60 protein-coding genes, 1 tRNA gene and 1 pseudogene (1 of these 62 running past the window's edge) are annotated in these 57671 nt (G+C 54.7%); 23 read left to right on the forward strand and 39 right to left on the reverse strand.

The window, feature by feature from the left end:
• The 3 genes and pseudogenes from A4E19_17190 to A4E19_17200 form a co-directional block, all read right to left on the reverse strand.
• Positions 1-496: pseudogene (locus A4E19_17190) on the reverse strand (cytochrome-c3 hydrogenase).
• A 42-nt stretch (positions 497-538) separates the two neighbouring features.
• Positions 539-1501, reverse strand: coding sequence for a hydrogenase (locus A4E19_17195; protein ID OQW34660.1), 963 nt, complete (start codon positions 1499-1501; stop codon positions 539-541).
• A 506-nt stretch (positions 1502-2007) separates the two neighbouring features.
• Positions 2008-3489: a hypothetical protein gene (locus A4E19_17200; protein ID OQW34661.1), complete on the reverse strand. Its 1482-nt coding sequence runs from the start codon at positions 3487-3489 to the stop codon at positions 2008-2010.
• A gap of 191 nt (positions 3490-3680) precedes the next feature.
• On the opposite strand from A4E19_17200, the gene A4E19_17205 reads away from it, so the two are divergent.
• The 5 genes from A4E19_17205 to A4E19_17225 all read left to right on the forward strand — a co-directional run bounded on the left by A4E19_17205 (position 3681) and on the right by A4E19_17225 (position 6676).
• Positions 3681-4313, forward strand: a complete 633-nt coding sequence (locus A4E19_17205) for a hypothetical protein (GenBank protein OQW34662.1) — start codon at positions 3681-3683, stop codon at positions 4311-4313.
• A 13-nt stretch (positions 4314-4326) separates the two neighbouring features.
• Positions 4327-4402: transfer RNA gene (locus A4E19_17210), tRNA-Met, on the forward strand.
• 577 nt (positions 4403-4979) lie between these two features.
• Positions 4980-5465: a hypothetical protein gene (locus A4E19_17215; protein ID OQW34663.1), complete on the forward strand. Its 486-nt coding sequence runs from the start codon at positions 4980-4982 to the stop codon at positions 5463-5465.
• Positions 5462-6076, forward strand: coding sequence for a hypothetical protein (locus tag A4E19_17220; GenBank protein OQW34664.1), 615 nt, complete (start codon positions 5462-5464; stop codon positions 6074-6076). Before A4E19_17215 ends, A4E19_17220 begins: the two co-directional genes overlap by 4 nt.
• A gap of 24 nt (positions 6077-6100) precedes the next feature.
• Positions 6101-6676, forward strand: coding sequence for a hypothetical protein (locus A4E19_17225; protein ID OQW34665.1), 576 nt, complete (start codon positions 6101-6103; stop codon positions 6674-6676).
• A 15-nt stretch (positions 6677-6691) separates the two neighbouring features.
• Here A4E19_17225 and A4E19_17230 read toward each other — a convergent pair whose 3' ends face one another.
• Positions 6692-6988, reverse strand: a complete 297-nt coding sequence (locus tag A4E19_17230) for a transposase (GenBank protein ID OQW34820.1) — start codon at positions 6986-6988, stop codon at positions 6692-6694.
• Positions 6989-7271: 283 nt separating this feature from the next.
• Between A4E19_17230 and A4E19_17235 the strand changes: the two genes are divergently transcribed.
• The 3 genes from A4E19_17235 (at position 7272) to A4E19_17245 (ending at position 9814) form a co-directional block, all read left to right on the forward strand.
• Entirely contained in the window at positions 7272-7454 is a 183-nt protein-coding gene (locus A4E19_17235; protein ID OQW34666.1) for a hypothetical protein, read from the forward strand.
• A 325-nt stretch (positions 7455-7779) separates the two neighbouring features.
• The gene (locus A4E19_17240; protein OQW34667.1) at positions 7780-8490 is read left to right on the forward strand and encodes a hypothetical protein; all 711 of its coding nucleotides are present in this window, start codon (positions 7780-7782) and stop codon (positions 8488-8490) included.
• Between the two features lie 961 nt (positions 8491-9451).
• Positions 9452-9814 (forward strand): hypothetical protein, encoded by a 363-nt coding sequence (locus A4E19_17245; GenBank protein ID OQW34668.1) that lies wholly within the window; start codon positions 9452-9454, stop codon positions 9812-9814.
• Positions 9815-9838: 24 nt separating this feature from the next.
• Here A4E19_17245 and A4E19_17250 read toward each other — a convergent pair whose 3' ends face one another.
• Positions 9839-12457: a hypothetical protein gene (locus A4E19_17250; protein OQW34669.1), complete on the reverse strand. Its 2619-nt coding sequence runs from the start codon at positions 12455-12457 to the stop codon at positions 9839-9841.
• 142 nt (positions 12458-12599) lie between these two features.
• On the opposite strand from A4E19_17250, the gene A4E19_17255 reads away from it, so the two are divergent.
• On the forward strand, positions 12600-12878 hold the full coding sequence (locus A4E19_17255) for a hypothetical protein (GenBank protein ID OQW34670.1): 279 nt from the start codon (positions 12600-12602) through the stop codon (positions 12876-12878).
• Positions 12879-12880: 2 nt separating this feature from the next.
• On the opposite strand, the gene A4E19_17260 is transcribed toward A4E19_17255, so the two are convergent.
• Together A4E19_17260 and A4E19_17265 are read right to left on the reverse strand one after the other, a co-directional pair.
• Positions 12881-13810: a dihydroorotate oxidase gene (locus tag A4E19_17260; protein ID OQW34671.1), complete on the reverse strand. Its 930-nt coding sequence runs from the start codon at positions 13808-13810 to the stop codon at positions 12881-12883.
• Positions 13807-14505, reverse strand: coding sequence for a hypothetical protein (locus A4E19_17265; GenBank protein OQW34821.1), 699 nt, complete (start codon positions 14503-14505; stop codon positions 13807-13809). Before A4E19_17265 ends, A4E19_17260 begins: the two co-directional genes overlap by 4 nt.
• Before the next feature lie 420 nt (positions 14506-14925).
• Between A4E19_17265 and A4E19_17270 the strand changes: the two genes are divergently transcribed.
• The 6 genes from A4E19_17270 (at position 14926) to A4E19_17295 (ending at position 18507) form a co-directional block, all read left to right on the forward strand.
• Entirely contained in the window at positions 14926-15450 is a 525-nt protein-coding gene (locus A4E19_17270; protein ID OQW34672.1) for a hypothetical protein, read from the forward strand.
• A 20-nt stretch (positions 15451-15470) separates the two neighbouring features.
• Positions 15471-15812, forward strand: a complete 342-nt coding sequence (locus A4E19_17275) for an FmdB family transcriptional regulator (GenBank protein ID OQW34673.1) — start codon at positions 15471-15473, stop codon at positions 15810-15812.
• 106 nt (positions 15813-15918) lie between these two features.
• Positions 15919-16116: a hypothetical protein gene (locus A4E19_17280; protein ID OQW34674.1), complete on the forward strand. Its 198-nt coding sequence runs from the start codon at positions 15919-15921 to the stop codon at positions 16114-16116.
• A gap of 15 nt (positions 16117-16131) precedes the next feature.
• Entirely contained in the window at positions 16132-16572 is a 441-nt protein-coding gene (locus tag A4E19_17285) for a hypothetical protein (protein ID OQW34675.1), read from the forward strand.
• Positions 16573-16710: 138 nt separating this feature from the next.
• Positions 16711-17172 carry a hypothetical protein gene (locus tag A4E19_17290; GenBank protein ID OQW34676.1) on the forward strand — a complete coding sequence of 154 codons (462 nt, stop codon included), beginning with the start codon at positions 16711-16713 and terminating at the stop codon, positions 17170-17172.
• Between the two features lie 99 nt (positions 17173-17271).
• Positions 17272-18507 carry a hypothetical protein gene (locus tag A4E19_17295; protein ID OQW34677.1) on the forward strand — a complete coding sequence of 412 codons (1236 nt, stop codon included), beginning with the start codon at positions 17272-17274 and terminating at the stop codon, positions 18505-18507.
• Here the strand turns inward: A4E19_17295 and A4E19_17300 are convergent.
• The 16 genes from A4E19_17300 to A4E19_17375 form a co-directional block, all read right to left on the reverse strand.
• Entirely contained in the window at positions 18498-19733 is a 1236-nt protein-coding gene (locus tag A4E19_17300; protein ID OQW34678.1) for a multidrug ABC transporter substrate-binding protein, read from the reverse strand. The two genes, A4E19_17295 and A4E19_17300, sit on opposite strands and share 10 nt — an antisense overlap.
• The gene (locus A4E19_17305) at positions 19734-20444 is read right to left on the reverse strand and encodes a macrolide ABC transporter ATP-binding protein (GenBank protein ID OQW34679.1); all 711 of its coding nucleotides are present in this window, start codon (positions 20442-20444) and stop codon (positions 19734-19736) included.
• 128 nt (positions 20445-20572) lie between these two features.
• Positions 20573-21826 carry a hypothetical protein gene (locus A4E19_17310; protein ID OQW34680.1) on the reverse strand — a complete coding sequence of 418 codons (1254 nt, stop codon included), beginning with the start codon at positions 21824-21826 and terminating at the stop codon, positions 20573-20575.
• Between the two features lie 203 nt (positions 21827-22029).
• A complete protein-coding gene (locus A4E19_17315) occupies positions 22030-23370 on the reverse strand; it encodes an acetyl-CoA carboxylase biotin carboxylase subunit (GenBank protein ID OQW34681.1) in 1341 nt (446 codons plus the stop codon).
• Between the two features lie 44 nt (positions 23371-23414).
• A complete protein-coding gene (locus A4E19_17320) occupies positions 23415-23978 on the reverse strand; it encodes a hypothetical protein (GenBank protein OQW34682.1) in 564 nt (187 codons plus the stop codon).
• The gene (locus A4E19_17325; GenBank protein ID OQW34683.1) at positions 23975-24535 is read right to left on the reverse strand and encodes an elongation factor P; all 561 of its coding nucleotides are present in this window, start codon (positions 24533-24535) and stop codon (positions 23975-23977) included. Before A4E19_17325 ends, A4E19_17320 begins: the two co-directional genes overlap by 4 nt.
• A 97-nt stretch (positions 24536-24632) precedes the next feature.
• On the reverse strand, positions 24633-25091 hold the full coding sequence (locus tag A4E19_17330) for a 3-dehydroquinate dehydratase (GenBank protein ID OQW34684.1): 459 nt from the start codon (positions 25089-25091) through the stop codon (positions 24633-24635).
• Between the two features lie 118 nt (positions 25092-25209).
• A complete protein-coding gene (locus A4E19_17335; GenBank protein ID OQW34685.1) occupies positions 25210-25935 on the reverse strand; it encodes a hypothetical protein in 726 nt (241 codons plus the stop codon).
• Between the two features lie 3 nt (positions 25936-25938).
• Positions 25939-27189, reverse strand: coding sequence for a phosphopantothenoylcysteine decarboxylase (locus A4E19_17340; GenBank protein ID OQW34686.1), 1251 nt, complete (start codon positions 27187-27189; stop codon positions 25939-25941).
• 3 nt (positions 27190-27192) lie between these two features.
• Positions 27193-27552, reverse strand: a complete 360-nt coding sequence (locus A4E19_17345; GenBank protein OQW34687.1) for a hypothetical protein — start codon at positions 27550-27552, stop codon at positions 27193-27195.
• 19 nt (positions 27553-27571) lie between these two features.
• On the reverse strand, positions 27572-28249 hold the full coding sequence (locus A4E19_17350; protein OQW34688.1) for a guanylate kinase: 678 nt from the start codon (positions 28247-28249) through the stop codon (positions 27572-27574).
• Between the two features lie 35 nt (positions 28250-28284).
• Positions 28285-29163: a hypothetical protein gene (locus tag A4E19_17355; GenBank protein OQW34689.1), complete on the reverse strand. Its 879-nt coding sequence runs from the start codon at positions 29161-29163 to the stop codon at positions 28285-28287.
• A complete protein-coding gene (locus A4E19_17360) occupies positions 29160-29825 on the reverse strand; it encodes an endonuclease III (GenBank protein OQW34690.1) in 666 nt (221 codons plus the stop codon). Before A4E19_17360 ends, A4E19_17355 begins: the two co-directional genes overlap by 4 nt.
• A gap of 21 nt (positions 29826-29846) precedes the next feature.
• On the reverse strand, positions 29847-31529 hold the full coding sequence (locus A4E19_17365) for a GTPase HflX (protein ID OQW34691.1): 1683 nt from the start codon (positions 31527-31529) through the stop codon (positions 29847-29849).
• 1 nt (position 31530) lies between these two features.
• Entirely contained in the window at positions 31531-32652 is a 1122-nt protein-coding gene (locus tag A4E19_17370) for a tRNA N6-adenosine(37)-threonylcarbamoyltransferase complex transferase subunit TsaD (GenBank protein OQW34692.1), read from the reverse strand.
• Between the two features lie 108 nt (positions 32653-32760).
• Positions 32761-35187 carry an ATP-dependent Clp protease ATP-binding subunit ClpC gene (locus A4E19_17375; GenBank protein ID OQW34693.1) on the reverse strand — a complete coding sequence of 809 codons (2427 nt, stop codon included), beginning with the start codon at positions 35185-35187 and terminating at the stop codon, positions 32761-32763.
• 262 nt (positions 35188-35449) lie between these two features.
• Between A4E19_17375 and A4E19_17380 the strand changes: the two genes are divergently transcribed.
• Positions 35450-36310 (forward strand): NAD(+) kinase, encoded by an 861-nt coding sequence (locus tag A4E19_17380; protein OQW34694.1) that lies wholly within the window; start codon positions 35450-35452, stop codon positions 36308-36310.
• Between the two features lie 20 nt (positions 36311-36330).
• Here A4E19_17380 and A4E19_17385 read toward each other — a convergent pair whose 3' ends face one another.
• The 10 genes from A4E19_17385 to A4E19_17430 form a co-directional block, all read right to left on the reverse strand.
• Positions 36331-37683, reverse strand: coding sequence for a hypothetical protein (locus tag A4E19_17385; GenBank protein OQW34695.1), 1353 nt, complete (start codon positions 37681-37683; stop codon positions 36331-36333).
• A 976-nt stretch (positions 37684-38659) separates the two neighbouring features.
• Positions 38660-39733 carry a hypothetical protein gene (locus tag A4E19_17390; protein ID OQW34696.1) on the reverse strand — a complete coding sequence of 358 codons (1074 nt, stop codon included), beginning with the start codon at positions 39731-39733 and terminating at the stop codon, positions 38660-38662.
• Between the two features lie 33 nt (positions 39734-39766).
• Positions 39767-40210, reverse strand: coding sequence for a peptidylprolyl isomerase (locus A4E19_17395; GenBank protein ID OQW34822.1), 444 nt, complete (start codon positions 40208-40210; stop codon positions 39767-39769).
• 96 nt (positions 40211-40306) lie between these two features.
• Positions 40307-41404 carry a hypothetical protein gene (locus A4E19_17400; protein OQW34697.1) on the reverse strand — a complete coding sequence of 366 codons (1098 nt, stop codon included), beginning with the start codon at positions 41402-41404 and terminating at the stop codon, positions 40307-40309.
• The gene (locus A4E19_17405) at positions 41401-42177 is read right to left on the reverse strand and encodes a hypothetical protein (GenBank protein ID OQW34698.1); all 777 of its coding nucleotides are present in this window, start codon (positions 42175-42177) and stop codon (positions 41401-41403) included. The genes A4E19_17400 and A4E19_17405 overlap by 4 nt, the downstream gene beginning before the upstream one ends.
• A 48-nt stretch (positions 42178-42225) precedes the next feature.
• A complete protein-coding gene (locus A4E19_17410) occupies positions 42226-42465 on the reverse strand; it encodes a hypothetical protein (GenBank protein ID OQW34699.1) in 240 nt (79 codons plus the stop codon).
• A 15-nt stretch (positions 42466-42480) separates the two neighbouring features.
• Positions 42481-43032: a hypothetical protein gene (locus A4E19_17415; GenBank protein OQW34700.1), complete on the reverse strand. Its 552-nt coding sequence runs from the start codon at positions 43030-43032 to the stop codon at positions 42481-42483.
• A gap of 8 nt (positions 43033-43040) precedes the next feature.
• Positions 43041-43832 (reverse strand): hypothetical protein, encoded by a 792-nt coding sequence (locus A4E19_17420; protein ID OQW34701.1) that lies wholly within the window; start codon positions 43830-43832, stop codon positions 43041-43043.
• A 7-nt stretch (positions 43833-43839) separates the two neighbouring features.
• Complete coding sequence (locus A4E19_17425) at positions 43840-44700, reverse strand: hypothetical protein (protein ID OQW34702.1); 861 nt, start codon at positions 44698-44700, stop codon at positions 43840-43842.
• Positions 44684-46045, reverse strand: a complete 1362-nt coding sequence (locus A4E19_17430; GenBank protein ID OQW34703.1) for a DNA repair protein RadA — start codon at positions 46043-46045, stop codon at positions 44684-44686. Before A4E19_17430 ends, A4E19_17425 begins: the two co-directional genes overlap by 17 nt.
• Before the next feature lie 271 nt (positions 46046-46316).
• On the opposite strand from A4E19_17430, the gene A4E19_17435 reads away from it, so the two are divergent.
• The 5 genes from A4E19_17435 to A4E19_17455 all read left to right on the forward strand — a co-directional run bounded on the left by A4E19_17435 (position 46317) and on the right by A4E19_17455 (position 51265).
• A complete protein-coding gene (locus tag A4E19_17435) occupies positions 46317-46751 on the forward strand; it encodes a hypothetical protein (GenBank protein OQW34704.1) in 435 nt (144 codons plus the stop codon).
• A 6-nt stretch (positions 46752-46757) separates the two neighbouring features.
• Positions 46758-47591 (forward strand): hypothetical protein, encoded by an 834-nt coding sequence (locus A4E19_17440; protein ID OQW34705.1) that lies wholly within the window; start codon positions 46758-46760, stop codon positions 47589-47591.
• A 303-nt stretch (positions 47592-47894) separates the two neighbouring features.
• Positions 47895-48500 (forward strand): hypothetical protein, encoded by a 606-nt coding sequence (locus A4E19_17445; protein OQW34706.1) that lies wholly within the window; start codon positions 47895-47897, stop codon positions 48498-48500.
• A 171-nt stretch (positions 48501-48671) separates the two neighbouring features.
• A complete protein-coding gene (locus A4E19_17450) occupies positions 48672-50537 on the forward strand; it encodes a transketolase (protein OQW34707.1) in 1866 nt (621 codons plus the stop codon).
• Between the two features lie 266 nt (positions 50538-50803).
• Positions 50804-51265, forward strand: coding sequence for a hypothetical protein (locus A4E19_17455; protein ID OQW34708.1), 462 nt, complete (start codon positions 50804-50806; stop codon positions 51263-51265).
• 118 nt (positions 51266-51383) lie between these two features.
• Here the strand turns inward: A4E19_17455 and A4E19_17460 are convergent, their stop codons facing one another.
• Both A4E19_17460 and A4E19_17465 read right to left on the reverse strand, forming a co-directional pair.
• The gene (locus tag A4E19_17460; GenBank protein OQW34823.1) at positions 51384-51704 is read right to left on the reverse strand and encodes a cupin; all 321 of its coding nucleotides are present in this window, start codon (positions 51702-51704) and stop codon (positions 51384-51386) included.
• A 39-nt stretch (positions 51705-51743) separates the two neighbouring features.
• Positions 51744-52181: a hypothetical protein gene (locus tag A4E19_17465; protein ID OQW34709.1), complete on the reverse strand. Its 438-nt coding sequence runs from the start codon at positions 52179-52181 to the stop codon at positions 51744-51746.
• 131 nt (positions 52182-52312) lie between these two features.
• On the opposite strand from A4E19_17465, the gene A4E19_17470 reads away from it, so the two are divergent.
• Complete coding sequence (locus A4E19_17470; GenBank protein OQW34710.1) at positions 52313-53176, forward strand: hypothetical protein; 864 nt, start codon at positions 52313-52315, stop codon at positions 53174-53176.
• The gene (locus tag A4E19_17475) at positions 53173-54588 is read left to right on the forward strand and encodes an NAD(P)(+) transhydrogenase (protein OQW34711.1); all 1416 of its coding nucleotides are present in this window, start codon (positions 53173-53175) and stop codon (positions 54586-54588) included. Before A4E19_17470 ends, A4E19_17475 begins: the two co-directional genes overlap by 4 nt.
• Before the next feature lie 343 nt (positions 54589-54931).
• Here the strand turns inward: A4E19_17475 and A4E19_17480 are convergent, their stop codons facing one another.
• The 4 genes from A4E19_17480 to A4E19_17495 all read right to left on the reverse strand — a co-directional run.
• On the reverse strand, positions 54932-55282 hold the full coding sequence (locus tag A4E19_17480) for a hypothetical protein (protein ID OQW34712.1): 351 nt from the start codon (positions 55280-55282) through the stop codon (positions 54932-54934).
• Between the two features lie 27 nt (positions 55283-55309).
• Positions 55310-56743 carry an RNA-splicing ligase RtcB gene (locus A4E19_17485; GenBank protein OQW34824.1) on the reverse strand — a complete coding sequence of 478 codons (1434 nt, stop codon included), beginning with the start codon at positions 56741-56743 and terminating at the stop codon, positions 55310-55312.
• A 14-nt stretch (positions 56744-56757) separates the two neighbouring features.
• Entirely contained in the window at positions 56758-57195 is a 438-nt protein-coding gene (locus A4E19_17490) for a hypothetical protein (protein ID OQW34713.1), read from the reverse strand.
• 72 nt (positions 57196-57267) lie between these two features.
• Positions 57268-57671 carry the final stretch of a Xaa-Pro aminopeptidase gene (locus tag A4E19_17495; GenBank protein ID OQW34714.1) on the reverse strand. 745 nt of this gene lie beyond the right edge of the window, so the window shows 404 of its 1149 coding nt (coding positions 746-1149); the start codon falls outside the window, past its right edge; the stop codon is at positions 57268-57270.

Consider the following 57671-nt stretch of genomic DNA (forward strand, 5'->3'; position numbering starts at 1 on the left):
GCGGCCACTGGCCGCCCATCAGCGCATAGATCTCAACGGGCTTTCCAGAAATCGTTACACCGAGTTCATATGATTTCCCGGTGAACGGCGCAAAGCGTTTGCACGCTTCCTCGTAGAAGCGGCTGTTCCGATACTTCTTGTTCGTCAGGTCGATGGCGTAGAGGCCATAGAAATATCGCGGCTGACTCTGGAGACTCTCGACAATCTGGCCGAGATTGCGGGCGAGAATGGCGTTCCGCGGCACGGTGGTCTGCCAGGCCGTATCGAGTGCCCAGGCGGCGCAGGTCAGATGAGAAGCGCCGCAAATGCCGCAGGCGCGCGGAGTCACGACCAGACCCGCCTGCGGATCCTTGTCGCGCAGGATGATCTCAAACCCGCGAAACAGTTCCGCTTGCGTCCAGGCATTCGTTACGACGCCATTGTCCACTTCCACCCGAACATCCAGGTCTCCCTCCACGCGGCCAACGGGAGAAATGTCTAATGTTTGTACCGCCATGGTTGATCTCCTTTGTCGTTTACGAGATCCTGTAGAAAACGCTCACACCACGAAAATGTCTTGTTCGGCCCACGCCGGTGCCGCCGCCTTCGCCGCACTGGTTAGCGCGATGTAGCCCTTCTTATCGACCCCCTGAGGCAAGTCCTTAGGAACTCCCATCACCGTCTGTGTCTTGAAGACAGTCCCCGGCGCAAGATCAAAGAATGGGAACTCGGGCTCAGTGCACCCGAGGCAGGGCATGCCCGCGCGGGTCTTGGAGGATTGCCGATTCCAGAGGATACGATTGCAGGGAGAGTGGGTCATGGGACCCCGACAGCCAAGATCATAATAGAGGCAACCCTTCCGCTGGCCGAACTCGGTCGCTGAGACCTTGTACGCGAAATGCATGTTGCGCGTGCAGCCGGTCTGGGTGAAACTCTGGAAGAAGGTCTTCGGTCGCTGGAACTCATCGAGCCCGATGTCCTTCCCGCGTCCGGTCGCCACCGCCACGACGATCTGTGTGATCCAGTCCGGATGTGCCGGGCACCCCGGGATATTGACGACCGGCAGTCCGGCCTTCGAGCGGAATTCCTTTCCCAAAAACCCTCCATGATTGCGTTTGAGAAACTGGAGCCCTTGCGATTCACTCGGATTGGGCGCAGTGGCAGGAATGCCGCCCCAGGTCGCGCAATCCCCGACCGCCACAACATAGTTCGCGACATTACAGAGATCACGGACCCACTGTTTCATCGGCCGTCCGGCAAATCGATTCCATTCGCCGGTGCCGTTCGGGGCGTTGACCACTGTCCCTTCAAACACAAAGATGTCCAATGGAATCTTTCCCGCCACGCAATCCTTGAGGATCTTCTGGAGGTTATCTCCCAGCTCTACGCCGAGGGAGGGATGCCAGAGGACGTTGATCCCAAAGTCCGTCACGAGGTCACAGGCGCTCGGTTCTTCCGCGTTGAGAAAGGACATCGTGTTGCCGGAACAAGCACCGCCTTGGAGCCAGAGTAGATTCGCCATGGTTCGGTCCTCCGCTGGATAGATCGAGTGGGAATTCGAGATGCACGCGCTTCGGCATAAGCGCAACAATTGGACCAGCGCGAACAGAGTTGACCTCGCCGCGTACGAAGGGTGTGCTTCCAATCGAAAAGACAATGACTTACGCGGAAGGCGGGAAGGCCGGACGGCGCGCCCGCGAACAGAAGCAGTCGTGCTAACTATCTTTGCAAATGGCGGGGGATTGCAAAAGAACTATGCAGTTCCAGGTCAGACATCATCATCCCTGCCGATTCCCACACACGGGACACTCGACTTCCAAGGTGTAGCCGTACCAAATCCCCTGACAACGACTACACCAATGCCCATTGGTCTGTGTCTCGGCGAGACCCAGTTGACGTGCAAGAGCGGTTACACCGAGTTCATTGAGTTGAGCGGCAGATGTAGGCGCTTCGGAGGGTTCAGCCGGGTGGTTCCAGAGCGAAGCCCAGAATTTGCCAAACTCCTCGTCCCCCTTTCTTCGCTCAGGGTCATCGTGACTGGACATGGGTGATTCCTCCGGATGGTGCTGCCGCCAGCTTGTACCGGCGTATCTTATTGGCTAAGCCGACGCGCGAGAGTCCTAGTTCCTTCGCAACCTTGCTTTGGTTCCAGCGGTGGCGCAGCAGCGCCTGAGTCACCACCTGGGCCTCCAGCCGCTCCACCTTCTGTTTCAAAGTCCCGGCACCGTTGATCAGGTTCATCTCTTTCACCCGTGCGTCAGGAGGAACCACCTTGGCCAGGTCTTCGGACAAATGTTCTGTCGACAAGAATTCTCCATTCCCAGCGAGTGAGACCATTCGATGAATTTCGGTTTCCAACTCGCGCACATTGCCGGGAAAGGGATAGGCCTGCAGATGGCGCATGACCTGCACCGTAATCCCGGCAACCCGGCGGTTCATGAGCTCGGAAAATTTTCTCGAAAAGTATTCGGCCAGCACTGGAATATCTTCGACGCGCTCGCGCAACGGCGGAATGATTAACTCGAACCCGCGCAGACGATAGTACAAATCCTTCCTAAAGGTTCCGGCCTCGACCAGTTCTTTAATCGGCCGGTTTGAAGCAGCCAGGATTCTGACGTTTGCCTTGCGTGTTTTTTCAGATCCCAGGGGTTTCACCTCGCCCTCCTGCAAGAACCGTAGCAGGCTGACCTGAAAAGATGGGGAGACTTCAGAAATCTCATCGAGGAACACTGTTCCGGCATCTGCAGCCACGAACAGCCCAAGCCGGTCGCTGATGGCTCCGGTAAATGCCCCTCGTTTGTGGCCAAACAGCTCAGACTGAAGCAGTTCGTCGGGGAGCGCCCCGCAATTCTGGGCTAGGAACGGGAATTTCTTCCTGTCGCTGAATCCGTGGATCGCCCGCGCCATCAGCTCCTTTCCGGTTCCGGTTTCTCCTTGAATCAACACGGGCAGATCGGTCGCCGCGGCTTTCCGCGCGAGGTTACAGACCTCCAACATACTGTCGCTGGCGAATACCAGCTTGTCGAATTCATAACTGTCCCTGATGAGCTTGGTGAGGTGTTCCTTATGGCTTCGGAATGCTCCATCAGAAAACTTCAGCTCGCGGCTCATCAGCCGATGACGCCGCGCCAGTTCCCTACTTTCGAGTGCTCGATCGATCAGTAATCGGAGATGCCAGGGCGGACAGGGCTTCGGAATGACCTGATAGACCGCCGCTTCCTTGATGATCTTCTCGATATCCGGGAGGTCGCACGAATCCGTGACCAGGATACGGATCACATCAGGGTAGCGCACGCGCGCGTCATGGAAAAATTCCGCCCCCCTGATGTCCGGGACCCCGTCATCAAACAAGACGAGATCGATCTTTTCCTTAGCCAGGATCGTCCAGGCCTCCTTGCCGGATTGGACACCGCGCACCTTGTAATCAGCTTTCAGGAAATTGACGAGGGCGCGGCGACTACCGGGATCCGATTCCACGATCAGGAGGGTTTCCTCGTCTCGAGTAGACATGCAACTGTCCTTACACTCTGATAAGCACGTTTACAATCTACCAGCTTCGATTCGACCAGATCAAGACCATTTTCTCTGAACTTGACGGTCAGAGATTGTGTCTAGAGCGACAACCCGAACCGGGCGTATTCCATCCTGGCCCATGGCACTCCGGCTACCGCTCGTGGGAGGAATTTGTAAAGGTCAGAGCCTTGTTGCCGCCGCACGCTCGCATCCCGGTCACGATTGAGTATTGGCTTGGGACCCGCCAGGCCGAGACCATGAGCCTCGAGTGGCCTCACGTGTACTTCAATCATCAGAGCCGCACTGTTGAGATCCGGCTCGCGTCCGAGTCTACGAAGACGGACGAGGAACGCGTGGCCGTGATGGGCGGGGACCTTTACGAGGTCCTCGCTGCATGGTATAAGCAGACCCTGCAGTTCCATCCGGATTGCCGGTGGGTCTGTCACCTCGACGGGAGAAAGCTGGCTTCGATCAAGACTTCCTGGCGAACCGCCTGCGTCGCAGCGGGACTCGGGCGATTTGACAATCCCAAAGGGCGTTTTGTAGGGAATCGGCGCTATCGTGGGGCGTTAATCCACGACTTCCGTCGAATTGCGGTCAGTAACATGGAAGATGCCGGCGTGCCAAGAAAGGTTGCGATGGCGATCAGTGGCCACAAGACCGATTCTGTTTACCGTCGCTACCACATTGTGAAGAGATCAGACCTCGTTGAAGCAGGCCGGAGGCTCCTGGATCACCACGAGCGCGAGCATGGTCGCGGTGAACAGTTGGTGAACAGTGCGGGGTCGGACCGCTCGGCGGGCAAGACTAAAGTCCTTTAGAAATCAATGACGTGGCGGTGTAGCTCAGTTGGTAGAGCAGCGGACTCATAAGCCGCGGGTCGGCCGTTCGATCCGGCCCACCGCCACCAAACCAAGCTCGCTCGACCCGGAGCCCTTCCTGTGGTTCTTAGCGACGGGATAGAACCATTCGACTTTCTTCTATTCTAATACCAATCTTTGGTTGACCCGCTGGCTAATTTTCGTTTTTTCGTGATTGATGCCAGCGGATAAGCCCCTTAGACTTTCTTATACTCCAAACCGCACTTCGTGTGACCCTCTCGCTTTTCATTTCTTAATAGCGCCTGGATAAACACCGTCTGAGTTTGGTCGGTCTGATCTTCCAACTTGCCCGTCTGACTTTAGTAAGAACCTCCTTGCGAATCTGGGTGGAGCATGATTTTTTGATGCACAGAGCAAGACCAAACCCCGAGTTATGGATCTTCATGCAAGCTGGGGCAGTATGACCCAGTGAGCTCAGCGCCTGGTGGAGCAATCTACCTCTCTGTCAGAGCCTTTCGATTGACTACGCACAGAAAGAGTAGCACTTATGAAGAAAGCCCAGCATCTAGGCGCCTACCGATTGTGAGTATGCCAATTGCTTCTTTTTGTACGAGACTCTCCTGGTCGGAAGGATCAGAGAGATCGACACCTGTCCGGACATTCTCGATGAGGCTGGTGAAAGGCGATCAAATACAAGCCGTCGTGCTGGCCCTGTTCCTTGGTGTGGCCTCGTTGGTCAGTTCCGGCTGCGGAGTGCACATGGCCTTCACGCACCCCACTTTTGTCGACACTGCGGCATTGGAGGCAGGAGTCGGGTGGTCACGGGAGGCGGTCATAGAAAAGCTGGGGGCTCCGCGGTCCAGTGTACGAAATGCCGACGGCACCCGGGTGGAACTGTATGAGTTCTATGAAGAATTCGAGACTGGATCGAACGTCGGTCGCGGCCTTGGTCACCTGGCCATGGACATCTTTACGTTTGGGGTGTGGGAAATTCGTGCCACGCGGACGGAGTACGCGATTAGAGGAGACAAACTGACAGGACAGGCGACCTTCGACAAGGACGACCGACTCACGTTGTTCCGAGTCCTGGGGGTAGAGTTCACTGAGCCCGAACCAATCTACACGTGGCAACCAACGTATGAGGGATATTGATCCTCAATGGCAACGGAGGTCTCTACGCAGCCCAAATGAAAACCATCATCGTGGTGTTGGGACTCTCCCTAGCAAGTTCTGCTTGTTCTAGCGGCACCTTTAGTGGCGCCTCTATGGTCCAAAGCAATTTTGTGGACAAGCCGGAATCTCCCACCGCCCTAGACGAGAGCCACGTGGTGGTGTGGGGCAACCATGCGGAGGCCGAGCTGATTCTCCTCCAGTGGCTGAGGGAATCACAACGATTCCTCGCTCCCGATCCTCGCATGCAAATGGCCTTCACCGATTTGCGCGGTGAGCTGAAAGCTGTTCCTGACGATGCCGACATCATTGAGCTGGCTCGTCGCGTTGGCGCAGACCATGTACTCATTGCCGAGGTGGCGATTAAGCCCGCCGGGAATACATCTGGCTCATTCACATACCTTGCGGTTCGACGCTTTGCCATACCATCACGAGCCTTCGTGTGGAGCAGCGTAGTACATTGCTCCCGCCCTGTCACAAATCCGCAGCCCGTGCTGCGCCAATTAGTACCGGTCGCCCTTGCCCTCGGGGCGCGCGACGGGGACAAGGGGAAGCTCATTGCGAGGGGCACTCGGATTTGCCGCGAAGAGTGATTCGGCTTGGCTGGAGAGTTCTCCATGATGACGCGGTCCTGTCGCATCCGAAGAGGTGTCACTGGTCGCGCTCACACAACCTGGTGGAGCTGGCGGTTTCTGGGGGCATGGACCGCCTGCTGCACCATTTTTGCCCTTGAGGGGTGCGAGTTGGCCGTAGGGATAGGTATGATTGGTGCCGCTGTTCAAGAGCACAAAGATTACGGGCGGAACGAGTTGCTCATAGAGGATGAAATCACCAAAGCACTTATGGACTACAAATCTAACGCTCCAAAGATCCGGATTGGGGATTCGCAAGACGCCGTCTTGCTTCTGCTCCCAAGGCAGCGGAAATACGGCGAGCGACCTTCGACCTTTAATTCCTCGATGTCGGACTTTTGGGCGTGGCAGGTGCGTAGGATCTTAGCCAAGCCGCCGAGATTTTACTTCGACAACGGCAGTCTTATTCAGATTTACTATTTCCGTAGCAGTCGGATACGGGATGACAGAGTGACCGATGATGAATTTACACCATACATATTTCGAGATGGTGTCTTAACATCAATTGGATGGCGAGTATTAGGCGGCCCAAACAGTTTTAGCAGCGCTCCCCATCCCTGAAGACTAGAACCTATCTCAAAATTGCTTCAGGAGCATGGTGATGCAGGCGAGTTGCACAAACCCGAGGAAGTTAGTGGCGTAGTACTCCCAACGAATGAGGAGGCGCCGTTTCCATTGCAGCCCGGCAAAGAACCGTTCGACGAGCCAACGGCGTTCGTAACGACGTAAGTGACGCCCATCTTGGGTCTTGAGTTTGCGCGTGGAGCGATGGGGCGCAATCAGGTTCACGCCGTCCTGCTGGAGGTCGCCATCGAGCCCATCGCTGTCATAGGCCCGATCGCCAATCAGATGCTCGGGTTTGGCCTCCAGCATGTAGAAGTCGAAACTGAGTTGGACCAAGGTGACTTCATGATGGTTCGCGGCATGCGTACTGACCGAGAGCGGCAGCCCGTGGCGATCCACAATCGCGAGAATCTTCACCGCCCTTCCCGCGTTTCGTGAGCCCAATGGCCTCGCCACCGCCCGTGGCTGCCGCAAATGTCGCGTCGATGAAGCTCTCCCGTTCATCAAGAGCGCCTTCGTCGCGCAGCGTATTGGCCAACTGGGTCAGTACCGCGCGCAGGACCTCCTGCTGACACCACTGGTGGAATCGGCGATGCACCGTCTTGTAGTTATGATAGCACTGCGGCAAGAACTGCCATTGCGCCCCGGTGTTCAGGATCCAGAGGACGGCTTCTCAGACGGCGCGGGTGGGGATCGGTTTGCGGCCAGGGCAATTATCCGGAAGGTGCTCTTCGGGAAAATGGCCTCGGATCCGCTCCCACTGATCATCGCGTAACCGCAGCATGATGGGACTTATAGAGAGGCAGTTCGTGGCGTCAACTATTTTGAGATAGGTTCTAGCCTCTCTTCATAGTCGCCGCCCAAGGGACGACACATTGGCCTCCTGTATTGTTTTTTCTTGATCGAATCCATTCTGATTCACACCTGACTCCACTCCACACGCACGCCGGTCCTAACCGCTCAATTTTCTACCACTGAGAGAAGTATTTATTCGGCATGAGGATTGCTGTGACAGTCGGTCCGTAGCTACGTACACTTACTAGGTCGTCTCTGATGATATAGACGTTCTTACCCGACACGGAGGGACAACGGAGGAAGCCATGAGAACCGCTATCGCAGACAGAGTCTCGCTGAGTGGGTTAATTGAGGGGTTCTCGCATTACGCAAAAACTGTGCGGGAGATTCTACAACATCCCTTTAAGTTTCCGGAGTCTCTGGACATGGACAGAGATGATACCTATCAGAATGCTCTCAGTTTTATTGTGTATTCGACGGCACTGGTGTTTTTTCTGCTCATCCCGATTTTCTCTAAATATGAGATGGAGGTATCGAAGATCACCTTCCTGATGCGATACTTATGTCTGTTCGCGATGTATGCTACTCTCTCGCATGTGGGGCTTCGATTCATTGCCAGATCTAAGAGTAGCATTCGAAGCACCGCGGTTGTCTATGCCTATCTCTTTGGAATCACCCTTCCGCTAAATACACTTCTTTTGTACCCGGTGTACTTCAGTTTCGGTCCAGCTGCACTGTTTGGGCTCCCGGAAGATTATGTTCGCTTGGCCTCCTTCTATGAGGAGCATGTATACCTTAATCTCTACGTAAACGTCGTCTGCAACTTGCTATTCGGTATATTCATGACTTTGGTTACGCTCTCGTGGTTTTCGAAAACTCACCACGTAGGAAAAGCCCGGGTCTTTTTATCCCTATTTCTGACGGGTAGTATCGGTGGCGTCATCCAAATCTTGGTGCTCCACGAGGTGTTTGGTGTAACGTTTGAGTTAGTCGAGCAATGGCTGAAATACGCGTAGCGCGAACGTGTAGCGTTTCTGCCTTGTGGGCACTGGGTTAATGAAGCTTACGCTACATCCTCGCCATACTAGTCCTTTGTACTCTCACCTCCAGAGGGAAGCGATCGCCGGTAAACCTGTGACCTCCATCAGGATAGTAGCTGGCGAACAGAAACTAGGAAGGCAATGTACATTGCCGAAGTTTCTGCCCGTCGTCTTGGGATTATGCATACTGGTCAACTATGGTGAAGCTTCCGGCTTTACCGGTGATGTCGTCGGAGTCCTCGACGGGGACACGATCGAGGTCTTGCACGACCGGAAAGCCCAAAGGATTCGTCTCCATGGCATTAATTGCCCCTAAGAAGGGTCAGGCATTCGTCAACAACGCTAAGCAAGCGCCCCCAGCCATAGTCTTTGCTCTGGATGGGATGCTTGAGATTCATGGTAACAACAAATACAGGCGGATGCTTGACGACGTGCGACTCATTGCGCAGCGGGTACTGTGCATTTAGGCGGCCTATTGCTGTCCCTTCCTGTCCATGTATCTCCGCTACCAATGCATTAAACCTAACGTTACATCACGTATTACTTAACTCATAAGCCGCGAGTCACCCGTTCGATCCGGGTCACCGCCACCAAACCGCATAAAAACGCCGACATTGCCGAACGGGGGAGCGGGGATCCCTTGTTGGCGGCACCCGATAAATTCCTTCAGCAGCCTCCTTTGGTACCGCACTCGTGCGTATGCCGACTAATTGTCGTATCATCATTGTCCGACGGATAAACGCCTTCAGTATTCTCTCACTCTAAACCAATCAAGCTTGTACCGGCCGCGCTTTATCGCTACTTGTCGGCCTGGCTAACGGTGTCTTGGACGAAAACTCTACATCTTCGACTGTCTTGGCTCCTTTGATTTGATACCCTGGTTTCACATTCCTTCCTGGCGTACAGTAGGAGAACTCTTTAGCTAAGAGATCCATCCATGCACCCCGAGCTCCGGCAAGCCTATGAGGCGGAATTGACGCAGGCGGTCGCCCTGTATGAGACAAATGCACTGGACCAGGCGTTTTTCCACCTCGAGCGGGCGCACATCTTGGGACAATCGTTTGCCATTACCCACGCTCGAACTCATTGGTGGATGTTCAAGATCGGTTGGAAACGCCGCGATGTCGTAGAAATTACCGGCCAGATTCCGAGGATCCTAGGGGCACTCCTGTTTTCTCGAATGTGGGTGCCGGTCGGAAATACTGGGGGTGCACGAGTGCCGCCTTTCAAATCCATGCCGATTCCTGAAGATCTGAAGAGGTTGCTGAACAAATATGGGCGAGGTGTCAAAACCGTCTAACGAATCGAAGCGGACCTGCCGCCGTTATTCTTCCCGGAGCCCTTCGATGACCGGTTGTTTCGCTGCCCATCGAGCGGGAAGATACCCGGCCACCAGGACAGCAATGACTGCCAACAGCACCGCCTGAATGAGTGCGCCGACCGGAATGATCATCTGGATCGTCCATCCGAAGGACTGCTTGTTGATCACCTTGATCAGCAAGAGAGACAGCAAGCCTCCGCCGATAAGCCCCAAGCCGATCCCTATCATGCCGAGGTAGGCAGCCTCCCATAACACGAGCTGTCGAACTTGCTCCTCGCTGCCGCCGATGGCGCGTAAGGTTGCAAATTCTCGGCGGCGTTCGAGGACAGAGGTCACGAGTGTATTGATGATCCCCAGCATGGCAATCACGACCGCGATGGCTTCCAGCACATAGGTGAGAAGAAAGGTCCGATCGAAGATATCGAGGATTTCTTCCCGCAACTCCGTGTTGCTGATTACGAGCGGGGGAAGCAACCTGGCATCTTGACCATTCAGTTGAGCCGTGATCCTTTCTCTGACACGATCGATATTGGCCCCCGGGCGCACGTACACGGGAAATACCGTGGCCCAATCATCGTGCCAGAGTGACTGATAAAGCGCCCGATCCATGAGGAGCTTCCCTCCGTCCGTCGAATAGTCGTAGAACACGGCTATGATGGGGAAGCGAGTGGGACCGCTCGGCGTGATAATTTCCAATATCGACCCCTCCTCCACGCCAAGCCGGTTGGCCAGCACCTCCGAGACAAGGAGGCCACCGGTATCAGCGGCTCGCCTGAGCTGTTCTGACGAATCTCCCCTACGCACGAGATACCGGCTCCATTGGGCGTGCAACCGCAGATCCCGCGAGACGACAGCCACTCGTTGGCCATTTATCTCTATTCGTACGTCGCGATAACTATCGACCGCCGCCACATCAGGGAGGGAAGACAGGAGGTTCAGCCACGTAAGCGGGAGACTTCGACCGACACTCCCGATCTCCGTGCCCCGCAGCCACATCGAAGGGGCCACGACCAGATCGGCAAGAACGGTATCGGTGACCCATAGCTCAACCGTATGCCGAAAACTTCGCACCATCACCAGCACGCCGATCATAATGGCCAAGCCCACCATCAAGGCTGAAACAGTGACTCCGTTTCGACCGGGACTGCGGGATGCATGCTCCACCGCGATGCCCCTCATGATCCCCTGCGCTCCCCTTCCTTCACGCTCCAAAGATCGGCGTCGACGAGGCCATCCAGTCACACAGATCGGGGCTAGACAGGCGAGCCCGGCCAACAGCGCTAACGTCGCGGCATACCCCGAGACAGGAACCCCACCGATGGGCCCGGGAAGACTTAAGAGCCCTGTGACCATCAGCAAGCTCACCCCCATCACGGCGAGCATCCCCACTCGTAGCTGCTGACTCGCTTCATAGTCTCCGGGGGCCAACGCCCGGACGGTTGTCGTGCGGCTGGCATCCAGACTTGGTCCGACGGCACCGATCATGGACACCACGCACCCAATCGCGACTCCTTCCAGCATCATTCCCCAGAATCGGCCGGCCCAGAGGAGTCCTCCCTCGCCGGCACCCACAGGTGCATAGAGATCTGATATGGTTCGACTCAGCAGTGCCACAAGCTCTTGAGCCAACACCATTCCAGTTGCACTTCCGACGATGCCTCCCAAGAATCCGAATAATCCGGCCTCCAGCAGAAACAGAATCGCTACCCGAGACTGAGTCATCCCGATGGCCCGATAGATTCCGATTTCCCGTCTCCGCTGGGCGACCGCGAATGCCATCGTGTTGTAGATCAAGAACATCCCGACCAACAGCCCGACCCAGCTCAATACCGTCAGATTCAGGCGGAAGGCGCGTATCATTTGCTCGACTTGTCTCGTTCGATTGGCCGGCCTTTCTACCGTTATGTGAGGCGGCAGAACAGCTTGTATGCCCTTCGCCACCTTCTCGATGGATGTGTTTTCGTCGGTCACGATATCGATACGATCCACTTTGCCGACCATTTCAAAGGTAATCTGTGCGGCGGCAATATCCATGACCACCATGCGTTCCCATGAGGACGGCTGCTCAGACTCATTGTGGAGAACCCCGGCCACCCGACAGGTGAGACGCCTGGGCCCGACCAGCAGATCGACCGTGTCATCGATTGACAGGTTCCACTCAGCGGCCAGCTTGCCTCCCAAGAACACCGCTTGCGGATGAATCATACCCATCAGCTGACTTTCCGTCGTCGGTTGCTCCATGCGAAACCCACGGGTATTGAATTCCGCCAACAGATCCAAACCAATGACTTGGACCGCTTGGTCGGCTTGCTCTCCGTTCATATGAACTACCGTTTGGAGAATTATCGGCGAGGCCGATGTCACACCGACGATGGTCCGGACTCGGCGAATGACCTGTTCATCAAACCCGGTCTCACCTCCGGACACCTCCAAGGTGGTGGGGCCAGCCACCGTCATGACGGCCTGTTCAAAAGACCGCAGCACGTCGACATTGGCGGTCCGCACGGCCACGGACGCCGATACTCCGAGAGCCACTCCGGCGATCGTCAGCAGTGTGCGTAACGGCCATTGCCGCACATGAGAGGTGAGGAGAAGGAGCAACGCCCTGAAAAAGGCAGGCATCTAGTGTGAGAATAACATTAAGCTAGGAGAGCTTCCAGGGGACCCACCTGCGCATCTGCCCTTTCGGCGGATATCAGGGGTTTCGTTTACACATTTCAGGTCGTTTGCTAGACTGACTACAGAACTGCTGAGAGGAGTCCAGATGGCACGAAACAAAAACACCGCCGCGCTTCGGTTCCATCGGGTTGAACACCGTCCCAAGTCCGCTCTGCACATTACGCCCCGCCAACGGGAGATCCTCCGATTGGTGGCGCTGGGCCATACCAATCGCGAAATCGCCGGAGCACTCGACATCAGCGTTCGGACGGTCGAAGTTCACCGTTTCAACCTCATGCGTCGGCTCAATGTTCGCAATGTTGCTCAACTCCTGCGTCAGGCCCTCCAACACAATTTGTTGCCTCGCAACTTCGGCAGCAAATAGATTCACAATTCCTTGATCCGTCCCCGGCATTCCTGAATCGAGCGGTATCCTTTCCGTGTCAGGACCGCGGTCAATTCCGCTTCCAATCGGTCGAACGCATCGACCCCTTCTTCCACCAACACCGTCCCGATTTGGACCGCCGACGCACCGCACAGGAAATGTTCGAATACATCGATCCCCTCGACGATCCCACCGGTACCGATGATCGGAATCTTCCCATCGAAAAACTTATAGAAGGCCCGAACGTTCGCCAATGCCACGGGTTTGATCAATCGCCCGCCTAACCCACCAAATCCACCTTTGGGCTTAATGACGACGCTTTCCCGTTCCGGGTCCACCACCAGACCGTTGCCCACTGAATTGATCAGGTTGAGAAAGTCGACGCCACAGCGTCCGAGCACCTTCCCCATGGCCTCATGATGCGCCGGATCAAAGTACGGTGGCAGTTTCACTCCCATGGGAACCGTGATGAGACGGCGAACCTTCTTGAGCACCCGCTCAGAGGTTTCCGAGTCGTAGCCGATTTGAGGTTTACCTGGAATATTGGGGCAGGACAAATTGACCTCGATGAGGTCCGGCTGAGCCGCATTGATGGCTTCCGCAATGGTCGGAAAATCCTCCTCTCCAAGTCCAGCCACGCTGGCGATCACGGGCTTTCCGAACCGTTTGAGCTGAGGGATCAACTCCGCATAGGCTCGATAGCCGAGATTCGGCAGCCCCATTGAGTTGATGGACCCTCCGGGAAATCCGTGATACCGGGGCATCGGGTTGCCTTGACGTGGCTCAATCGTCATTGACTTCGTCACGATCGCCCCCGCGCTGGATTTCCCTAACGCCTCGAGTTCGTCCCGTGTGACGCAGAGCGCTCCCGACGCATTCATAAAGCAGCTGTGAAAGGTCACACCGGCTATCGTTGTCGAAAGGTCGGTCATGGCAACGCCAGTTCGGTAATCCGTTCAGTGCGGGACACCAGCTGTCCGTCTCGCATGGTCCACACATAGTCGGCGGATTGTGCGGCCTGCGCACTATGGGTCACCAACAAAACCGTCTGGCCTCCGGATATCGCGAGCTTGCGTAGGAGCGCCATAACGTCCGCTCCTTGATGAGAATCGATATTGCCTGTCGGCTCATCGGCCAAGAGCAGCCGGGGGCGATGGGCCAAGGCCCGTGCGATCGCGATTCGTTGTTGTTCCCCACCGGACAATTCAGCCGGTCGATGTCGGCGACGGTGAGTCATGCCCACCTTCTCCAACATTTCCTCTACTAGCCGCAAGATCTTTTGCCCGTCTTCTCCTCGCAACAGCAGAGGCAGCGCGATGTTTTCCTCAGCGGTCAATCCATGAACTAAATGAAAGGCTTGGAACACAATCCCGATCGTTTCACGTCTGAGCTTCGTCCATTCATAGCTGGTGAAATGTTGAGTGGATCGTCCGTCCAGCACGATCTCCCCCGAAGTCGGCAGATCCAAACCCGCGACAAGATTCAGAAGAGTGCTTTTTCCACAGCCGCTGGGCCCCACAAACGCGCAAAATTCGCCGGATGTAATCTCTAAACTCACGTCACGCAAGGCCGTGACGACAGCTTCCCCACGCGAATAGGTTTTCGAGAGTCGCTTCAATGTCACCATCGGCGGCCCGTTCTTTCCGACGACTGATCGCTGGTTCGGGGCATTCTTATTCGTATAGCATAATAAATCGAAACCCGACAACCTTGACACCGGCCGGTTCTCCGCCATAAAGAATGACGGATGAATACTGGTCACAGACAGCCCATGCTCACTCAAGTCACAGAATCAATCCCAGGTCTCGTACGACGTGTGATCAGGTTTTTTCTTCCTGTTCATTGTTCACGTTGCTGTTCACTTCTGACCGATGACCCTATTCCTCATTTTTGCTCGGACTGCTGGAACACGCGCTCCCTGATGTCTGAAGCTCGATGCGCCCGTTGCGACCGCCCCTTCCCTTCTTCCATTGCCATGACCTACAGTCCCAACCATATCTGCCACACGTGCGCGGAACGTCCACCTTCCTATACAAGAGCCTGGACGTTGTACCCTTATACCCCTCCACTCCAGCAAGCCATTTGCCTCTTCAAGTATCAGGGCAAAGTTTCACTGGCGGCTCCACTTGCCGCCCTCATGATCGCCAAATTGCCTCCGCTCAACTCTATTGATGTGATCATGCCAGTGCCCTTGCATCGTGAGCGACTCCGTCAACGTGAGTTCAACCAGTCCTTGCTGCTCGCCGATCACATCGGGCGTTATCTCAATAGACCAGTCGTCTATACCAATCTGATCCGCACTGCTCCGACTCCGGCCCAAACCGCCCTTTCCCGCAAAAGCCGCCTAAAAAACCTTCGTCGAGCCTTTGCCGTCCGACGCCCTGAGTCCATCATCAAGCAGCGCATTCTGGTGATCGACGACGTCTTCACGACCGGCACCACGGTGAATGAATGTGCAAAGGCTCTGCGCAAAGCTGGCTCTGCCGACGTCTTCGTCATGACCCTCGGGCGAACCGTGGGCTTCGATATGGTCCCAGACCGAGTCCTGGCTCAACATCCTTATCGTTTGTGACGTGTGAGGAGGGTCAATCCATGCCGATTTACGAATACTCATGTCAGGAATGCCGTAAGCGAAGTTCATTTTTGATAATGAACCCCCATCAATCGCGTACGATCACCTGTCAGCATTGTGGCAGCTCAACGTTGGAGCGCCTGCTATCCCGATTCGCTGCACCCAAGTCGGACGAGTCCCGGCTCAAGTCTCTCGCGGACCCTGCCAACCTGAGCGGACTTGATGAATCCGATCCTCGGAGCGTCGCCCGTCTCATGAAGAAAATGGGGGAAGAGATGGGTGAAGACGTGAGCGACGTGGAAGCCATGCTGGACCAACCCGGGAACGATGAGGCAGCAGTTGATCATAGCGACAGTGTATGACATGTCCTGTCATATATTTTCGCTTGACATTCTTCCGGAGGTCTCTAGAATGACCTTCATACTGGAGGCGGTATGTGTATTCCTCGCTCTGGTAGCAGGTGGAGTAATGAGCAGGACCCCACAGACCGAACTGATGACGGCGACGGAAACATGCCGGTTTCTCAAGATTACTCAACGGACTCTCTATCGCTATCTTCGAAGTCGGCAGATTCCTGCCTTCAAGCTGGGCAAGGAATGGCGATTCGTCCGTTCGGACCTCGAACAATGGATTCGCGACCGAACCAGAACCGTCGTGAATTCCTAACCATAGGATTTCGCCATGTTTGCCGGTGAATATCTTTGCAAAGTCGATGAGAAAGGGCGATTCATCGTCCCCTCACCAATCCGTGAGCAGATCGAGGCCGACGGCCAGACCGTCATGTTCCTGAAGGGCCCGGAACAGTCTTTGTTGATCTATTCCGCGCGAGAATGGGAAAAGGTCCTCGACCGGACCAGAACGACTCTCGACGAAGACCAGAGCCGTCTGTTCATGCACTTTGTCGTGTCCGAAGCCGGTTCGTCGGACATCGATAAGACTGGACGGATCTTGATTCCAGGTCGTTTGCGAAAACTCGTTCCGGTCGATGAAGATCAAGAAATCATCCTCGTCGGTCTGTATCACCGAATGGAACTCTGGAATCCGAGTGAATGGCGTCGATATCTTGCCCGCACCGAAGATCGCTTTGAACAAAATATGGCGAAGATCATGAACCTCCTCTAGTTCAGCTCCATGCCATCCGACCAGCGACCGTACAACTTCCGTTTATCAAAAATTCGCCTTCCTGCAACATCGCATCATGGGGTTCCACCTTCTCCATCTACACCCAAAAAGTTATCACGGATCAACGGGACAACGGTATTGCTGAAATCCGATCCATCGAACCACAAGGTCACTCTGGAACCATCACGGTATCCTCCCGTCGTCACATCGGATGCATTCACGGTCACATTGCCCGTCCCTCCCAGCATCAACCATCAATATGCGACGGTAAATGGACGTCGTGTGTTATCCTCCGCCGGACGTGCGTATAAGACATGCGTCGGCCAGCAAGTCTGGCTGGAATTAGCCCGTTCTCCTGCCAGAGTTTTCTTGCGGGATCGACTACAATCGGGACCGCTCTCGCTCTCCATCCGATTCTTTTTTGCGTCCGCCTTGAGGCGTGACCTCGACGGCGGCCTCAAGATCGCCCAAGATGCGCTCTGCGAAGGGCTTGGCCTCAACGACAATCGCATTGTTGAAACCCATCTCTACAAACAGGTCGACAAAACCGCCCCTCGTATCGAAGTTTCGCTCTCGCTCCTTCCTCTGCCTCATCACTGACCGCTTATCCGCGGCCCCCGCTCAGCTACAGTTCTCTCCGGTTCCTGCCGATACCTGAGGGAGCTCCTTCTGAAGCTGTTGGGTGGAACTGGGCATTCCATGGCAACCACGCGCATCCCCATCGGTGAGCTTCGAGTGGGAATGTATGTCGCTCGTCTGGACCTCTCATGGTTTCGTTCGCCCCTGCTCCGCCATTCATTTCTGATCGAGCACCCGTCCCAGATTGAAAAATTGATACGCGCAGGAGTGAAGATGGTCGACATCGATCCCGATCGAGGAATCGCTTCTCAGCCACAACTCGTGTCGGACCCCATGTGTGGGTCAACCGAAGCAGCGCCGCCTTGCAATACGAAGCGACCCAAGCCTTTGGCTCAGTTGAACGAAGAATATGCCCAAGCGAAGCTGGCCAAACAACAGCTGGATCACGCTGTCCAGTCCGTTTTTACGACTATTACCAAGACCGGGACGGTCGACTCTCAGCAGGCGGCGGAAGCGGTCCAAGAAATCACGATCGCGATGAGAACGCTCACTGACTCCGCCATTTTCATGGCGTTGAATCAAAACCGAGCCGGCGATTCCTCGCTCAGCCAACACGCCCTCACGACCTGTACGTTGTCGCTGGTCCTAGGACAGGCGACCCAACTCAATCCCTTGGAACTGCATGAATTGGCAACCGCCGCGCTCTTGCACGATATCGGGCTCTTGCAGATCCGTCCGATCCTTGTCCGTCGGGTTCACACCGCATCAGGCCTTTCTGAGACCGACCGACGAGAATGGGAGACCCATCCCCGTCGCGCAGTGCTGATGTTGGAGCGACAAAGTCGAATGGATCCCCCCATACTCCAATTGATCGCAAACCATCACGTCTACCTTGATGATAGCGGATATCCGCAAGAGTCACGTGGGCAGTTTACCTCCGAGCGTACTCGTATCCTGATGATGGTGGATCGATACGACGAATTGATCACAGGATTCGGAGGAAGCGCTCCACTGTCTCCCCATCAGACATTTCAACGTCTGTACCATGAGGCGCAACAAGGCAAGCTCGATCCAGGAATCTTGTCGTCGTTCATCGCACGAGTCGGTATCTATCCAGTCCATAGTCATGTGCGACTGAATACGCGGGAGTTAGCAGTGGTCACAGAACTGAACCGGGAGAAATTGCATCAACCGATCGTCACGATTACCCATCAATCAGGAGGTACCGAGTATCCGGCACCATTTGTCGTCGACCTCGCACACCAGACCGACGAACCTCAGGTCCGAGCCATCGAAACGATCGTCGAAACGGATTCCCAAGACGAGAACGCCAGGAGACGCCACTGTTATTCGTAGCGCAATGCCTCGATGGGATTCAGCCGAGACGCTTTGTTGGCAGGATACAAACCAAAAAATAAGCCGACGACGATGGAGAAACCGAATGCCGTCGCGACCGCGCTACCGGAGATAACGGTGGGCCAGCCGGCAATCATCGTCGTTAAGCGGGCTGCAAACACCCCGAATAGAATGCCGATACAACCACCAACCACGCTGAGCGTCGTCGCCTCGATCAGAAATTGTATCAGGATATGGGCTCGTTTGGCCCCTACCGCCATCCGCACTCCGATTTCCCTTGTCCGCTCCGTCACCGAGACGAGCAAGATATTCATGATCCCGATACCGCCCACGAGCAACGAGACTGAGGCAATCGACAACAGCATCACGGTTAGTGTCTGGCTCGTCCCTTCCTGCACCATTGCAGCATCGAATTGAGTGCTGATCCTGAAATCATCCAGCTGCTCGCCCTGTAAACGATGCCGGGCTCTCAACACTTCTCGAATCTGTTCTACGGCATCAGGCACATCCTCGGTTCGATCCGTGGATGCATAGACAGCACCGACCGACCCGAGGAACAACGTCCCTAAGACTTTTCTTTCCGCAGTCGTGAAAGGAATGAAGACGACATCGTCTTGATCTTGGCCTACAGAGCTCTGCCCTTTCGGGGAAAAAACGCCGATGACACGGAACGGAACATTTTTCAGGCGAATCACGGCTCCCACTGGTTCTTCCCCCGGTTCAAAGAGATTTTCCACTACTGTCTGTCCGAGAAGCGCCACACGAGCTGCCGTATCCAAATCCGCTTGCGTAAAAGGGCCCCCGCTGCTGTAAGACCAGTCTCGGATCGCGAGGACGCCTGGCGACGTTCCATAGACCATGGCGTTCCAATTACGGCTGCCATTCACGATCTGCATCGCCTCGCGTTTGGACCAACCGGTCTCCGCTAAAAGAGCGACCTTCTTCTTCAAGTCAAGTGCGTCAGCCACGGTTAGCGTGAAAGCCCCCCCCTGCGCGCCGCGTACACCCCCGACTGTAGTGTAGTTGGGCCAGATGTAGATCGTATTCGTTCCCATGGTAGCTATCTGTTTCTGCACAGCAAGTTTCGCCCCTTCGCCGATGCTCACCATCGCGATGACCGCCCCGACACCGATGACGATGCCTAGCATCGTTAAACCGGCGCGGAGCCTGTTTCGACTTAGGATCCGCAACGCCGTGACGACGGTCAACCATATGAAAGCCGTCATTTACTGTCCCACGAGACGCGAGCGCCCCTCGGTCGGTCGGTCGCTTAATATTTGGCCATCCTTGATGGTGATCTGCCGCCATGCGTAGGCGGCAACATCAATCTCATGAGTTACCAAGATCACCGTGATTCCTTCCTGATTCAGTCCATCAAGAATCCCCATGATCTCTTGGCTGGACTCAGTATCCAGGTTTCCGGTCGGTTCGTCGGCCAATAACAACGAGGGAGCGGTCACCAACGCCCGCGCGATGGCCACCCGTTGCTGTTGACCGCCGGAAAGTTGCGTCGGGGTATGATGCTCACGTCCACTTAATCCGACACGTTCGAGTGCGGAGAAAGCCAGAGCCCGCTGCTCCTTCAAGGGAAGTCCCCTGTAAAACAGCGGCAATTGAGCATTTTCCAAAGCGCTGGTGCGAGGAATGAGGTTGAAACTCTGAAACACGAATCCGATTTGCTGATTCCGAATTTCCGCCAATCGGTCCGGCGGCAGCCTTCCGACCTCGCTCCCGTTCAGCCTGTACTGTCCCTTGGTCGGTTGGTCCAAGCACCCGAGGATGTTCATCAGCGTAGACTTGCCCGACCCACTGGAACCCATAATCGCCACGAACTCGCCCTGCTGTATGGTGAGATTCAACCCTCTCAGCGCTTGTACTTCAACATCGCCGACTCGGTAAATCTTCCAAATATCTTCACAGACGATGAGTGCGGTCACATGATTACCCCGGACTATGGATGCCGAAGCCCGGCATGGAAGAAGAGTACTATGGTCGCCAGACGGTTCACTCCTCCACTGGCTGAGTGACCGCACGTCAAACAATATTCGGTGGGCAGTCGCAAGCCTCAACGGGATCGAGGACGCTGTTGGTTTCCAAAGCCCGGAGGTAAGTCGCTGCTTTTTCGATCGCCGATCGGACGATCGATACCAACGACAACCAGATCACCTTCCACCAGATCACCGGATAGGATTTCCGTGCTGACGCCGTCCGAAATACCGGGTTGGACCGACAGAGGCACTATGTCGCCGTTTTCTATTTGCTTCCAGATGGTTTTCGACGTCAGAGATCGTGTATCCACCCTGACAGGACGGCCGCCATCTCCTTTTCCCGTTTTCCCATCGGCCTCCCCAGGACTGCCTTCACCTTTCGGAGGCACAAACCGAAGAGCTGCGTTGGGAAGCTTGAGAACCTGGTCTTTCTGTTCCACCACGATGGATACATTGGCGGTCATACCGGGTTTCAATCGTAACTCCTTATTCTCCACACCAACGACCACGTTGTAAGTGACGACATTCTGAATGCTGATCGGCGCGAGACGTACTTGTTTGATCGTTCCGGTAAAGGACATTCCCGGATACGCATCCACCGTGAAGACGGCTTCCTTGCCTTCCGCCATGCCCCCGATATCCGACTCACTCACGTTGGTATCGACCTGCATCTTCGTGAGATCAAGAGCGATCAAAAACAAGTTTGGCGTTGCAAAGCTGGCCGCGACCGTCTGACCGACCTCGATGTTGCGGGCGACGACAATTCCATCCACGGGTGATCGAATGATCGTGTACTTCAGTTCCAGTTCGGTCGCGTTCAATGCCGCTTCTGCCTGCTTCACCTGAGCCTCCGCAACCCGCAGCTGTGCTTCGGCACTTTGGTAATTTGTCAGCGCGACATCGACGTCGTTTTGTGAAACAAATTGCTGCGGCAACAACGATTGAACGCGGTCAAGTTCACGCCTTCGCTGCGCGAGATCAGCCTTCGCCCGTGCAACGGCTGATCGCGCCATTTCCAAGTTGCTGGCAGCCTGTTCCCGGCGAGCCTTGAACGGTTCTGGATCAATGACAGCGACGATGTCCCCGGCTTTGACATGCGAATTGAAGTCGGCATGGAGGCTCTTGATCATACCCGATACTTGCGAGCCGACCTGAACCGACACAACCGGGTTGATGGTCCCCGTCGCGCTGACCACAGAAATAACCTGACCACGATCGACCGCCGCAGTTCGGTATCGAATGGGCGGCTTCCGCTCCCCATTGAAAAACACGTAGCCGCCGATCGCCATTCCGATGGCCACGATACTGAGAATGTAGCCGATACGTCGCATACATTGGACGCTCTATCCATCGAGCGCTGGTGTATCCTATCAGGAAGCCGACAAGGGATGCACCTGTCCTTCACCTGAAGCGGACGAACCCTCCCTCAAACACTGTGTTGAGCTTATCATGAGACGTTCCCCTTACCAAGGGATGAGATCACCCGGTGAACGAACGCTGAAAAGTGCCGTCTTTGGGAGAGGGAGATTACGGATTAGCTGGCGAGAAACCGTTCCAGGAACGTCGTCGACACATGGCCTTTCTGGAAATCAGGATCATCGAGGATTCGGCCATGAAGCGGGATGGTGGTCTTGATACCTTCGATATGAAATTCGCTCAGTGCGCGTCTCATGCGAGCTATGGATTCCTGTCGATCCCGTCCATAGGTGATTAATTTCGCAATCATGGAATCGTAGTACGGAACGACGACCGATCCGGTCTCCATTGCCGAGTCGACCCGCACCCCAAAACCTCCGGGCGGACTGTATTTGGTGATCGTTCCCGGTGAGGGCGTGAATTTTTCTGGATCTTCCGCGTTGATACGGCACTCGAGACTGTGCCCGGTAAGCACGACATCTTGTTGCCGAATCGAAAGGGGCTGACCGGCAGCCAGACGAATCTGCTCCTTGATCAAATCGATGCCGGTTACCATTTCAGTGATGGGGTGTTCCACTTGGATACGGGTATTGACTTCCATGAAATAAAATTGGCGATCCTTGTCGAGTAAAAACTCCACGGTACCCACATTCCTGTAATGCGCGGCTTTCACCGCCTCCACGGCGACTCGACCGATTTCCCGACGCAACTTCTCATCGACGACCGGAGATGGAGTTTCCTCCACCAGCTTTTGATGCCGCCGCTGAATCGAACAATCTCGTTCTCCAAGGTGGACGACGCGACCGTATTGATCGGCCAAAATCTGCACCTCGATATGGCGCGGTTCCAGGAAATACCGTTCAAGGTACACTCCGTCATTGCCGAAGGTGGACTTCGCTTCAGCCTGAGCGGCCTGAAAGGCTCGGCCCAGGTCTTCGGCTCTGTTGACGACACGCATGCCTCGCCCTCCCCCCCCAGCCGTAGCCTTGATGATGACGGGAAAGCCGATCTTCTGCGCCGCCTGCAGGGCATCCTCCTCGCTGCGCAATTCACCTGGACTTCCGGGTGTGACCGGAAGACCTCGATTCGCCACGATCTCACGCGCCTTCGCCTTATCCCCCATCATGGCGATATTTTCCGAACTGGGTCCGATAAACTTCACGCCGATTGACTCGCACACCTCCGCGAAATGGGCGTTCTCGGATAGAAATCCGTACCCGGGATGGATCGCATCGACTCCCGTAATCTCCGCGGCGCTCAGGACGTTGGGAATATTTCGGTAACTAAGCGCTGATTCCGCCGGCCCCACACATACCTTTTCGTCGGCCGCTCGAACATGTAGCGAAAGTGCGTCGGCTTCAGAGTGAATCGCCACGGTCTTGATGCCAAGTTCCTTACAAGCGCGGATCACTCGCAACGCGATTTCTCCGCGATTGGCAACCAGAACTTTCTTAAACACGTCTCGGCTCCGATACAATGGCGAGGGATAGCCTTTAGAATGACCTATGAAGCGGCTTTGGGATCGATCAGAAACAGTGCTTGACCATATTCCACCGGTTTTGTGTTGTCCACCAGGATCTTGACCAGGCGGCCGTCAACTTCCGATTCAATTTCGTTCATGAGTTTCATCGCTTCGACGATGCACAGCACCTGGCCCTTCTTCACAGGATCCCCTTCTTCAACGTACGGATCGGCATCGGGAGATGGAGATCGGTAAAACGTTCCCACGATGGGGGAAGTGACCGTCACAAAACCGGTGCTCGCGTCCGATACCGATGTGGCGACTGCCGTAGGATGAACCGGCTGTTGAGGCGTGACGGGAACAGGCTCTTGCACTGATGTCGCCAACGATCTGGCGACAAGCTCATGACGGACGCGGATACGGACGCCTTGTCGTTCGAATTCCAGCTCGGTCAAATTATTGCGCCGAAGCAGATCGATGAGTTCCTGGATTTGCTTGGTCGAGCCTCCTGTGAGAGAGACGTCATGTCCTGTCTCGTTCGTAGCCCGAGGGAGCACAATACGACGAGCCTTAGCCTTGGAGTGAGTAGATCGACGACGACTCACCGAACACGCTCCACATAAGACCTGGTTCGAGTATCGATCCGGATAACGGTGCCGACCTCCAAATAGAGCGGAACCTTGATCGTCGCTCCCGTCTCAACAATCGCCGGTTTGGTTCCCCCGGACGCAGTGTCCCCTCGCACGCCCGGCTCCGCATCGACGACCTTGAGCTCAATGAAGTTTGGCAACTCGACGGCGATGGGCCGATGCTCGTATATGAGGATCTTGACGATCATATTTTCTTTCAACAAATCGGCGTTTTCACCTAATTGATTTCTTTCGAACGTCAATTGCTCGTACGTGTCCGTATCCATCAGCGTATAGGAATCTCCAGACGCGTAGAGGAACTGCATGTCGCGCTCTTCCAAATCGGGCTCTTCAAACCGTTCTCCGGAACGAAATGTCCGGTCCAACACATTTCCCGAAAGATAGCTTTTCAACTTCGTACGAACGAAGGCCCCGCCTTTACCGGGCTTTACATGCTGAAACTCGACGATATAAAAGGGTTCGCCTTCGACCATCAAACGCACGCCGCTACGAAAATCCACTGTGGAAATCACTCGCTACCCCTTTCTCTTAAGAACACTATCGAAGAACCCTACCGACGTGATGATTTCTTCCGTGCGCCCGTGACTTCGCTTCGCTTTCTAGCGGCGGTCATTCAGATCCCTTGGAGCTTGTCTTTAATATGTGTTCGCACAGTCCTCGCAAGGCTAAGAGATACCCGGTTGCACCGAACCCGGAGATTTGCGCCAATGCCACTCCCGACACATATGAATGTTGCCTGAAATCTTCACGCCGATAGATGTTTGACAAGTGGACCTCGATGGTGGGCAAATCGACGGCGGCCAGAGCATCCCGAATTGCAATGCTGGTGTGCGTATAGGCGGCAGGATTGATGATAATACCCCGATAGTCACCTCGGGCATCTTGAATCCAATTCACCAATTCTCCTTCAAAATTCGACTGACGAATAACAAGTTGGACTCCAAGTTCGCCACCCAGCTTCATCAGCGACGCATTGATCCTCTCCAAGGTCTCCGTCCCATAAATGGACGCTTCCCGATTGCCCAAGAGGTTTAGATTAGGTCCGTGAAGGACCAGGATGCGAGGCATGTCGCGTACGAGCCCCTCCACGTACCTATGTCCGAATCGCCACACTAAGGGCGGCATTTTAGCAGTCCACTCTCGGAGGGTCAAACCGTTGAACGCACAAGGAAGATCGAGAGCGCAGTCAAGCAGCTGAACGGGGATATCGTCGACGGGCTTGGATCGAGTTGAGCCACTGCTCAAGTTGCATGATCACCGGATTTCGAGTTTTCTCAGAGGTTAGGGGCGTGGAACTAACTGTAGAAACAAGCGTTTCCTGTGATTGTCGTACGAGATGAGGCGACCTCTTGACCTCATCATCCATTGCTGATGTCGCATCCTCTGAAACAGCTGGCTTCCCTTCTTCGGAACGACGGACTAGGCCCAAGTTTGCCGTTTCGAGCGTTTTTTCGTCCAGATGCCTGTGTGATTCTGCCGCCACATCCGCCGTTGGAGCGCCGAACCCGGCACGAAGAGACAATGCTTCCTGGTCATGCGGATTAATGGACAAAATGACATTGCATGACCGGATGGCTGCTTCTCTGGCCCCTTGGGCCACGTAGAGTTTGGCCAATGTTCGATGCGCGCGAAGATTCTCTGGGCTTAACTTAACGGCTTCTTCAAGAATGGCTTTAGCCTTGACCGGTTGGTCCATCTGCTCATAGGCACGACCCAACGCCACCATGGCTGTGATGAAACCCGGATAGGTCTTCAGCCCATCTTCAAGTACAGCAGCAGCCTCTTCCCACATGCCGGCTTTACCGTACTCTTCCGCCAAAGGTATAAACACCTTGGATCCAGGCTCTTTGGCAAAGGCTAACGCCAATCGGTCAATTTCAGCAGCATTCGATTTTTTTGAACGTGATGCCATCGCTCACCTTCTTCGCCCCAAGGGTTCCCGATGAGGTGGAGTCAGACACAAATCTTTCACGGTCGTCAGAATTTCATCGGCCAGACGACGTTTGGGCATCAGCCCCAAGACCCTTTGTTCACCCGTAGCCGCGAGAATGACGACCGCATTGTCATCGCTGCCAAACCCAGCACCCGCTTGCGTAATATCGTTCGCGACGATGAGATCAAGCCCTTTTCCCCTCAATTTGTCCTTGGCATGCGACAAGACCTGCTCGGTTTCCGCCGCAAAGCCTACCACGACCTGCGACGTCCGTCGGGCAGACAACATCGCGAGAATGTCCGGAGTGGCTTCAAGCTCGAGCACGAGCTCGGATTTACCATTTTTTTTGAGCTTCTGTTCCGCCGGCATTTTGGGACGAAAGTCTGCAACCGCTGCAGCCATGATCAGCACGGTCGCGGAAGGAAAATGTCTGCTCAACTCCTCCGCCATTTCGCTGGCTGTATTGACCGAAACTGCGGCAATACCAGAAGGAAGCGCCAGAGAGGACGGTCCGGTAACCAGCATGACTTCCGCTCCTCGATCCCGAGCAGCCTCTGCGATGGCATACCCCATCTTGCCGGAGGAGCGGTTTGAAATAAAACGAACCGGGTCAATGGGTTCGTGGGTTGGGCCGGCCGAGACCAGCACCCGCTGCCCTTGCCAATCTCGCTGAGGGATAAGTGCCGACTGTACCGCGTCCAAGATTCGCGACTCGGCGGGGAACCTCCCCTGTGCAATCTGCCCTGATGCCAGTGGACCGACATCGGGATCGAGCACGACGACGCCCCGAGCTCGAAGTTCCTGAACATGTTGAACGACCGTGGAATGTGTCCACATGTCTCCATCCATGGCAGGAACGACGATCACGGGACACCGAGCGTTCAACAGCATCGTGCTCAACGGATCATCAGCCAGACCGAGGGCTGCCTTTGCCAGAAAATTGGCCGTCGCCGGTGCCACGATCACCGCATGGGCTTGTCCTGGGATGGCGAGATGGGTCATCTCCTCGTGAGAATCAAAAAGGTCTGTCACGACTCGTCGTCCTGAGAGAACTTCAAACGTAAGGGGTGTCACGAATTTCGTGGCAGCCTGAGTCATCACGACAGACACAGCGGCACCGTTACTTATAAGTGCGCGGAGCAAGCCGACCGATTTATACGCGGCGATGCTGCCGGTGACTCCAAGGACCAGCCGCTTGCCCAACAGATTAGGCTGCACTTGTGCTTCGTCCAATGCCTACTCCTCAGCCGACGCCACCGTCGGCTGTACCGTATCGTCGACGTAGACACTCAGTTCTTTCTTGATTTCGCGTGCGTCTTCTCCGGTCATCATCGCGATGCGCTCGGTTTCACCTTCCTTCCCTCGTTTGGCTTCCTTCATCGCGTCGCGAGCTTCCTTACCGGTCAAATACCTGACATGACTTCTCAGCACCTCATCCAACGCGATGGTCGTTTCCTTCGTGAAACGAGAGGTTCCGGCAGGCTTTGCGCCCTGAGTCAAGTGCTTCGCCCGCTGTGACGCGACAATCACCAGCCGGTGACGGGAATCAAATTCATTTGACGTGTATTGCGGCAACAAACTCAGCATGTCGATCATAATAACTCGTGCCCCCTTGCTATAAAGTGGATGACGGTTCCCGTTTCGCCGATTGTGCATCTTTTTCGAGAATAAAGCTCTGCTCAAGCCAATGCATGTCCATTCGTTTGGTCTTCAGACGTTCCGCCACAAAAATGCTTTGCAACTCACGGAGAGATTGCGCTAAATCATCGTTGCGGACAATGTAATAATACTCACGGAAGCACCAGACTTCTTCTTTTACTTTTTGCAGTCGGCGAGCAATGTCCTCCTGTGAATCTGACCCCCGGCCTTGGAGCCGAGCACGCAGAATGTCCATCGATGGAGGAAGAATGAAGATATAGACGGCGTCTGCAAACTTCTTCTTGATCTGCATCGCACCCTGGACATCGATTTCCAGCAAGACATCGATGCCCTGCTCCATTTTATCGATCAACGGTTTGCGTGGTGTTCCATACCAGTTGGAATACACGTGGGCATATTCCAAGAACTCGTTCCTCGCAACCATGTCGTGAAATACGTTCTCTTCGATAAAAAAGTACTCACGTCCGTCCACCTCGCCAGGGCGCGGTTTTCTCGTTGTAAACGACACCGAATGCCACACCCTGGAGACCGATCCTACGATCTGTTTGCACAGTGTCGTCTTCCCTGCACCTGAAGGGGCTGAAATGATGTACAGGATTCCCCGACGTTCAGGAACGTGCGAACTCCCCGCCATACTCGGGGGAGGATTACTTGTGGTAAGCGCGGTACTCATTCAACGTTCTGTATCTGTTCACGCATGCGTTCGAGTTCGGTCTTCATTCTCACCACATCGGCCCTAATTGTCGCATCATTGGCTTTCGATCCGATGGTATTGACTTCCCGGCCCATCTCCTGGAGAAGAAAGTCCAGCGTTTTACCTACCGACTCGCTACCGTGGAGTGCACGCTCAAACTGTATCATATGGGTGTCGAGCCTGACCAATTCTTCCGTAATGTCACACCGGTCGGCATACAAGGCCAACTCCTGGTTGAGCCGAGGGATGTCTGGAATGGGGTCCGCCAATAACTTCTCCACTCGCTGCTTCATACGGTCGAAGGTTTCCTGAGCAATGCAAGGGGCACGGGACGAAACTCCGCGGGTGCATTCACGCACGTGACCAAGCCGAGCAAGGATATCCTGTGCCAGCAAGGCCCCTTCTTTCTCCCGCATTTTGGCCATATCCGACACCGCGTGCATTCCAAGTTGTTCCACCAATCCTGTGAGCTTGGGATCGTCGGTCGGCTGCTCAGACAACGTGATGATATCGCGAAACCCCGTCATCAGTCCGATATCGATGGAGCCCTTCAGTTTCAACGTGCGCTGAAGCGTGCGAAGGGCGCGATGGTACTGTTTCGCTAACGTAACGTCAAGCTGCACCGTGCGAGCGCTTCCCCGACCGCCCTGGAGCAACACTGTCAAATCAACTCTTCCCCGTGCACAATGTTCTAGGATCGTCTTCTTGAAGCGTTCTTCCAGCCCGCTCATCGACTTCGGGAGACGAATGGATGTTTCCAGAAAGCGATGGTTGACCGAACGCACTTCGACACTGACAGTCCCGTCGGACCATGTCCCCTGTCGCTGTCCGAACCCGGTCATGCTCTTGATCATCTTGATAGTTTTCCTTCCCACTCACACACATCGTAAATCGGGCAAGCGAAACAGCGAGGTTTCCGTGCGAGACACACGTACCGGCCATGAAGGAGCAATCGCTGCGACACCTCCGTCCACTGGCTTGGCGGATACACCGATTGCAGATCTCGCTCGATCTGTTCAGGGTCATTGGATCGGGTCAGGGCCAACCGGTTGGCGACCCGTTTCACATGGGTATCGACCACCACACCCGGTTTACCAAATACAGCCCCAAGCAGCACATTGGCTGTTTTTCTCCCGACACCAGGTATCGCAGTGAGTTCTTCCATCGTATCAGGCACGTGTCCTTTGAACTGCGCGGTAATGACCTGTGCACAGCCGATCAAATTTTTTGCCTTGCTCTTATAAAAGCCCGTCGACCTAATCTGTGTTTCTAGCTCAGCGGGCGTCGCTTTTGACATGGCTTGAGGTGATGGATATTGCTTGAACAGGGTCGGCGTGACCTGATTCACCCGCTGGTCGGTGCATTGTGCTGAAAGGATCGTAGCCACCAGCAGTTCCCACGGAGAACGATGCGCCAACTCCACCCGAGCTACCGGCATAGCGCGACGGAGACTGCTGGCAATCCGCGCCGGGCGGTCTAACGCGGGCTGCGTCTTCATACGCTTGGTTCTCTTCATGGCGGCACGATTGTGCCGAGGTCACCGGCGAGATGCAAGCAGCGAGTCGTCCAGTAGGGACGGGCTAGCCGTCTGACGTTCACCGATGGACATACTTCTCACGTACGCTTCCAGTCGGGCAAGAAGAGGGCGGAGTGTGTCTGGCTGGAGTGCGGAAATGCCAATGGCTCCATAGCGTCGGCAGAGCAACTCAGCCTGCGGCTGTGACATCCGATCGCACTTATTGAATACGAGCCATCTTGGTATCGCATCCAGATGCAATTCTTCAAGAATGGCGATGACTGCGGTAATCTGAATGTCGATGTCTGCGGCACTGCCATCGACAACATGCAACAGCAGATCCGCCTCTCGTAGTTCTTCAAGCGTTGTCCGAAAAGCGCCGACCAGTTCCTGCGGAAGATCCCGAATAAACCCGACCGTATCGGTGATGATGACCTCACGGTCCTCCGGGAACCGCAGCCGTCGGCTCGTCGTATCCAAAGTTTCGAACAGTCTGTTTTGGGCCGACACCTGGCTGTTGGTCAGCACGTTAAGCAATGTCGACTTGCCGGCGTTCGTATAGCCCACGAGAGAAACGATGGGGAGCCCGTGTCGCCCCCGTCTGGACCGCCGTTGATTTTGCTGGCGTCCAAATTGGGTCAGCTCCCGCTCTAAATGCGTGATGCGGTCCCGCACACGACGACGATCGGTTTCCAGTTTGGTTTCGCCTGGCCCTCTGGTACCGATCCCGCCACCGAGTCGTGACAGTTGAGTACCCTTTCCGGACAATCGTGGAAGCAGGTACCGTAACTGCGCCAACTCCACCTGCACTTTGCCTTCACGACTATGGGCTCTGCGTGCAAAGATATCCAGAATCAGCTGCGTCCGGTCGATCACCCTAATATCGGTCATCTCGGAAATAGCTCGCAGTTGAGCCGGCGACAACGTTTGATCAAAGATCACCATGTCGGCACCCCGGTGAAGTGTCTGAATCAGAACATCCTTCATCTTGCCGCTTCCCAAGAGATAGCGTTGATGCCCGTCCGGCGTTCTTTGCACGACACGATCGACCACCGTGACATCGGCGGAGGTCGCCAATTCCGCCAATTCGGATAATCGTTCTTCCTGCTCTGGCCGACTTTTGGCGGAAGCGCTCACCAGAACCGCCGATTCCTTTCCACTTTCCACGGCATGGTGCGCTCGGGCCTGCTGAAGATCTACCTCCAGCTCTGCGATGAACTGATCGAACATCATCGTTAGATTGTGGAATGGGACGGCCTTCAGCACATTGAACAATTGGCCGGTCGAATTGGGGGCCAGTAGATGAGCCACATACAGGTTGCCTAGTCTGCCGTCCTCCGTGACGGAGAGGAGGCCAATAAGATCAAGCCTCAAAAAGGCGAGGTCGGTCAGTATCTCTTGATTTAAAGGCTGATCGTGCAGTTGCGTACGAATGAATCTCAGACCACGGAGTGATCGATTCCCTGTGCGGAACAAGGTGAGCGTCGTAGGGGACAACGTCAAATCCGTTCCCACAATGACTTCCTGAACTTGGCCTCGCCTCGTCAACAGCACACCGATCGGTCGACGAAGCTCAATGGTCAACTGGGCCATTGTCTTGGCCAGCTCGGGGGAAATGACCTTGTCGGGTGAGACACGCCGTCGGTAGAGTCGTTCTAGGGACGCGATTTGGCTGGTGCGTAGCCCCGTGATTTGGCCTCGAATGTCAGGAATGGGTTTTCTCCTTATCTCCTACAGAAACCGATCTGTGCCGGTTTTCCCCACGAATCGTTACGCATCTTTCAGTCGGACTGATATCGAGATCCGAATATGGCGGTACTCCGTTCATCAGTAACTGACGTCCCGCTGAGGCAATCATGGCAGCATTGTCGGTACAATACTCAATAGGCGGCAGTGCTAGACGAATACCTTCCTGCGCTGCGCACTCCCTTAATACGGTTCTCAGCCGTGAATTGGCTGACACTCCTCCCACAACGGCAAGCGCCGTCAGATTCGACTGTTTGAGAGCCACAAAGGCCTTCGTGGCTAAGACCTGCACAATGGCCTCTTGGTAGCTGGCCGCGAAGTCGGCAGTCTGCCGAGGTTGCAGCGGATCGCTCATTTCTCGTAGTTTATATAATAACGCCGTCTTGAGACCACTGAAGCTGAACTCCAGACTGCTTTTGGCGCCGCGAAACCGAGGAAATCGTAAGGCCTGTGAATCGCCGGAACGTGCGACTCGATCCACAGCCGGCCCACCGGGATATTCTAGACCCAGCATCTGAGCTCCCTTGTCGAAAGCTTCACCCGCCGCATCATCACGCGTACGCCCTAGAAGAATACATCGACCACCGGCTTCATGGCGATAGAGATGGGTGTGGCCCCCAGATACAACGAGCACGATACAGGAGAGAGGAAACGTCGGATCGGCGAGCCATGCAGAAGCGATGTGCCCTTGTAGGTGATTGACCCCCATGATTGGGATACCCAAACCGTAGCTCAAGGCTTTCGCATAATTGACTCCCACCAAAAGCGCTCCAGCCAACCCAGGCCCCTGAGTGACGGCGACGGCACCAAGGGTATTTTTCGAAACCTGGGCAGCCGTCAAAGCTTCGTTCACAACCATATCGATCTTCCCCAAGTGCGCTCGAGCGGCCAACTCCGGAACGACACCACCGAACTTTTCATGGACGGCCACCTGGGACGAAACGACGTTAGAAAGCACTTCGCCTTCATGGCTGAGTACGGCTGCAGCGGTTTCATCGCATGAAGACTCAATGCCAAGAACCGGACTAGGAAACCATCGAGCACCATGTTGAAATTCGGACGGATCAGGATGGGCACACATCTTGTTACGAGTGGTCCGGATGGGATTGCAGAACAAGACGGCCTCTGCAGCTATCTGCTGCAGAGGCCGTTATGGGTCGCATGATGTTCAATAGAATAACAATGGGCCCTACACTCCGGCCATCGCCTCCTGCTCAATAAATGTCGGAGCCCCGTCCCGCAGCACTACTTTCACTTTGCGGATCTCTTTAAAACGTCCCCTGATCAGTTCATCCGAGAGCGGATCACCGATGGCACGTTGGATAGCCCGCCGCATTGGTCTGGCTCCGTACAGCGGCTCATACCCCTCTTTGATCAACCACTGTTTGACTTCGTCGTCGACCTCGATTTCAATTCCCTTGTCCAAGAGACGGAGGTTCAATTCGCGCAGGAGAATATCCAAGATGCTGTAGAGCTGCTCTTTTTCCAATTGATGGAAAATCACGATTTCATCGATCCGGTTCAGAAATTCTGGACTGAACGATTTTCGAAGCTCTCCAAGCACTTCTTCCTTCTTCCGACGCGCGGCTTCACCTTCCGTGCTCTGGAAACCAAGGGAGACACCCTTCTGAATCATTTTCGTCCCGATATTCGACGTCATGATGACGACGGTATTCTTGAAATCGACCTTTCGTCCAAGGCTATCGGTCAACACGCCGTCGTCTAGAACTTGAAGCAGGACATTGAACACGTCCGGATGTGCCTTTTCGATTTCATCGAACAACACGACAGAATACGGTCGACGACGAACCTTTTCGGTTAACTGTCCTCCCTCTTCATATCCGACATAGCCGGGAGGGGCTCCAAAAAGCCGAGAACTGGTAAACTTCTCCTGATATTCGGACATATCGACACGAATCAATGCATCTTCGCTATTGAAGAGAAACTCCGCCAAGGTCCGGGCCAGTTCTGTCTTGCCCACACCCGTCGGTCCCAAGAAAATGAACGAGCCGATTGGCTTCCGGGCTTCCTTCAAGCCGGCACGAGATCGGCGGATGGCGCGGGCCACGGCGGAAATTGCTTCATTTTGGCCGACGACTCGTTTATGGAGAAACTCTTCCATGCGTAATAGTTTGTTGGACTCTTCCTCCTCCAGCTTAAAGAGCGGAATGCCGGTCATTTTTGAGACAACGTAAGCGACATCCTCTTTTCCGATCACCGGCTTGTTCTTTTCCTGGTTCTTTTTCCATTCTCGTTTGGACTCGTCGAGCAACTTCCGCAACCGCTCTTCTTCCTCGCGATGCCGTACGGCTTCCTCGAAATTCTGCATGGAGATCGAGAGTTCTTTTTCCCGCGACACCTTCTTCAGCTCTTGTTCCATCGCTTTTAATTCAGAAGGAAGTGCGTACGTCTGGAGTTTGGCACGCGAGCCGGTTTCGTCAATCAAATCGATCGCCTTGTCGGGCAGGAACCGATCGGTGATGTACCGATCCGATAACTTGACGGCCTCGACGATTGCTTCTTCGGTGATTTCCACGCCGTGATGTTCTTCGTATCGATCCCGAAGCCCTTGGATGATGCGGACCGTTTCGTCGAGATTCGGTGGCTGAACATGAATCGGCTGAAATCGCCGTTTCAAGGCACCATCCTTTTCAATATGCTTTCGGTATTCATCCAGAGTTGTGGCTCCGATGCATTGAATCTCGCCACGCGAAAGGGCCGGCTTCAACATATTGGAGGCGTCAATGGACCCCTCGGCGGCTCCTGCGCCAACCAGCGTATGCAACTCGTCGATAAAGATGATAATATTGCCCGCTTGGACAATCTCCTTCATCACGACTTTGAGACGCTCCTCAAATTGCCCGCGGTACTTGGTGCCTGCAACGAGAGACCCTAAGTCCAACGCAATGACCCGACGGGAGAGCAGATTGTCCGGGACTTCCGATTGAACAATACGTTGGGCGAGCCCTTCGACGATGGCGGTTTTTCCGACCCCTGATTCGCCGATCAGCACAGGGTTGTTCTTGCTCCTTCGACTGAGAATCTGGAGGACGCGCTCGATTTCGTCGGCTCGGCCAATTACCGGGTCCAGTTGACCTTCTTGAGCCAACTGGGTCAAATCACGGCCGAATTCATCAAGTGCAGGAGTATTGCTCTTTCGATCCCGCTCACGCGGAGCGGACTTTCGCAAGAACGTCACGGTTAATTGACGAGCGGTTAACAGATTGGCCCCCAGGCTTCGAAGGATTTTCCCCCCGATTCCTTCTTCTTCCCGGAGGAGACCAAGAAGAAGATGCTCGCTACCGATGTGGTTATGGCCCAGCAAACGAGCCTCTTCCACTCCGTATTCAATGACCTTCTTTACACGCGGGCTAAAAGGGATCTCTCCAAACGTCATGGTGGTCCCCCCACCCGGCAGATTTCTCTCGATTTCCAGCCGAATCTGCTCGGTAGAAAGGCCCATTTTTTTCAGAATCATCAGGGCAATGCCATCAGACTCACGAAGGATGGCCAAAACAAGATGCTCAGTTCCCAGATAGTCGTTTTGATGTCGCTCGGCCTCCTCGCGCGCGAGGATGATGATCTTTCGACCTTTGTCTGTGAATCGTTCGAACATCCTGCCTCCTTACTCGTGAGTGCGAATTCCGGCCGCGTTCGAGCAAAACCATTGAAAATTCTTGGCCTAATTCTAACCACAGTATTCTTGAGAGTCAAGGTTGCGCGGATAACGAGACAGTAACAGAACCTCAGCCATGTTCACTGTTTTTGCTTCTTGCATTGTACGAAACACAACAAGCGTATGTTATCCATTGACACAAAAATGAGCATGCCGATAGAATCGCGCTCCCCGTATCCCTCCAATCGTATGTTTGAGATCCATGAAAAGTAAAAGCATCGGAATTTTGACCAAGCCCAAATTCCCCGAGGTCAAGGCTACGCTGCTTGGCGTGGTCGCCTGGCTCCGTGCCCGTAACATCGACGTCCTGCTCGATACAACCTCGGCGACGTTGCTGAACGAACAGGGAGGTATTCCCAAAACTCAGCTGGCCGAAAAAGCCGATGTCCTTCTGGTACTCGGAGGTGACGGGACCATTCTGAATGCAGCGCGGCTCGCGGCAGAACGGGGCAGTCCTATCCTTGGTGTTAACATGGGAGGACTCGGCTTCTTAACGGAAGTCCGACTGGATAATCTCTATCCTTCGCTCGAACGAGTGTTCGCCAACGATTACACCCTCGATGAACGCCTCATGTTGGCGACGCATGTTCATCGCCATGGAGAAACAGTCGCCCGGGGCATCGTGCTGAACGATGTCGTCATCAGTAAGGGCACCCTCGCCCGTATGATCGAGCTACGAGTCGCCATAGGCGGCCAGTTCGTGACAAATCTCCGAGGGGACGGTCTGATCATCGGAACACCCACAGGTTCTACGGCGTATTCTCTCTCTGCGGGTGGCCCCATCATGAACCCAGCTCTTCAGGCGCTTATCCTGACTCCCATCTGTCCACATACGTTGACGCACCGCCCGCTCATCGTACCAGGCGATGTCGTCATTGAAGTGACGTTGACGAGTAAAGATGACGGTTCAATGGCCACGCTCGATGGGCAGGTCGGCGTTGCCATGATCCAAGGTGATACGGCAGTAATTCAATCGTCAGACTATCGGACTAAATTGATCAGATTTCCGGAAAGCCACTATTACGAGGTGCTACGCGAGAAACTGAAATGGGGGCATGGATAGAGATAGATCACTCATCCCCTTCACAGTTTTATCTGTTCAACATATTGGAGCATGTCTTGGTTTGCTGAAAACTTGAACTCTCCGATGCAGTCACCTTTCCCTGTGAATGAGCGTTCCGCCACTTCGAGTGCTCGTAAGCCATTCACGTCGACCGGACGACTTTTCCGTTGTTTCAAAAGCACATGCAGTCGATCGAGCACGACCTTGATATCTCCTCCGCCGGCCTTGGTCGCCAAATAGCGTTCGACAACCTCCGCACACCAATCCCCGTCCCGCTTCGCGACGCCGACGAGCCCCTCACTGGCTTTCCGAGCCCAACCAGCTAAAAAGACCCCTTCGATCACCTGGCCTGTAGATTCATCGTAGGCTTGGAAAAGCGCATCATCCGGATCATTACCAGTTTTATTAGGATTCGTGGTGAACATTCCATTTTTATAAGGCAACCCGACGGTTTCATCCACCTTGTCGCCGACGGCAAAAACCACCGAATCACAAGGAAACTCATAATACTGCTTCAACCCCACGGCAACGGTATCCTGCCCCTTGGGATCGAGCCGGTTATCTTCCATTTCAAGTCCGCACACCCGATTGTTGCCGCCAACCAGAATACGCTTAGGCGATGCAAGAAAACGGAAGCCCATTTTCGTCTCGCTCACGATCGGCTCGCATTTGGTGAACTCATCGGTGAATGCCTTTAAAACTTCATCGGGATTCTGTCCGACCTTGACGATACGGTCCCTGATGCGCTCAAACTCAGCGTTGATCCCATCCAGGTCCATATTCGCACAGATGCTGCGGATTTCTTTTGGATTGTACTTCCGTTCTACCGGTCCTCGCCTGACAATTGCCGTGACTCTTTCTACTTTCTTGTAGCGAACCAACCAATGGGCAATGTCCACCATCACATCCCCCGCCCCGATCACGGCCACATGCTGACCCATTTCGAAAGGACGGTCACCAAAACCAGGCAAACGATTGTAATGATAGACCACATCTTTTGCGTGAAACACGCCTTGAGCAGAATCCCCCTCGACACCAATGGCCTTCGTTCCCTGTGCCCCGATCGTGAAGACAACCGCGCTCGCACCCAACCCGCGTACATCGTCGACCGTCAGATCCTTTCCGTTCCCGATGGAGACATTACCGAAGTAATGAACGTTCTTCTGTTGAAGAAGTTCCCAATACTGTTTCTTGAGACCACCACGAAGTTTCAGCTTAGAGGGGAATATCCCATATTCGGCCAATCCCCCGAACTTGATATCACGATTCAGAATGATGATTTCGCAGCCGGCTTTTGAGAGCGCACTGGCGACAGCCATACCAGCTGGCCCCGCTCCTGCGACGATGATCACATGTGTCCGCATCCCACTCATATCCGTATTCCTTAGGAAGTTACGTGATAAAAAACCTTAAAATATGAAAATATGAAAGGAACGCGGACTCTAGCATAGCCGTTCCCGCACTGTCAAAAAAGTGCCGCCGACAAGAACTGTGCTTGCGCGCCTACCCTCTTCTTGTCTACAATGTCGCCCCGTTTCCGGAAGGAGGTCGCTCTGTCGCTACACTACATTCTTCTGAGCCCCATACCTCCAACGCTCCTCATTTCTTACCAAATCGCGCCCAGGCACTATGCCCCGTAGCCATTCAACTCCTCCATCATTCGACGAATTCCCTGTACGGTATCATCGCGTCGACAAGGACGGCCATACAACGCCTCTCGCCGAACTGGGTCGCAATGACGCCTACGCGGTACCGAACTTCGACCTCGCCGAGGAACTGATCGCCCGCGGAGCTGATAGTGCCCGCGTTGCCATCAGCCCACATGATTGTACTGGCCACCGGTATCCGAGCTATTCCCAAGTAACGGGGGGTAAACAACTTGTTCCCGGCTCACCGTTCGATTTCAAACAATCGATCGTCATTGTTCTTCCAACGTACAATGAACGTGCCAATCTAGCGGCACTCGTCACCGCTATCGGCCAATATCTTGTAGCCGATATTTTGATCGTTGATGACAATTCACCGGACGGAACGGGAGAATTGGCGGACCAGCTCAGCGCCAAGCATAAACATGTACATGTCCTCCACCGACCAGAAAAAGAAGGGCTTGGTCCAGCTTATCTAGCCGGGTTCGAATGGGCGCTGCAGCGAAATTATGGGTTCGTTATCGAAATGGATTGTGATTTCAGCCATGCTCCCTGGGATCTGCCCCGCTTGGTGCACCGCAGCCATACCGCCGACCTGGTGATCGGGAGTCGCTACGTACCAGGTGGCGGGACCGAAAACTGGAACGCCTACCGCCGTTTCGTCTCTCGTTGCGGCAACAGCTATGTTGGTCTCTTCCTCGGCTCAACCATCCACGACTGGACGGGAGGATTCCGCTGCTATCGGCGTGAGCTTCTGACACGGATGAATCTCCCCGCAGTCCGTGCAAAGGGATACATCTTTCAGGTAGAGCTGGCTTGGCGGGCCCTGCAGCTTGGTGCAGATATTGTCGAGCTTCCCATCCGGTTTGCCGACCGCATCCAGGGGCAGAGCAAACTGGGCTGGCAGTCCATCACGGAAGCGTTGATCGAAGTCCCTAAAATGTATCTCCTTGGTCTGAGTGGTCGATAAGACTTCACCATTCCGTTCTCCCACTGACTTCACCCACCGCACAGGGAACACGAACCATATCATCCATAGTCGCTCACATAGAGACTCATCAATGGCACAAAACTTTAGAAGAGAAATTCCAGGATTGGGAGGATCGGGCGGATCAAGTTTCGTCAAATCAATGATAAGCTCGTCCTTGGCGTTGGCCAAAATTCCGTCCAGCAGGCTGCTCTTCGTAGGAATGACCGCTTCGGCGGGTTGAAACTTCAAATCAAAGCCTTTTGCGGCAGTCGGCCGCATAGGGTAACGCCGGTCATAGATCATCCCATAAGCCGGGATACCGTAAATGATTCTCCAATTTCCCAGAAGGATATGCAGTTCGGTTCCATGAACGTACAGACCGCCTGTCGTGATGATTCGCCTCGCGAACGTTTGTGGCTGACTTAAATAGAAGGTGACCCGTTCGTTGTCTTTCGCCTCCGCAAGCGCCTCCGAGATGCGTGCGGACAAGAGGTCCAACTCATCATCCGTGAAGGCGGGAACCAGAGGAGACTCTCCCCGCCACCATCGCTCGAGCGCAATCCAATGCTCCTGCACCTTCAATCCTGACAAAATGGTCCGCAGTTTTTCCGGTTCGATCGTGAATGGGTGACTATGGTGGCCCGGCGGCCATTCCGGCAGGACTTCCGAATCCCTTTCCAACCGCACGAAATTGACCGGATCCTCGTAGATGATTCGCGAGGGCACATGAGGAGCGGCGCAACCAACCAACAAAATGGAGCACAGGGTGAGGAGTACGGGAACGTTCCGCCCTTTCCGATTAGTCATCTCCTTGCAGTGCACTGCTCTCTCCTTCTCGGCTCACCCCTCACTGATCGTAACGGTCATCTCGGCTCGTTCCAACGGATTGTCTCGCCCATCACGCTTCATGCTGACGATTTTATCGGCCACCTCCATTCCGCTGACCACTTCTCCAAATACTGTGTATTGCCAATCGAGGAAATTCGCGTCTGCGACGCAAATAAAGAATTGCGATCCGGCACTGTCCGGATCGTTCGCACGGGCCATGGAAACAATACCCCGTTTGTGCGGGGTACTGTTGAATTCCGCCTTCACCTTGTACCCGGGCCCACCCATTCCGTGGGACGAACGGTCAGAACTTTTGCTGTTGGGGTCTCCCCCCTGAATCATGAAACCAGGAATGACGCGGTGAAACGTCGTCCCGTTGTAAAACCCGTCTCGGGAAAGTGTGACAAAATTATGAACGTGGCCCGGCGCCACGTCGGGGAAAAACCTCAGCACCATTTCACCCAGAGCTTGCCCCTTGCTCGTGACGGCTATCGTGGCCCGTACCTTTTCACCAACATCAGCCATGTCATTCGTCCTTTCTAGAGATCCCATTCAGCGAAAGAGAAATGGCGGAGGTGCCATCCCCACCTCCAACCCTTGATTGACGGCCATCCATGAGACACCGTCGTCACTGCGAAACACTCCGGAACTCGTCCCTGCGTACAGACCTTTATCACCAGATCCGATCAGCACTTGCACAGCAAGGTTTGCCAGACCCTTATTGACCGGCATCCATTGCCTTCCCTTATCTTCGGTCTTAAAAATCCCGTTACCGGTCGCCACAACGACATCGTGGTCGCCCAACACGATACCCCGGATAGAGTCGTTGGGCAGCGACCGACTGATTGCGCGCCACGTGAGGCCTCCGTCGGTGCTGCGAAAAACTCCGCCGTCGAATGTTCCGGCGAAAATGCTTTGGTCTTGATCAATTACTAAGACACGAATGAAATTTTCGACCATTCCCTCATGATCCTTCAACCCATGTCGCATACGAACCCAACCGGTGGAGCCAGGGCTGAATCGAAAGATACCTTTACCCGATGTGCCGGCAAACAAGGTCCCGTCAGCGGAGCGAGCGAGTGAGTGGACCAGAATATCATCTAACCCCGCTGTCACTGAGGTCCAACGATCTTCGGAACCATGTAGGCGATACACGCCATCTCCGGTACCGGCGAATAGCTCCTGTTCGACCGCCAGTAAGGCCTTGACTTCAAGCTGTTTGAGCCCCGCATTGACCGACTGCCAGCTCTTCCCGTCATCCTGCGAACGAAACACTCCGCCACGGAAAGTTCCGGCATAGAGAGTGCCGTCTTTCGTTGAAGCCAAACTCAGGATAAACGGATCAGTGATGCCACCTCCTACTTGGGCCCACGTCATACCACGGTCGGCTGTACGAAACACTCCATGCCCGAACGATCCTGCATAGAGCACCCCCTTTGCATTGATCGTCAACGCCTGCACGCTCGCGGCAGATTGTTCGGATGGTCCCCGTGCCGCCGAAAGATCCGAAACTCGGAAAGCCGTAGCAGGGAGCGGCGGGTTTGAAACCTGGATACTCTCTCCACCCGCCGAACCGAGGAGAACACCCCACAGTAGCGTGACACGGACGATGATACCTATATGGTCAATCTTTACCGACCCGCGCGTCATCGTAGTCTGGTTCCGGCAGTGTTGATCGGCAGATCCGGATCGAGCGGCAAATCGATCCCTCCCGAGTCCTGATTTCGCCCGAACAGTCTGGCGCCAAGAATCCCGATTTCATACAGCACCATCAAGGGAACCGCCATCAGGAGCATCGTAAACAGTGTTGCGTCGGGAGTGACGATGGCAGAAACCATGAGACACAGCAAAACCGCATGCTTGCGGTAATGAGCGAACGTGTCCGCCGATGCCATCCCGGTCATGGCGACGAGACTCATGGCCAAGGGCAGTTCGAAGGCACAACCGAAGATGAGCAGGAATTTCACATTGAAATCAATGTACGTGCCGACGCTCAGCTGCGGAGTGACATCGCGATCGAGTCCGAAACTCACGAATAGGTCGATGACCAGCGGCAAAATCACCACATTGCAGAAAATGAGCCCTAACGCGAACAATCCTCCGGCCACTAGGAACAGCGGGATCGCCCAACGCTGTTCTTTCGGTAACAGGGCTGGTTCGACGAATTTCCAACACTGATAAAAAATGACCGGCAAACTGAGAATGAGAGCGGCCAACAACGATACTTTGATCGAAGCGAACAGCGCCTCCGTCGGCCCATAAAACGCCAGCTGGTTCGAAAAGGGTCGATTGAGCCATGCCACCATCTCGGCGGAAAAAGAGAAGGTGACCCCCAAGGCCCCCAAAACCGTCACACCTATGATGATCAGTCGTCGCTTGACGGCTTGGATATGAGAGACAAGCGGATGGATGGTCTGTGTCATATTGACAGATTCGGCCGCCTGCAAAGGCGATAACCCCGAGTGGCCCCGTTACCGCGCCGGCTCAAGTCTTTGTTCGCGGTAAAGGCGGATCAGTTCCGCAAGCTTGTCTTTCTTCGCCAGTTTTTCCTTTTGTATCCGCTTTTTTTCAAGTTCCTCGGACGGGGTCAAGACATGGCGTTTCTGCAGCTCGTTCAGTTCAAGATCCAGGCGATGGTGAGACGCTTCCAGTTCCCGGAATTCGGTGTTCGAGTGGCGAAGCTGTTCGACAATCGCATCTTCCGTCAACATAACGACACCTCCTGGTTAACGTGAGTCTGTTGAAGCTGATTCACCTCCTGAGACAAAGTCCTTGCCCCGCTGCCGGACACGCGACATCATCAGCGGACTCATTTCCATCAGCACGGCGTCTTCGATGGGATTCGTGTAATAATGAGGGCGACGACTGATCTGCACGAAGCCTAGACGAGCATAGAGAGACCGCGCCGGATCGTTCGAAGCTCTGACCTCGAGGACCGCTCGAGTCGCCGACTCCTCCAATCCCAGGCGGAGGGCTTCGGTCACCAGTGCTTCCCCCACCCCTCTCCTTCGCATCGACTCTCGCACCGCTAAATTCATCAATCGAAGCTCTTCAAAGACGATCCAGAAGCAATGGTATCCGATAATCGCGGGTTCTGCTGCTGTTGTCGACGCCTCCAGCTGCCTCGCAACGAGAAAGTGGGCGAATAGGTTGCTCGTTAACTCGGCCTCCAACATTTTGCGCGTCCAGGGGGACGAGAAGCAAGCTTCTTCCAACCGGAGGATGTCCGGCAGCATATCCGCTGTCGCTGGGACGATCTGAAATTCTGAGAGCCCCATGGGACTGCTCATTTTTCCCGAGTACGCAACCGTCGACGGCCCCGAGTCAATCGGTCGGCCATTTTGGCGGCAACCCGTTGCTGCCGTCTCGCCACGGGTGAAATGCCTCTCGACAGTTCGTATTGGATTTCCGCCTCGGCCCGCTGAACATACAGGGGCGTGACTAATGCTCCGGCAATTTCGCCTCGCCTGAGTCGTTCCACCCCGATACGCGCAACCTGTATAGCCGAAGGCTTGAAGACTTGATCCGGTCCTACGGTCACCGTGACCGACTCCGGCAAGGCCGCTCGAATCTCCGACTCCATCGCCAACCAGCCAGTCCCGAACACCATCGCGGGTTCGGTGAGACTCTGCGCGAAGGCACGAGCAGTTCCAACCCGCTCATTTACCACGCGATCGAGCCGTCCGTCCCGTGACCAACGGAAAACCGCCCAGTACACTTCTCCGCGGCGACTGACCAGCACGGGACAAATGGGAACGGCTGTCTCTTCAAGACTCCTGGCCATGGCTTCCAGTGTCGGTACCAGTATGAGGGGGAGGCCGGTGGCTCCACGAAGTCCTAGGCACGTTGCAAGACCCACCCGGATACCGGTAAATGAGCCAGGCCCGATGGAACAGGCAAGACCACTGAGATCGCCAAGTCGCAATCCGGACTGAGAGAACACTCGATCGAGAGCCGGCAACAAGAGGGAGCCATGGGCACCATCAGCCTCTTGCTCATGCACCGCGAGGATGAGGTCGTCTTCGAAAATCGCGACGCTCTGCCACGTCGTGGCGGTTTCAACCGCGAGGATCTTCATTGATGATTTATGAGATTTGACCCAAGTCTTCTGCCCGTATGGTTTGATTGTGATGCATTTCGTGGAAAGTGACGTGCACCGAGCCTTGTCCACGACCATCTTCGAGAGAAATCTTGAACGGGCGAAATAGCCGAACATCCTGATCGCCCAGGGCTTGCGCTGGAATACTTCCCAGCTCCTCAAGCGGTCTAAAATCATCATACTGAATCGTCGCCTCGACCTCCCCACCCGACCCAAGCCACTCTTCCTGTACCACGAGCATGCGACGGTCAAACCATAGGCGGCGGATCGGCGGACGCATTGAGCTCGTTCCCCCGGTTGCTGGCGCATAGACGTCGAGACGATATCGGCCTCGTTCTTCCACGACCTTAACCATTTCATCCCTGGCAATGGAGTTCGTTCCCAGTACGCCACCGACCGCCCATACACTCAACTGAGAGAATCGAGCGAGCTTCCCAACATCTTTCATGTCGGACTGGTGACCGGCATAGGTTTTCCCCTCGAGTGGCAAGCGAAGCCTATACAGATCATCCGCTTGAACAAAGTCGAACAGCTCGGTTCCGAGAGGAGTAAATCCTCTCAGCCGCAAAGCATTCGGCCGACGGTAGTAGACCGTGCCCTCGACTCGGGACACGATCGGAATCAGTCCTCCCCGTACCTTCGCACTAAACAGTCCCTTCATTGACTGGATGGATGCTTCCCGCTTGCGCAAGACAGTAGTGAATTCTTCGGCCGTGACTGACTTGAGCGGTAACTCTTCCTTCGGCATCACGAGCGCACAACCTGCAAGTGATATGACGGCGAGACAGGATATCACGAAGTGTACCCATGCTTGTTTTCCCCTCGATTTCCTACGCCAATACCACATCCAACGCCTCTCGCACTTCTTGAATACCGATCAACTCCATACCGTCGATGGAGTCGAGCTTCGTCAGATTTCGTTCAGGCAGAATACATCGCTTGAACCCCATCTTGGCGGCCTCGCGAATACGCAATTCAGCTTGGCTGACGGCACGTACTTCTCCGCCCAAACCGACCTCCCCCAACAGTAACGTCCCAGGCTCGACAGGCACCTCCCGTAAACTCGATGTGACGGCTGCGACGATTCCCAAGTCAATCGCCGGTTCGTCGACCTGCATCCCTCCGACGACATTCACATACACATCCTGTCCGGAAAGATGCACCCCCAGCCGTTTCTCCATGACCGCCAGCAGCAGCGATACTCGATTGACCTCCACGCCGTTCGCCATTCGTTTGGGCATGGCATAGGTCGTTGAAGAAACCAACGCTTGCAGTTCAACCAATATCGGCCTCGTCCCTTCGAGACTCGACACCACGACCGAGCCGGTACTCCGTTGAGGACGTTCCGCCAAAAACAATTCTGAAGGATTGCTCACTTCTTCGAGTCCAGCATCCTTCATTTCGAAGACCCCAATTTCATTCGTCGATCCAAAACGATTCTTCACGGCACGGAGAATCCGATAGCTGTGGCCCTTATCTCCCTCAAAGTACAACACCGTATCGACGATATGTTCCAGCAGCCGCGGCCCTGCAATCGCTCCTTCCTTGGTGACATGCCCGATGATGAAGACCGGGACACCGGCTCGCTTGGCAAACCACATGAGCTGCCCTGCCACTTCTTGCACTTGACTAATGCTGCCGGGAGCGGAAGTAATCTGTTCTGTGTACACCGTTTGGATGGAATCGACCACCACCGCAACCGGCTCAATTTCCTGAATCGTTTTCAGGATCTGCTCAAGCGAGGTCTCCGCCAAGATCAGCAAATGGGGATGTTCAATACCCAGCCGTTGCCCTCGCATTTTGATCTGCCGGGGCGACTCTTCCCCGGAGACGTAGAGAACCGGAGCTGCCTTCGTCGCCAACCGTGGCAAGGCCTGTAAGAGCAGCGTCGTCTTCCCGATTCCGGGATCGCCTCCAATCAAAATTACTGCGCCGGGAATGACTCCCCCTCCCAGGACTCGATCGAATTCGCCAATACGAGTGAGCCGACGATCTTCTCCCACGACTTCGATTTCACCGATGGGCGTAGCCTTGGCTTCAGCTGTCTTGATCTCAGCAGGACGCCCCTTTCCAGTCGCCGCTTGCCGCTCCTCTTTCATCGTATTCCAGCCGCCGCAGTTTGGGCAGCGGCCAAGCCATCGAGGCGCCTGATGTCCACAGGTTTGGCAAGAAAAGACGATCTTGGATTTCAAAATGGCCTCGTCGCAGAGGACGACATCAGATCTATCTTAATGAATACACCAAGGGAATAAAAGCTGAGAAACATGGACGAATACAACACGTACCGGAGTCCCCCTCATACTGAAAATTGATGGCTACCAAACCTCCACTGACCCCATTGGCAGCATGGCTGCTGCAGTACAATCCACGACTGCCTCTTAGGAAGGCCCCTACGTTGAAACTTTGACCTTGACGAATGGTTCAAGCCTCTTATAACAATGTTGATAAACTCACTCTACTTAAATGAAACTGTCAAAGAAAAGTGAATATGGCCTTCGAGCGTTGCTTGAGCTCACACTGGCGCACGGAAAGACCACGCTACAGCGACATGACATTGCCACTCGCCAGCACATCCCCGTTGAATTCTTGGAACAGATTCTTCTCACACTCAAACGGGCAGGACTCATCTCCAGCCGACGAGGCATCAATGGAGGATACATTCTCATTAAACAGCCGAACGACATTACACTCGGACAAGTCATTCGCATACTCGATGGTCCACTGGCACCGATCGGCTGCGTCAGTAAGACGGCGTACCAGAAATGCCGTGATTGTCCTTATGCGAATAAGACGAGGTGCCCGGTCCAACGCGTCATGGGCACAGTCCGCGATGCGATTGCCGGCGTCCTCGATCACTATTCGCTCGCCGACTTTGCTGCAGATCAACCCACAGGGTAAACCCTCATGGATGCCGTCGTTCTTGTCCTCATTACATTTGTCGCCGCCGCAGTGAATGGTGCGTTGGGATACGGGTTTTCTTCCATCACTGTTCCGGTTGCCCTGCTCTTTTACACCAACAAAATCCTTAATCCCGCCCTGGTCCTTATCGAACTGGTCATTAACAGTTACGTCTTGTTCATCAATCGCAAAAGTGTTCCCAACATCTGGCGAAGGGTAGCCCCCATATTGATCGGCCTGGTCGTCGGAATCGGGATTGGCAGTTACATTCTCTCGCTAGTCCAACCAGCGTGGATCAAGTTTGTGACGTATTTTTTCCTCTTGCCCCTGATTCTTCTTCAGGCCGCCGGCATCCGCAAGCCCATTCAGGCCGAAAAGGCGATCGCGATCCCGTTTGGAATGGGTATTGGGACACTCTACTCCGTCACCACTATTTCAGGTCCACCGCTCGCTCTTCTGTTTAACAATCAAGGGTATGAGAAACGGGATTTCCGAGCCGCGCTCGGAGTGATCCGGGTAGCGGAATCGTCGCTCACCGCAGTCGCCTATTGGTTTATCGGATTTTACAGCGCAGGAAGCATGGACATTATTCCCTACATCGTGCCGAGCGTCATCGTCGGAATCCCTCTCGGGACCTTCGTGATTCGCTTGATGGATCCCGAAACATTTCGGCGCATTTGCATGGCATTCGACGGGTTGGTGGTCGGATTCGGCCTCTCCCGTGTCTTAGGGGAGTTAAACCTTGCCTCATCGGTGACGACCTCTAGTATCCTTTCAATCGTGATTCTCCTTAACGGCTATCTGCTCTTTCGATTTTTCAGAGACCGAACGGGTCCCTGACATATCCCTTCTCGATACCGCTTCCACTTTCCTCGCACACTCATGTATTGCCCGAATACAATTTATTGACTCCACTAGTACTTCGTACTCACGTTCCGCCGGCTCGTTCCTGAGGTACTTGAAGGTTGAACCATTCACACCTAGCACCACCATTGTCTCATCAAAATATATAACTAGCTGAAAAATTGCACCTTTCCAATTTTCGTCCTGGGCACCATATTTGCCTTGGACCCTGGTCAGAAATAACAGCGTCCACTGGATCTAATACAGTTTCAGGGCAATCAACTTGTGAGGAGTATTCATATGCTGAGACGTACACCTTCGATCATTCCGGTCTTCAGGAATTTCCCTCTTGCGGTCGGCTATGTCATAGCTTTCAGTGCCTTCGCTCTCACGCTTGCCGGATGTAGTGACGACGGACAAGGGGGACCGAGCCTTTCCTCCCTCTCCACACCAGTAGAGACTAAAGATACTACTAAAGATACTAATCAAGGCGAAGGCGCCCAATCAGCAGACTCCGATCCTACCGAGATCGCAGCAAGTGGACAGGAGGATTCGGAGCTGTCCCTGATATCACCAGAAATAGAGTCTCCTCCAAATGAGTTTGCCGAGGCAGACCTCGAACCTCCACCACCGACTGGCGCTACTGCTCAGCTAAACTGGGACGCCTCCTCCGATCCCAATGTGCAAGGTTACTTCATCCACTATGGGAAACGATCATCCGGAGAGTATGGTTCGTGTTCGTATGAAGAAACTCAACGAGTCGGGGCTCCGCCTGCCACTATTACCGGGCTTGAACCGAATACCCCCTATTTCTTCGCAATCAGCGCTTTCAGTGAAGCGGAAAGCGAATCGGAAACTCCTTGCTCAAATGAGATACTGGTGGTCACATCCGCCGCTCAAGGCTGAGCTAGTCGTTCGCCGAGCCACCCTGCATCTCCAGCTCCCCTGGATCTCTCCAGGGGAGCTCATCATTGACCTCTACCGGCCGATTTGTTAGCCTCAACTTCTGTCAGACTACTGCCAAGAGCATACAATCAACATTAACGCTCTTTGATCTTTATCCTGAAAGGATCTGCTATGGCCGGCTTAACTGCTTCGCCTGAACTACTCAGCACCTTGCACAATAAGGCAACCCAACTACGCATCAACAGTGTACGAGCCACCAGCGAGGCGGGGAGCGGTCATCCGTCGAGCTGCGCCTCTGCCGCCGACATCGTCGCCGCATTGTTTTTCTCGGTCATGCGTTATGACCCCCGTGATCCTAAGGCGCCCAATAGCGACCGGTTTATCCTGTCAAAAGGGCATGCGGCTCCGTTGCTGTATGCCGCGTGGGCGGAAGCGGGACTGTTCCCCCCCGATGAGCTTTTGAAATTACGCACGCTGACCTCGGATCTCGAAGGACACCCCACCCCTCGCTTGCCGTTCGTCGATATGGCCACCGGATCACTGGGTCAAGGACTTCCTGTAGGAATCGGTATCGCGTTGAATGCCAAGTTCGTCGACAAGCTGGACTACCGGACTTACGTATTGATGGGAGATGGGGAATCGGTCGAAGGATCGGTTTGGGAAGCTGCTGAGATCGGACGCCAATACGGCTTGGATAATTTGTGCGCGATCGTCGACATCAATCGTCTGGGCCAAAGCGACCCTACCATGCTGCAGCACGATATGGATGCGTATCGGTCCCGCTGGGCCGGATTCGGCTGGCATGCCATCGTCCTCGACGGCCATGACCTCACAGCGATCCTCAAGGCATTCGATGAAGCGGCCCGCACAAAAGGACGACCCACCGTGGTGCTGGCCCGAACGTACAAAGGTAAAGGGATTTCATTCATCGAGAATAAGGCAGACTGGCACGGCAAACCACTGAAGAAAGGCGAGGAAACCCAGAAGGCCCTTGACGAGCTTACGAAGCAATTGAGTCCGAACGGTGTCGTGATTGAAATCCCAAAACCATCGGCTCCCAACACCAGACCCCCGTCTGTCAGTCCGATGCCTGCCGCGCCTTATAAGATCGGCGACTCTGTCGCAACGCGGGAAGCGTTCGGTGCCGCATTGGAAGCCTTGGGGGCCACCAATCCCTTGATCGTCGCCCTCGACGCCGACGTCAAAAATTCCACGTACACCGACAAATTCGGCAAGAAGTTTTCCGATCGCTTCTTTGAAAGTTTCATTGCCGAACAAAATATGGTGGGGGCCGCCGCCGGTCTGGCTGCCTGCGGGAAAATCCCCTTTGCAGCAACCTTCGCTTGTTTCTTAAGTCGGGCCTACGACTTTATCCGAATGGCCGCGATCAGCGGTTCGAACATTAAGCTCGTCGGAACCCATGTCGGCGTGAGCATCGGTGAGGATGGACCGTCCCAGATGGGTTTGGAAGATATCGCGATGATGGCGGCGCAACCAAACGTGACGGTCCTCTATCCGTCCGACGGCAACTCAACCTATCGATTGATTGAAGCCGCCGCAAATCACAAAGGTATGGTCTATATGCGTGCCGGGAGGCCGAAGAGCCCGGTGATTTATGGACCGGAGGAGCGTTTCCACATTGGTGGAAGCAAAGTTGTCCGGCAAACCGCATCGGATATGCTCACCATCGTGGCTGCTGGAGTGACGTTGTTTGAAGCCTTGAAAGCGCATGAACAACTGAAGTCATCAGGCATGTCCGTACGTGTGATCGACCTCTATAGCATCGCTCCCATCGATAGAAACACCTTGTTGGACAGTGGTCGCGCGACGCAGCACCGCATTCTTACGGTTGAAGATCACTACGCCCACGGAGGTCTCGGCGATGCCGTCCTGAGCGCTGTGGCGACGGAAGACATTAAAGTTCATAAACTCGCCGTCCGCGAAATTCCACACAGTGGGAAACCCGAAGAACTCGTCGATCACTATGGGATAGGAGTGCGGTCCATTGTGGAGGAAGTCAAAAAGATCGTCAAATAATGGAGTCCAGTGCGACCTCAACAACGGATTCGCTTGAACTTCCCTTCTCATGCTGCACTGAAGAAAAGACTGCGAACGCGTCGACCTGAATTCGGGCACGACACAGGTGAGTGGTTTTCAAGGGACCGAAAGCAAAGAGCAGTCAATAAGCATGTTTTTACAGAAAAAATGTGGTATAGTTCGACCGTTTATTTAGTTTACTCGTGTACGGGCTAACTGAAGCTGACCAAAAACGGGTTGATCATCCATCACATTAGGAGGAACGAATGACGAGAAGGAACGTGGGCCTCTCAGCGCTGATGTTAGGGTGTACCGTTATGCTATTAGGAGTCGCGGCTTCAGCCGAAGATCTCCCTCCATTGGCTCCGGTTCCACCCGAGTATGCCGATAAGAAAATGCCGGCCGGTGGATGGACTGATGCGAAAGCCATTGAAGAAGGTGGTAAAATTTATCGGGGCGAGTTCAAGACCGAAGTCAACTGCAGCAGTTGCCACGGAAAAGATGGCGCACCAGTGAAAAAAGGCGCGAGAGACCTTCGCGATCCGAAAATCGTCTGCCGCTTCTCAGACGCGTATTGGTTTTGGCGCGTCGCTGAAGGCATCCCTAAGACGAAGATGAAGGCCAATAAGGGCCTCCTGTCCGAGGAGCAGATCTGGCAAGTCATGGCCTATGAAAACCAGTTCTCGCACGGAGGCAAGCCAGCCGACCGCTCTTGCTATAAGCCTTAAGGGACTTCAGCAAATGACCGAAGCTTGGGAATAGTGACCAAGCAGCAGCACAACAAGGGGGAGAGAGCATGATGCTCTTTCCCCCTTGTTCTTTTGGCACTGCAGCTCTTGTTCAGGTTTAGGCTGGATTGGGTGCGACGAACACCAATACCATGAGCCGACGGTCCGTATGATTCTTCACACCGTGCTCCTCCCCGGCTGGAGCCAGAGTCCCTTGCCCCGTCTCAAGCATTCGATGGTCGGTACCGACCTGAAATGTTCCTTGTCCCTCCAGAACGATATACACTTTATCCTGGTTGCCATGAACATGGCCCTTTTGTTCTTGGCCCGGCTCAAAGCAATATACATCGCAGAAGAATCGTTCCGTCTGGAACAGGTTGTTCTTCTTCATCTTCTCACGACTGAACTGTTGAAAGTCGGCCAGTGTCACGATTTGCATCATCGATGTTTCCTCTCCTAGGCACATAGGAACCGTCGGTTACGGCATATGAGACAAGAGTTTTTGGTATGACTGTTTCAATTCGTTCAGCGCCTTGTTCATTCCATCCTGCACCTCGTGCCATTTCGCATCGGTAGCTCCCTTCAACTGGTCCAATTTCTCCCGGACACCATCCTTTTTCTTCTCCAGCTCGTTGAGCGACTTCTGCAAATCGGCTCGCGTGGACTCAGAGGCTTTTGCAACTTTCTCGCGTAAGTCAATAATCTGGCGATGAATCGCCGTCAATTCCTCTTGAGTCTTTCGTTGAAAAGCCTCCTTCTGTTGTGCCGTATACTCCTTGGTGGCCTCAATCGCTTCCCGTGTCTCTTTCGCAACTTTTTCGGCACTCGCCTCGGACTCGGCAGCCATGCTCGAACAAGGAACCAAGCCTGCCAATACTATTGATACGATACCTACAACCAATCGATTATGATCCATGATTTCCTCATCATGCAGGCCACAGTATGGTTCGTGACCGTTTCTAAGTCACGATCCCTAAACTTTTACAGGAAAGCAGCCGACAAGGGAAGTCGTGACTCATATACTCGCTTTCGAGGAGCACACCCCTTATGGCTTCTGAAACAGGATCGGTCACCACGCCACTTGAACGGCTGGAACAAGCCTTGATCCAGAAAATTGAGGCTGGAGAGATCGAGCTCCCCCTGCTCCCACAGGCGGCCAGCCAAGTGTTGGCACTGGCGGCGGATCCAGCCTCCGATGCGGCGAAGCTCTCCTCGTTGATTCACCAGGATCAGGCGCTGGCCGCCCATGTCATGAGGATCGCCAATTCACCGGCCTACATGCCCCGCAGCCCGGTAGTGTCCCTTCAGCACGCCGTAGCCATGCTGGGCATTACCCTGCTGTCCGAGATCGCCTTTACGGCGTCGTTGAAGTCCGGTGCGTTCAAAGTGCCGGGACATGAGGACGACGTGAAACGATTGTGGCGCCACTCCTTGGCAAGCGGAGCCTTCGCGAAGGAGGTCGCCCGCATGAGACGTGTCAACGTCGAAAGCGCATACCTCTGTGGTTTGCTGCATGAAATCGGTAAACCCGTCGTGTTACAAACCGCTACGACCCTTGCCCATGCGCAGCGAGTGTCCCTTGAAAAGGCGGTCGTCCATGGTTGGGTCGAGGGCTATCATTCCCGCGTCGGAACCCTCATCGCGGAAAAATGGAGTTTGCCCAAGCAGGTAGCGGCGGCCATTCAATATTGCGAAGAATACGACCATGCCAGTTCGTTCCGTCAAGAGTGCCTGCTCACCTGCGCCGCAGATAAGCTGGCAAGCCACCTCCTCTCACCGGGGGATATGCCGGAAGAGACGCTCCGTGCACATCCCGTCTTTGGAGAACTCAATCTTTATCCCAACGACATCGACCAGCTCATGACCACCAAGGACCATGTACTGGCTGTCGTGAATGCGTTGAACCTATGAGCACACCCGTTGCCTTCGATATCCTCGTGATCGGCGCCGGTCCGGCCGGCCAAAAAGCGGCGGTCCAAGGGGCTAAGAGCGGTAAACGCGTCGCGTTGATCGAGCGAGAGCGGGGGATCGGAGGCAGCTGTGTCTATCGCGGCACGATTCCCAGCAAGACATTACGAGAAAGCGCCCTTCATTTGGATCGGCTCAAACGCGCCGGAGAGGCGTTTCAATTCAGTCTCAAACCAGACACTCAAATTGCGACTCTCCTGAGCCGTCTTGAAGACGTCGTCCACGCACATGACTCCTTCATGAGCCGTCAAATTCGGCGCAACGGCATCTCGCTGTTCCACGGACGAGCACGTTTCCTTGGTGAACACACGATCGAAATGCACACGGTGGACGGGGCGCAACAACAATTCACCGCCGAAACCATCGTGATCGCCACAGGATCTCGCCCGAGAAACCCCGCTGAAATTCCCGTCGATCACGAGCACATCCTCGACAGTGACTCGCTGCTCTCCATGATTTACTTACCACGGTCACTGGCGGTCATCGGAGGCGGTGTGATCGGCAGTGAGTACGCTTCTATCTTTGCGCTGCTGGGAGTAGAGGTGACTTTGATCGATCGGGCTCCCTATCCGCTTCAATTTATGGATCGAGAACTGGTCGAACAGTTTATCAAGAGTTTTGAACAGCAGGGCGGGCATTATCTCGGCGGACAGCAGATTGAGAAGGTGCGATGGAACGAGGTGGCACACGTCGTCACGAAACTGACCGATGGCACGCTGATCAATACCGAAAAACTGCTGGTCGCCCTGGGGCGGCAGGCCAACATCGAAGACCTGAACCTCTCCGCAGCAGGCATCATGGTTTCTGATAAAGGCGTGATCCCTGTGAATCAGTACTGTCAGACAAACGTACCTCACATCTATGCGGTCGGCGATATGGTCGGTGCGCCGGCACTGGCATCCAAGGCCATGGAGCACGGTCGACGCGCCGTCCGCCATGCGCTTAACCTTCCGATCGGTGATGCCGCCTCAACCATCCCGTTAGGCATCTATACGATCCCGGAAATGGCGAGTATCGGCCTTGATGAGACGGGCGCGCGGGAACGCTATCGAGATCCTTTAATCGGACGAGCAAAATTTGAAGAAATCGCCCGTGCCCAGATATCGGGAGCCGGCCACGGCCTGCTCAAGATGGTGGCTGATCCGGCCGGGGAGCGTCTACTCGGGGTACAGGTCGTCGGAGATTCCGCCACGGAACTGGTACACCTGGGACAATTGGCCCTCCAGAGCGGCGCGACGATCGAGTCATTTATCGACAACGTTTTTAACTTTCCAACCTATGCCGAAGCCTACCGTATCGCTGCGCTTGATATTCTCGGTCAAGCGGCGAAACGTCGCGCGGCGAAAGCCGCGTAGTGGTCCGTATGGATCCCAGGCGATCATAGGATCATCAGCCGCGATTGACTTACGGTCTAATGACCCTGCAACTTCTCCCTCATAACTCCTCGCCCGGCCACGTTCAAGGTGCCCAGCGAACTTCCAACCAGATGTAATTGGCACAGGATCAGCCCTACGATGCAATCTGCGCTCCGAGCAGTAAACCTCCATGTCTCTCGAAATTCCTCACGACGCCACGAGTCCATGCGGGGCGATCTTTAGCCACAACCGGGCCTCCTCATCTTCCGATGATTTGGTCGGATGCGATGTGATACAGCGAGCCTTATCGGTCGAGAGAAAGAACGAAAGGAGGCAGAGAGGACTAGGCTTCGTCGCGCTCTTGCCTTTCACGTTGAAAGGGATGCATCTCCAAGTCTTTAACCACGTCCTGGAGTCTAGCCCATTCGTTTTGGCCAAGGTTCACAAACTCACACCCAAAACTGCCGGATCGAAACCAGCGAACCACCGCCTGAGAAACCTGGATGGGGGGATCACGATCGGATGTGTGAACGCGTAATTGAAGCGTTGTCCCGGGTTTGACCTCGATGAGGCTGAACACACGGCAGCCTCGAATCGACAGATCGCTCAGGGTACCTTCGCCTGAGACCACATTCGCTGAACTGAACGAACTTCGAAAGTGTACGGTGAACCTGACATGTTTGCGTTGTTCCATGGGCCGATCGCCAAACCTGTGCGTTAGCTAGCCTTTTATATTGCCGATCGGCCTGAGTTCCGCTACTGTTTTTGTAATTCCCGCCCGATCGACGGCTTCGACTACCTCGGAGATGTTCTTATAGGCAAATCCCACCTCCTCGGCCAAACCTGACATAGAAACGGCCTTCACAAGGATTCCTCGTTCTCTCATGTGCTTTTGTACCTGTTCCCCGCGGATGGCCTTTTTCGCCTGTGCCCGCGACATCCTGCGCCCGGATCCGTGCATCGTCGATGCAAACGTGTCACGCATCGCCCTTTCAGTCCCAGCCAACACATATGACCCGGTTTCCATGGAGCCACCGCAGATGATCGGTTGACCCGTCGTACGATACCGTAATGGGAGCTGTTCGCTCGCGGGCCCCAGCGCCCTCGTCGATCCTTTTCGATGGACGACCAAGTCACCTTCCGGATACCGTTCGACTTTGGCGATATTGTGCGCCACGTCGTACACCAACTCCATGCCCATCTCTTCGGCCGAACGACCGAAGACTGCCGCAAAGGCTTCACGGATCTGATGTGTGATCACCTGCCGATTGGCAAAGGCCGTATTCGCCGCGCAATTCATGGCGGCGAAGTACTCCTGCCCATCGATAGACTTAAACGGAGCGCAGGCCAGTTGCTGATCCTTGACTGAGATCCCATAGCGCCGCATCGCTTTTTCAAATACTTTCAGGTAGTCGCTGGCCACTTGGTGACCGAACCCCCGCGATCCACAGTGCACCATCACGACAATCTGATCGTGGCCCGTAATCCCCCAAGCCGACGCCGTCTCTTTGTCAAAGATTCGCTCGTTGGACGCCACCTGGACCTCGAGGTAATGATTGCCGGATCCGAGCGTCCCCAACTGATTCATCCCGCGGTTTCTTGCCTGGTCACTGACCGTTGTAGGGTCGGCACCGGTGATGCATCCTCCTTCTTCGATAGCCTCCAGATCGCGATGCCATCCAAATCCCTGCTCGACGCACCATCGCGCCCCTTTCGTCATGACGTGGTTAAACGACGAGCGGTCCAAACGCACAAATCCGCTTGCCCCGACACCCGCCGGAACTCTCCGGAACAGTTCCGTCATCAATCGATCCAGCTGCGGCTGCACATCTTCCCGAGTCAGGTCTGTTTTAATGAGGCGCATCCCGCAATTCACGTCATATCCAACGCCTCCTGGGGAAATAATTCCGGATCGGACGTCGAACGCCGCTACACCGCCGATGGGAAAACCATAGCCCCAATGTCCATCCGGCATACACAACGCGTACCGTTTGATACCAGGGAGACAGGCGACGTTCGTCACCTGCTCGAAGACTCCAGAATCCATGGATTCAAGGATCGTCGGCGTGGCATAGATCCGTGCAGGCACCAGCATGCCGGACTTCTCGGTAGTGGGGATCTCCCACACTTCATCGGTGATCCGATTGACGCGCATCTCGGTATTCAAGTTCATACGTCCAACACCACCCTTACGGTCCATCGCCCTCTCTCTTGATTTAATCCATAGAGATGCTTGGTCACTCCCTTTACATCGTCCCTCAACGCCTGTGTCGAACCATTGACCGGTTCCCCATACAGCATCCCTGTCAGATTCCAGGTACCATCGGACCGATGAAGGAGCGTGACAGGAACGTGATTAAACACCACTCCCGCCGCATCCTTCCAGTACACCAGGTCGGACAACCAGTCGAACAGCAGCGAGGCAGGATCTTCCTCGATTCGCACGATTGTCCGTTGCCAGGTGCAACCGACTGTCCGGGGATCCGCCATGGCTTCGATGAGGGCATTTGTCGCTCCCTGAAAGAGATCCTGCAACGAATCGCCGACCGCGTCGAACGCGAGATCCGCAGTCGCTATCTCGTCCAAGAATTGATACGCATAAGACATTTCTGTTCTACACAGGGGAGCGCAGAGAAAATTAAGAGGGCAACTCGGTAGAAAACGTGCATAAAGACGCGTCTATCCGAGCTCGAACACTTTTGGGAAATTGGTGAGATTGCGGCACCCGTCTTTCGTGACGAGGACCATATCCTCGATTCGAACTGCTCCTAATCCGGGATAATACAGACCTGGTTCGACGGTGACGACGTGTCCCTCTTGGAGGAGCGACCCGGTTCGGCTGATACGCGGTGCTTCATGAATATCCAGCCCGACTCCATGTCCCGTCCCGTGGAAATACCCCTGCATACGCCCGTTGACCAGTCCGGTCTTATAGCCGGCCTTTTCAAAACGTGTACAGATACCTTGATGGATTTTCATCCCGTCGGCGCCGTCTTTGATCTTGTCGATAGCATCTTCCTGAGCATCCTTCACGATGCCGTACAATCGTTTGAGTTCCGGGCTCGCTTTTCCGCGTATCACCG

The sequence above is a fragment of the Nitrospira sp. SG-bin1 genome, from assembly GCA_002083365.1.
Lineage (GTDB): Bacteria > Nitrospirota > Nitrospiria > Nitrospirales > Nitrospiraceae > Nitrospira_D.

Bases quoted from the DNA above. Each gene is read 5' to 3' on its own strand.
- A4E19_17195 (OQW34660.1), bottom strand. From the start codon at position 1,501: ATGGCGAATCTACTCTGGCTCCAAGGCGGTGCTTGTTCCGGCAACACG.
- A4E19_17200 (OQW34661.1), bottom strand. From the start codon at position 3,489: ATGTCTACTCGAGACGAGGAAACCCTCCTGATCGTGGAATCGGATCCC.
- A4E19_17215 (OQW34663.1), top strand. From the start codon at position 4,980: ATGAGGCTGGTGAAAGGCGATCAAATACAAGCCGTCGTGCTGGCCCTG.
- A4E19_17225 (OQW34665.1), top strand. From the start codon at position 6,101: ATGATGACGCGGTCCTGTCGCATCCGAAGAGGTGTCACTGGTCGCGCT.
- A4E19_17230 (OQW34820.1), bottom strand. From the start codon at position 6,988: ATGCTGGAGGCCAAACCCGAGCATCTGATTGGCGATCGGGCCTATGAC.
- A4E19_17235 (OQW34666.1), top strand. From the start codon at position 7,272: ATGCACCGTCTTGTAGTTATGATAGCACTGCGGCAAGAACTGCCATTG.
- A4E19_17240 (OQW34667.1), top strand. From the start codon at position 7,780: ATGAGAACCGCTATCGCAGACAGAGTCTCGCTGAGTGGGTTAATTGAG.
- A4E19_17245 (OQW34668.1), top strand. From the start codon at position 9,452: ATGCACCCCGAGCTCCGGCAAGCCTATGAGGCGGAATTGACGCAGGCG.
- A4E19_17250 (OQW34669.1), bottom strand. From the start codon at position 12,457: ATGCCTGCCTTTTTCAGGGCGTTGCTCCTTCTCCTCACCTCTCATGTG.
- A4E19_17255 (OQW34670.1), top strand. From the start codon at position 12,600: ATGGCACGAAACAAAAACACCGCCGCGCTTCGGTTCCATCGGGTTGAA.
- A4E19_17260 (OQW34671.1), bottom strand. From the start codon at position 13,810: ATGACCGACCTTTCGACAACGATAGCCGGTGTGACCTTTCACAGCTGC.
- A4E19_17265 (OQW34821.1), bottom strand. From the start codon at position 14,505: ATGGTGACATTGAAGCGACTCTCGAAAACCTATTCGCGTGGGGAAGCT.
- A4E19_17275 (OQW34673.1), top strand. From the start codon at position 15,471: ATGCCGATTTACGAATACTCATGTCAGGAATGCCGTAAGCGAAGTTCA.
- A4E19_17280 (OQW34674.1), top strand. From the start codon at position 15,919: ATGAGCAGGACCCCACAGACCGAACTGATGACGGCGACGGAAACATGC.
- A4E19_17285 (OQW34675.1), top strand. From the start codon at position 16,132: ATGTTTGCCGGTGAATATCTTTGCAAAGTCGATGAGAAAGGGCGATTC.
- A4E19_17295 (OQW34677.1), top strand. From the start codon at position 17,272: ATGGCAACCACGCGCATCCCCATCGGTGAGCTTCGAGTGGGAATGTAT.
- A4E19_17300 (OQW34678.1), bottom strand. From the start codon at position 19,733: ATGACGGCTTTCATATGGTTGACCGTCGTCACGGCGTTGCGGATCCTA.
- A4E19_17310 (OQW34680.1), bottom strand. From the start codon at position 21,826: ATGCGACGTATCGGCTACATTCTCAGTATCGTGGCCATCGGAATGGCG.
- A4E19_17330 (OQW34684.1), bottom strand. From the start codon at position 25,091: ATGCCTCGCATCCTGGTCCTTCACGGACCTAATCTAAACCTCTTGGGC.
- A4E19_17335 (OQW34685.1), bottom strand. From the start codon at position 25,935: ATGGCATCACGTTCAAAAAAATCGAATGCTGCTGAAATTGACCGATTG.
- A4E19_17345 (OQW34687.1), bottom strand. From the start codon at position 27,552: ATGATCGACATGCTGAGTTTGTTGCCGCAATACACGTCAAATGAATTT.
- A4E19_17350 (OQW34688.1), bottom strand. From the start codon at position 28,249: ATGGCGGGGAGTTCGCACGTTCCTGAACGTCGGGGAATCCTGTACATC.
- A4E19_17355 (OQW34689.1), bottom strand. From the start codon at position 29,163: ATGATCAAGAGCATGACCGGGTTCGGACAGCGACAGGGGACATGGTCC.
- A4E19_17360 (OQW34690.1), bottom strand. From the start codon at position 29,825: ATGAAGAGAACCAAGCGTATGAAGACGCAGCCCGCGTTAGACCGCCCG.
- A4E19_17370 (OQW34692.1), bottom strand. From the start codon at position 32,652: ATGTGTGCCCATCCTGATCCGTCCGAATTTCAACATGGTGCTCGATGG.
- A4E19_17375 (OQW34693.1), bottom strand. From the start codon at position 35,187: ATGTTCGAACGATTCACAGACAAAGGTCGAAAGATCATCATCCTCGCG.
- A4E19_17380 (OQW34694.1), top strand. From the start codon at position 35,450: ATGAAAAGTAAAAGCATCGGAATTTTGACCAAGCCCAAATTCCCCGAG.
- A4E19_17385 (OQW34695.1), bottom strand. From the start codon at position 37,683: ATGAGTGGGATGCGGACACATGTGATCATCGTCGCAGGAGCGGGGCCA.
- A4E19_17390 (OQW34696.1), bottom strand. From the start codon at position 39,733: ATGACTAATCGGAAAGGGCGGAACGTTCCCGTACTCCTCACCCTGTGC.
- A4E19_17395 (OQW34822.1), bottom strand. From the start codon at position 40,210: ATGGTGCTGAGGTTTTTCCCCGACGTGGCGCCGGGCCACGTTCATAAT.
- A4E19_17400 (OQW34697.1), bottom strand. From the start codon at position 41,404: ATGACGCGCGGGTCGGTAAAGATTGACCATATAGGTATCATCGTCCGT.
- A4E19_17405 (OQW34698.1), bottom strand. From the start codon at position 42,177: ATGACACAGACCATCCATCCGCTTGTCTCTCATATCCAAGCCGTCAAG.
- A4E19_17410 (OQW34699.1), bottom strand. From the start codon at position 42,465: ATGTTGACGGAAGATGCGATTGTCGAACAGCTTCGCCACTCGAACACC.
- A4E19_17415 (OQW34700.1), bottom strand. From the start codon at position 43,032: ATGGGGCTCTCAGAATTTCAGATCGTCCCAGCGACAGCGGATATGCTG.
- A4E19_17420 (OQW34701.1), bottom strand. From the start codon at position 43,832: ATGAAGATCCTCGCGGTTGAAACCGCCACGACGTGGCAGAGCGTCGCG.
- A4E19_17425 (OQW34702.1), bottom strand. From the start codon at position 44,700: ATGTGGTATTGGCGTAGGAAATCGAGGGGAAAACAAGCATGGGTACAC.
- A4E19_17435 (OQW34704.1), top strand. From the start codon at position 46,317: ATGAAACTGTCAAAGAAAAGTGAATATGGCCTTCGAGCGTTGCTTGAG.
- A4E19_17440 (OQW34705.1), top strand. From the start codon at position 46,758: ATGGATGCCGTCGTTCTTGTCCTCATTACATTTGTCGCCGCCGCAGTG.
- A4E19_17445 (OQW34706.1), top strand. From the start codon at position 47,895: ATGCTGAGACGTACACCTTCGATCATTCCGGTCTTCAGGAATTTCCCT.
- A4E19_17450 (OQW34707.1), top strand. From the start codon at position 48,672: ATGGCCGGCTTAACTGCTTCGCCTGAACTACTCAGCACCTTGCACAAT.
- A4E19_17455 (OQW34708.1), top strand. From the start codon at position 50,804: ATGACGAGAAGGAACGTGGGCCTCTCAGCGCTGATGTTAGGGTGTACC.
- A4E19_17460 (OQW34823.1), bottom strand. From the start codon at position 51,704: ATGCAAATCGTGACACTGGCCGACTTTCAACAGTTCAGTCGTGAGAAG.
- A4E19_17465 (OQW34709.1), bottom strand. From the start codon at position 52,181: ATGGATCATAATCGATTGGTTGTAGGTATCGTATCAATAGTATTGGCA.
- A4E19_17470 (OQW34710.1), top strand. From the start codon at position 52,313: ATGGCTTCTGAAACAGGATCGGTCACCACGCCACTTGAACGGCTGGAA.
- A4E19_17475 (OQW34711.1), top strand. From the start codon at position 53,173: ATGAGCACACCCGTTGCCTTCGATATCCTCGTGATCGGCGCCGGTCCG.
- A4E19_17480 (OQW34712.1), bottom strand. From the start codon at position 55,282: ATGGAACAACGCAAACATGTCAGGTTCACCGTACACTTTCGAAGTTCG.
- A4E19_17485 (OQW34824.1), bottom strand. From the start codon at position 56,743: ATGCGCGTCAATCGGATCACCGATGAAGTGTGGGAGATCCCCACTACC.
- A4E19_17490 (OQW34713.1), bottom strand. From the start codon at position 57,195: ATGTCTTATGCGTATCAATTCTTGGACGAGATAGCGACTGCGGATCTC.